Origin of the sequence: Sphingomonas rubra (assembly GCF_900115745.1) — a bacterium.
Taxonomy (GTDB): domain Bacteria; phylum Pseudomonadota; class Alphaproteobacteria; order Sphingomonadales; family Sphingomonadaceae; genus Sphingomonas; species Sphingomonas rubra.
The window spans coordinates 55,118-112,118 of the sequence record NZ_FOXP01000010.1; the positions used below are offsets into that span (position 1 = coordinate 55,118).

The 57,001-nt window shown below is 68.1% G+C and carries 51 protein-coding genes and 1 pseudogene (1 of these 52 only partly in view); 24 read left to right on the forward strand and 28 right to left on the reverse strand.

Annotated features, from left to right (window positions below):
• Positions 1–1,360, forward strand: partial view of an amino acid permease gene (locus BM145_RS12710; RefSeq protein ID WP_093334034.1) — the 3' portion only. Its footprint begins 209 nt before the window's first position; only the last 1,360 of its 1,569 coding nucleotides appear in the window; the start codon falls outside the window, past its left edge; the stop codon is at positions 1,358–1,360.
• Between the two features lie 206 nt (positions 1,361–1,566).
• Here BM145_RS12710 and BM145_RS12715 read toward each other — a convergent pair whose 3' ends face one another.
• Complete coding sequence (locus BM145_RS12715; RefSeq protein ID WP_093334137.1) at positions 1,567–2,565, reverse strand: adenosine kinase; 999 nt, start codon at positions 2,563–2,565, stop codon at positions 1,567–1,569.
• 110 nt (positions 2,566–2,675) lie between these two features.
• Here BM145_RS12715 and BM145_RS12720 point away from each other — a divergent pair, with 110 nt between their 5' ends.
• Together BM145_RS12720 and BM145_RS12725 are read left to right on the forward strand one after the other, a co-directional pair.
• On the forward strand, positions 2,676–3,350 hold the full coding sequence (locus BM145_RS12720; protein WP_093334035.1) for an EI24 domain-containing protein: 675 nt from the start codon (positions 2,676–2,678) through the stop codon (positions 3,348–3,350).
• Positions 3,347–3,709: a hypothetical protein gene (locus BM145_RS12725; protein ID WP_093334036.1), complete on the forward strand. Its 363-nt coding sequence runs from the start codon at positions 3,347–3,349 to the stop codon at positions 3,707–3,709. The genes BM145_RS12720 and BM145_RS12725 overlap by 4 nt, the downstream gene beginning before the upstream one ends.
• Here the strand turns inward: BM145_RS12725 and queG are convergent.
• Entirely contained in the window at positions 3,706–4,773 is a 1,068-nt protein-coding gene (queG, locus tag BM145_RS12730) for a tRNA epoxyqueuosine(34) reductase QueG (RefSeq protein ID WP_093334037.1), read from the reverse strand. The genes BM145_RS12725 and queG overlap by 4 nt on opposite strands.
• A gap of 72 nt (positions 4,774–4,845) precedes the next feature.
• Between queG and BM145_RS12735 the strand changes: the two genes are divergently transcribed.
• The 3 genes from BM145_RS12735 to msrB all read left to right on the forward strand — a co-directional run bounded on the left by BM145_RS12735 (position 4,846) and on the right by msrB (position 7,646).
• Positions 4,846–5,736 (forward strand): ABC transporter ATP-binding protein, encoded by an 891-nt coding sequence (locus BM145_RS12735; RefSeq protein ID WP_093334138.1) that lies wholly within the window; start codon positions 4,846–4,848, stop codon positions 5,734–5,736.
• Entirely contained in the window at positions 5,733–6,971 is a 1,239-nt protein-coding gene (locus BM145_RS12740; protein WP_093334038.1) for an ABC transporter permease, read from the forward strand. Before BM145_RS12735 ends, BM145_RS12740 begins: the two co-directional genes overlap by 4 nt.
• 180 nt (positions 6,972–7,151) lie before the next feature.
• Positions 7,152–7,646, forward strand: a complete 495-nt coding sequence (gene msrB, locus BM145_RS12745) for a peptide-methionine (R)-S-oxide reductase MsrB (RefSeq protein WP_093334039.1) — start codon at positions 7,152–7,154, stop codon at positions 7,644–7,646.
• A 19-nt stretch (positions 7,647–7,665) separates the two neighbouring features.
• Here the strand turns inward: msrB and BM145_RS12750 are convergent, their stop codons facing one another.
• Complete coding sequence (locus BM145_RS12750; protein ID WP_093334139.1) at positions 7,666–8,220, reverse strand: CHAP domain-containing protein; 555 nt, start codon at positions 8,218–8,220, stop codon at positions 7,666–7,668.
• Positions 8,221–8,426: 206 nt separating this feature from the next.
• Between BM145_RS12750 and BM145_RS12755 the strand changes: the two genes are divergently transcribed.
• The 3 genes from BM145_RS12755 to BM145_RS12765 all read left to right on the forward strand — a co-directional run bounded on the left by BM145_RS12755 (position 8,427) and on the right by BM145_RS12765 (position 12,026).
• Positions 8,427–9,215 (forward strand): SDR family oxidoreductase, encoded by a 789-nt coding sequence (locus tag BM145_RS12755; protein ID WP_093334040.1) that lies wholly within the window; start codon positions 8,427–8,429, stop codon positions 9,213–9,215.
• A gap of 452 nt (positions 9,216–9,667) precedes the next feature.
• A complete protein-coding gene (locus tag BM145_RS12760; RefSeq protein WP_143090188.1) occupies positions 9,668–10,666 on the forward strand; it encodes a transferrin-binding protein-like solute binding protein in 999 nt (332 codons plus the stop codon).
• A 22-nt stretch (positions 10,667–10,688) separates the two neighbouring features.
• Positions 10,689–12,026 carry a porin family protein gene (locus BM145_RS12765; RefSeq protein WP_093334042.1) on the forward strand — a complete coding sequence of 446 codons (1,338 nt, stop codon included), beginning with the start codon at positions 10,689–10,691 and terminating at the stop codon, positions 12,024–12,026.
• A gap of 25 nt (positions 12,027–12,051) precedes the next feature.
• On the opposite strand, the gene BM145_RS12770 is transcribed toward BM145_RS12765, so the two are convergent.
• Together BM145_RS12770 and BM145_RS12775 are read right to left on the reverse strand one after the other, a co-directional pair.
• Positions 12,052–12,708 carry a peptidylprolyl isomerase gene (locus BM145_RS12770; protein ID WP_093334043.1) on the reverse strand — a complete coding sequence of 219 codons (657 nt, stop codon included), beginning with the start codon at positions 12,706–12,708 and terminating at the stop codon, positions 12,052–12,054.
• A 106-nt stretch (positions 12,709–12,814) separates the two neighbouring features.
• Entirely contained in the window at positions 12,815–15,073 is a 2,259-nt protein-coding gene (locus BM145_RS12775) for an NADP-dependent malic enzyme (RefSeq protein ID WP_093334044.1), read from the reverse strand.
• Between the two features lie 106 nt (positions 15,074–15,179).
• Here BM145_RS12775 and BM145_RS12780 point away from each other — a divergent pair, with 106 nt between their 5' ends.
• The 4 genes from BM145_RS12780 to mutS are packed head-to-tail and all read left to right on the forward strand — an operon-like array spanning position 15,180 to position 18,528.
• A complete protein-coding gene (locus BM145_RS12780; RefSeq protein WP_093334045.1) occupies positions 15,180–15,437 on the forward strand; it encodes a hypothetical protein in 258 nt (85 codons plus the stop codon).
• A gap of 33 nt (positions 15,438–15,470) precedes the next feature.
• The gene (locus BM145_RS12785; protein WP_093334046.1) at positions 15,471–15,659 is read left to right on the forward strand and encodes a hypothetical protein; all 189 of its coding nucleotides are present in this window, start codon (positions 15,471–15,473) and stop codon (positions 15,657–15,659) included.
• Positions 15,652–15,924 (forward strand): type II toxin-antitoxin system RelE/ParE family toxin, encoded by a 273-nt coding sequence (locus BM145_RS12790; protein ID WP_093334047.1) that lies wholly within the window; start codon positions 15,652–15,654, stop codon positions 15,922–15,924. Before BM145_RS12785 ends, BM145_RS12790 begins: the two co-directional genes overlap by 8 nt.
• 24 nt (positions 15,925–15,948) lie before the next feature.
• Positions 15,949–18,528, forward strand: coding sequence for a DNA mismatch repair protein MutS (gene mutS, locus BM145_RS12795; protein ID WP_093334140.1), 2,580 nt, complete (start codon positions 15,949–15,951; stop codon positions 18,526–18,528).
• Here mutS and BM145_RS12800 read toward each other — a convergent pair.
• Positions 18,525–18,938, reverse strand: a complete 414-nt coding sequence (locus tag BM145_RS12800) for a DMT family protein (RefSeq protein WP_281244363.1) — start codon at positions 18,936–18,938, stop codon at positions 18,525–18,527. The two genes, mutS and BM145_RS12800, sit on opposite strands and share 4 nt — an antisense overlap.
• Here BM145_RS12800 and BM145_RS12805 point away from each other — a divergent pair.
• Positions 18,937–21,663: a [protein-PII] uridylyltransferase gene (locus BM145_RS12805; protein ID WP_177200206.1), complete on the forward strand. Its 2,727-nt coding sequence runs from the start codon at positions 18,937–18,939 to the stop codon at positions 21,661–21,663. The genes BM145_RS12800 and BM145_RS12805 overlap by 2 nt on opposite strands.
• Positions 21,664–21,723: 60 nt before the next feature.
• On the opposite strand, the gene BM145_RS12810 is transcribed toward BM145_RS12805, so the two are convergent.
• The 5 genes and pseudogenes from BM145_RS12810 to BM145_RS12825 form a co-directional block, all read right to left on the reverse strand.
• The gene (locus tag BM145_RS12810; RefSeq protein WP_093334050.1) at positions 21,724–24,615 is read right to left on the reverse strand and encodes a TonB-dependent receptor; all 2,892 of its coding nucleotides are present in this window, start codon (positions 24,613–24,615) and stop codon (positions 21,724–21,726) included.
• A 242-nt stretch (positions 24,616–24,857) separates the two neighbouring features.
• On the reverse strand, positions 24,858–25,391 hold the full coding sequence (gene infC, locus BM145_RS16250; protein WP_218149663.1) for a translation initiation factor IF-3: 534 nt from the start codon (positions 25,389–25,391) through the stop codon (positions 24,858–24,860).
• Between the two features lie 144 nt (positions 25,392–25,535).
• Positions 25,536–25,895 (reverse strand): annotated as a pseudogene (locus BM145_RS16580) (GNAT family N-acetyltransferase); the annotation flags it as partial.
• Complete coding sequence (gene thrS / locus BM145_RS12820; RefSeq protein ID WP_093334052.1) at positions 25,892–27,898, reverse strand: threonine--tRNA ligase; 2,007 nt, start codon at positions 27,896–27,898, stop codon at positions 25,892–25,894. The gene thrS and the pseudogene BM145_RS16580, both read right to left, overlap by 4 nt.
• Before the next feature lie 72 nt (positions 27,899–27,970).
• Complete coding sequence (locus tag BM145_RS12825; protein ID WP_093334053.1) at positions 27,971–28,786, reverse strand: LD-carboxypeptidase; 816 nt, start codon at positions 28,784–28,786, stop codon at positions 27,971–27,973.
• 48 nt (positions 28,787–28,834) lie between these two features.
• Here BM145_RS12825 and BM145_RS12830 point away from each other — a divergent pair, with 48 nt between their 5' ends.
• From BM145_RS12830 to BM145_RS12860, 7 genes are all read left to right on the forward strand, one after another.
• A complete protein-coding gene (locus BM145_RS12830) occupies positions 28,835–30,223 on the forward strand; it encodes a Mur ligase family protein (protein WP_093334054.1) in 1,389 nt (462 codons plus the stop codon).
• Positions 30,220–30,468, forward strand: coding sequence for a DUF6356 family protein (locus BM145_RS12835; protein ID WP_093334055.1), 249 nt, complete (start codon positions 30,220–30,222; stop codon positions 30,466–30,468). Before BM145_RS12830 ends, BM145_RS12835 begins: the two co-directional genes overlap by 4 nt.
• A gap of 282 nt (positions 30,469–30,750) precedes the next feature.
• The gene (locus BM145_RS12840) at positions 30,751–31,485 is read left to right on the forward strand and encodes an alpha/beta fold hydrolase (protein WP_093334056.1); all 735 of its coding nucleotides are present in this window, start codon (positions 30,751–30,753) and stop codon (positions 31,483–31,485) included.
• A 6-nt stretch (positions 31,486–31,491) separates the two neighbouring features.
• On the forward strand, positions 31,492–31,941 hold the full coding sequence (locus BM145_RS12845; RefSeq protein ID WP_093334057.1) for a VOC family protein: 450 nt from the start codon (positions 31,492–31,494) through the stop codon (positions 31,939–31,941).
• Between the two features lies 1 nt (position 31,942).
• Positions 31,943–32,680, forward strand: coding sequence for a hydroxyacylglutathione hydrolase (gene gloB / locus BM145_RS12850; protein ID WP_093334058.1), 738 nt, complete (start codon positions 31,943–31,945; stop codon positions 32,678–32,680).
• A 28-nt stretch (positions 32,681–32,708) separates the two neighbouring features.
• On the forward strand, positions 32,709–33,131 hold the full coding sequence (locus tag BM145_RS12855) for a hypothetical protein (RefSeq protein WP_093334059.1): 423 nt from the start codon (positions 32,709–32,711) through the stop codon (positions 33,129–33,131).
• Positions 33,128–33,511, forward strand: a complete 384-nt coding sequence (locus tag BM145_RS12860) for a hypothetical protein (protein ID WP_093334060.1) — start codon at positions 33,128–33,130, stop codon at positions 33,509–33,511. The genes BM145_RS12855 and BM145_RS12860 overlap by 4 nt, the downstream gene beginning before the upstream one ends.
• Here the strand turns inward: BM145_RS12860 and hslU are convergent.
• The 3 genes from hslU to phaR all read right to left on the reverse strand — a co-directional run bounded on the left by hslU (position 33,492) and on the right by phaR (position 36,108).
• A complete protein-coding gene (hslU, locus tag BM145_RS12865) occupies positions 33,492–34,787 on the reverse strand; it encodes an ATP-dependent protease ATPase subunit HslU (RefSeq protein ID WP_093334061.1) in 1,296 nt (431 codons plus the stop codon). The genes BM145_RS12860 and hslU overlap by 20 nt on opposite strands.
• Before the next feature lie 143 nt (positions 34,788–34,930).
• Entirely contained in the window at positions 34,931–35,476 is a 546-nt protein-coding gene (hslV, locus tag BM145_RS12870; RefSeq protein ID WP_093334141.1) for an ATP-dependent protease subunit HslV, read from the reverse strand.
• A gap of 80 nt (positions 35,477–35,556) precedes the next feature.
• Complete coding sequence (phaR, locus tag BM145_RS12875; RefSeq protein WP_093334062.1) at positions 35,557–36,108, reverse strand: polyhydroxyalkanoate synthesis repressor PhaR; 552 nt, start codon at positions 36,106–36,108, stop codon at positions 35,557–35,559.
• A gap of 214 nt (positions 36,109–36,322) precedes the next feature.
• Here phaR and BM145_RS12880 point away from each other — a divergent pair, with 214 nt between their 5' ends.
• Entirely contained in the window at positions 36,323–39,508 is a 3,186-nt protein-coding gene (locus BM145_RS12880; protein ID WP_093334063.1) for a TonB-dependent receptor domain-containing protein, read from the forward strand.
• A gap of 102 nt (positions 39,509–39,610) precedes the next feature.
• Here BM145_RS12880 and BM145_RS12885 read toward each other — a convergent pair whose 3' ends face one another.
• From BM145_RS12885 to BM145_RS12940, 12 genes are all read right to left on the reverse strand, one after another.
• Positions 39,611–40,657, reverse strand: a complete 1,047-nt coding sequence (locus tag BM145_RS12885) for an alanine racemase (RefSeq protein WP_281244364.1) — start codon at positions 40,655–40,657, stop codon at positions 39,611–39,613.
• Between the two features lie 17 nt (positions 40,658–40,674).
• Positions 40,675–42,054, reverse strand: a complete 1,380-nt coding sequence (locus BM145_RS12890; RefSeq protein ID WP_093334064.1) for a GntP family permease — start codon at positions 42,052–42,054, stop codon at positions 40,675–40,677.
• Positions 42,055–42,129: 75 nt separating this feature from the next.
• Positions 42,130–42,999, reverse strand: a complete 870-nt coding sequence (gene mmsB, locus BM145_RS12895; protein ID WP_093334065.1) for a 3-hydroxyisobutyrate dehydrogenase — start codon at positions 42,997–42,999, stop codon at positions 42,130–42,132.
• Between the two features lie 225 nt (positions 43,000–43,224).
• Entirely contained in the window at positions 43,225–43,998 is a 774-nt protein-coding gene (locus BM145_RS12900) for an enoyl-CoA hydratase (RefSeq protein ID WP_093334066.1), read from the reverse strand.
• Between the two features lie 127 nt (positions 43,999–44,125).
• A complete protein-coding gene (locus BM145_RS12905) occupies positions 44,126–45,193 on the reverse strand; it encodes an enoyl-CoA hydratase/isomerase family protein (protein ID WP_245739329.1) in 1,068 nt (355 codons plus the stop codon).
• An 89-nt stretch (positions 45,194–45,282) separates the two neighbouring features.
• Complete coding sequence (locus BM145_RS12910) at positions 45,283–46,908, reverse strand: PHA/PHB synthase family protein (RefSeq protein ID WP_093334068.1); 1,626 nt, start codon at positions 46,906–46,908, stop codon at positions 45,283–45,285.
• Positions 46,909–46,920: 12 nt separating this feature from the next.
• Positions 46,921–48,066 carry an acyl-CoA dehydrogenase family protein gene (locus BM145_RS12915; RefSeq protein WP_093334069.1) on the reverse strand — a complete coding sequence of 382 codons (1,146 nt, stop codon included), beginning with the start codon at positions 48,064–48,066 and terminating at the stop codon, positions 46,921–46,923.
• Between the two features lie 11 nt (positions 48,067–48,077).
• Positions 48,078–48,587 (reverse strand): hypothetical protein, encoded by a 510-nt coding sequence (locus tag BM145_RS12920; RefSeq protein ID WP_093334070.1) that lies wholly within the window; start codon positions 48,585–48,587, stop codon positions 48,078–48,080.
• Positions 48,588–48,700: 113 nt separating this feature from the next.
• Positions 48,701–50,248, reverse strand: a complete 1,548-nt coding sequence (locus tag BM145_RS12925; RefSeq protein WP_093334071.1) for a CoA-acylating methylmalonate-semialdehyde dehydrogenase — start codon at positions 50,246–50,248, stop codon at positions 48,701–48,703.
• 68 nt (positions 50,249–50,316) lie between these two features.
• Entirely contained in the window at positions 50,317–50,814 is a 498-nt protein-coding gene (coaD, locus tag BM145_RS12930) for a pantetheine-phosphate adenylyltransferase (protein ID WP_093334072.1), read from the reverse strand.
• A gap of 177 nt (positions 50,815–50,991) precedes the next feature.
• Positions 50,992–51,891 carry a polyprenyl synthetase family protein gene (locus BM145_RS12935; protein ID WP_425441098.1) on the reverse strand — a complete coding sequence of 300 codons (900 nt, stop codon included), beginning with the start codon at positions 51,889–51,891 and terminating at the stop codon, positions 50,992–50,994.
• Positions 51,892–51,899: 8 nt separating this feature from the next.
• Positions 51,900–52,157: an exodeoxyribonuclease VII small subunit gene (locus BM145_RS12940; RefSeq protein ID WP_093334073.1), complete on the reverse strand. Its 258-nt coding sequence runs from the start codon at positions 52,155–52,157 to the stop codon at positions 51,900–51,902.
• Positions 52,158–52,232: 75 nt separating this feature from the next.
• Between BM145_RS12940 and BM145_RS12945 the strand changes: the two genes are divergently transcribed.
• Positions 52,233–52,529: a hypothetical protein gene (locus tag BM145_RS12945; protein ID WP_093334144.1), complete on the forward strand. Its 297-nt coding sequence runs from the start codon at positions 52,233–52,235 to the stop codon at positions 52,527–52,529.
• Between the two features lie 2 nt (positions 52,530–52,531).
• Positions 52,532–52,831, forward strand: coding sequence for a type II toxin-antitoxin system RelE/ParE family toxin (locus BM145_RS12950; protein ID WP_177200207.1), 300 nt, complete (start codon positions 52,532–52,534; stop codon positions 52,829–52,831).
• Here BM145_RS12950 and BM145_RS12955 read toward each other — a convergent pair.
• Positions 52,820–54,517, reverse strand: a complete 1,698-nt coding sequence (locus BM145_RS12955) for a long-chain-fatty-acid--CoA ligase (protein WP_245739330.1) — start codon at positions 54,515–54,517, stop codon at positions 52,820–52,822. The genes BM145_RS12950 and BM145_RS12955 overlap by 12 nt on opposite strands.
• 91 nt (positions 54,518–54,608) lie before the next feature.
• Positions 54,609–56,930 carry an ATP-dependent Clp protease ATP-binding subunit ClpA gene (clpA, locus tag BM145_RS12960; protein WP_093334074.1) on the reverse strand — a complete coding sequence of 774 codons (2,322 nt, stop codon included), beginning with the start codon at positions 56,928–56,930 and terminating at the stop codon, positions 54,609–54,611.
• Positions 56,931–57,001: the final 71 nt, after the last annotated feature.

Genomic DNA, 57,001 nt, shown 5'->3' on the forward strand with positions numbered 1-57,001 from the left:
CGTCGCGGCGCTCTGCTACGCCGAGATCGCCGCGATGATCCCGGTCGCCGGTTCCGCCTACACTTACACCTACGCGACGATGGGCGAGCTGCTCGCCTGGACGGTCGGCTGGGCGCTGATCCTCGAATATGCGGTCGCCGCTTCGGCGGTCGCCGTCGGCTGGTCGGGCTTCTTCTCCGGCACAATCCTGACCGAGTTCCTGGGGGTGCAATTACCCTCCTGGCTCGCCGGCGCGCCGCTCGCACTCGGCGGGATCGAGGGCGGGTTCATCAACCTGCCCGCAGTCGTCATCTCGCTTCTCATCACCTGGCTGCTGATGATCGGCACCACCGAAAGCGCGCGCGTCAACGCGGTGCTGGTGCTCATCAAGGTGACCGCGCTGGTCGCGTTCATCGCGATCACGCTGACCTCGGCCTATTTCGACCCCGATCGCTTCAATCCCTTCCTGCCCGCGGGGCTGTTCGGCGGCTTCGGCACCGGCGTCGGCGCGGTCGGCGCGGCGGCGACGATCTTCTTCGCCTATGTCGGCTTCGACGCGGTCTCGACCGCCGCGGAGGAGACCAAGAACCCGCAGCGCAACGTGCCGATCGGCCTGATCGGGTCGCTGCTGTTCTGCACCGTTTTCTACATCGCCGTGGCGGCGGGCGCGATCGGCACCGTCGGCGGTCAGCCGATCATGGGTCCGAACGGCGTCCCCTTCCCTGCTGGATCGGAGGAGCTGGCGCGCCAGTGCGCGACCTACGCCGCCGATCAGCTGCCGCTGGTCTGCTCAAACGAGGCGCTGGCGCACGTGCTACGCCAGATCGGCTGGTCGGGCGTCGGCAACGCGGTCGGCATCGCGGCGATGCTCGCGCTGCCGTCGGTCATGCTGATCCTGATGTTCGGCCAGACGCGCATCTTCTTCGTGATGAGCCGCGACGGCCTCCTCCCCGAGGTGCTCAGCCGCGTCCATCCCAAGTGGAAGACGCCCTATATCGTCACCGCCGCCACCGGCGTCGCGGTCGCGATCGCGGCGGCGTTCCTCCCTGTCGGGCGCCTCGCCGACATCGCCAACGCCGGCACGCTCTACGCCTTCATGATGGTTGCGATCGCGGTGATGATCCTGCGCCGGACCGCTGCCGACCGGCCGCGCAGCTTCCGCACCCCGGCGCTGGCGCTGCTCGGACCGCTGACTATCGCCGGCTGCGTGTTCCTGTTCTTCAACCTGCCGCTCGACGCGATGCTGGTGCTGCCGATCTGGGGCTTTGTCGGGCTGGTCATCTATGTCGCCTACAGCCGCGGTGCATCGCACCTCGGCCGCGGGATCGTCGATGTCCACGAGGGCGACGAGCTCGAGCCGCCGGTGCCGGGCACGCACTGAGGCGCGCCTTTAAGGCAAACGAAAAGGGCCGCGGGAGCATCCTCCCGCGGCCCTTTTCTCATCCACAACCCTGAGGTCACTCGTCACTGGCGGGGACCAGGGTCTCGCTCCGCAAGCGGGCGCTCGACTACCGGGATGCTCCGGCCTCTTGCAATGCCTGCTTGCAGCAGTCGCGCTGAACAGGCTCGCCAGGTGACGGTGAAAGGTTACGCCAGCTTCTCGGCCGCCAGTGCCTTCAGGTCGGCGATGGGGCGCGGGCCGATATGGCCGATGCACTCCGCCGCGCAGATCGCGCCCAGGCGCAGCGACCGTTCCAGGCTCTCGCCGGTCACCTGTCCATGGAGGAAGCCGGCGGCGAACAGGTCACCCGCGCCGGTGGTGTCGACCACCGCGGCGATCGGCTCCGCCGCCACCGTCGTCCGCTCGCCGCCCGCGATCGCCATCGCGCCGTCCGGGCCGAGCGTCACCACCAGCAGCGGCACCTTGCCCTGCAGCGCCGCGATCGCCGCCTCCAGGTCGTCGGTCTCGACCAGCGACTTCAGCTCGGCATCGTTGGCGAACAGCACGTCGATCAGGCCGCCGTCGATCAGTTCGTGGAACGCCACGCGGTGGCGGTCGATGACGAACTCGGCCGACAGCGTGAAGGCGACCTTGCGCCCGGCGTCCCGCGCCACGTCGATCGCCGCCCGCATCGCCGCGCGCGGCTCTTCCGGGTCCCACAGATAACCTTCGAGATAGAGAAAGCGGCTGCCCGCGATCAGGTCGCGGTCCAGCGCCTCGGCGGGCAGATAATGCGACGCGCCCAGAAACGTGTTCATCGTCCGCTGCCCGTCCGGCGACACGAAGATCAGGCAGCGCCCCGTCGTCGGCTGGCCGGGGCGTGCCGGCGTGTCGAAGCGGATGTCGCCCGCGCGGATGTCGTGCGCGAACACCGCGCCCAGCTGATCGTCGGCGACCTGCCCGATGAACCCGCAGGCGGAACCGAGCGCCGCCATCCCCGCGATCGTGTTCGCCGCCGATCCGCCCGATACCTCGGTCCCCGGCCCCATCTTGGCGTAGAGCGCGTCGGCCTCTTCCGGCGAGAAGACGAGCTGCATCGCCCCCTTGGTCATGCCGTTCGCCGCGATGAAATCGTCGGCGGCGGGCGCGATGATGTCGACGATCGCGTTGCCGATCGCGACGACGTCGAAAGTGGGCTCGGTCAAGGCAGGCTCCTGTGTGCGGGAAAGCTGTGCGGGAAAGCCGCCGCCGTAGAGAGGCGCCCCCGCCTTCGCAACGTTGACGGCGCGGGCAGGCCGCGCCATCCCCGCCGGCGATGATCGCCGCATTCTTCCTGTCGGTCGGCCAGCTCGGCGATCCACCGGTGCTGCGCGTGTTCGCCAAGTCGATGGCCGTCACGCTCGCCTTGTTCGCGCTGCTCGGCGCGGGCGTGTGGTGGGGCACGCAGGCGCTGATCGCCGGCTGGGTCGGCGGTTACGAGGACGGGCTCGCCGCCATGGTCGCGCTGTTCGGCACCGTGCTGGCGCTGTGGCTGCTGTTCCGCGCGGTCGCCGTCGCCGTGATCGGCCTGTTCGCCGACGAGGTCGTCGCCGCGGTCGAGGCGCGTCACTATCCCGCCGCGCTGGCCACCGCCCGGCCGGTCTCGTTCGCGCGCGGTGCCGCGACCGGCCTGCGCTCCGCCGCCCGTGTCGTGCTGGTCAACGCGCTGATGCTGCCGCTCTACGTCGTGCTGCTCGCGACCGGCATCGGCACGGCCGTGGCCTTCTTCGCGGTCAACGCCTGGTTGCTCGGGCGCGACCTCGGCGACATGGTCGCGAGCCGCCATCTCGATCGCGCCGGCGTCCGCCAGTGGCGACGGCGCACAGGGCCGCGGCGCTTCCTGCTCGGCCTCGGCGGCACGGGGCTGTTCGTGCTACCCGTCGTCAATCTCGTCGCCCCCGTGCTCGGCGCGGCGATGGCGACGCATCTCTTCCACCGGGGACGATCATGAAGCTAGCCGTCATCCTCGCCGCGACGCTGGCGCTCGCCGCCTGCGCGGCGCCGGTCGCACGCCCGACGGGGACGGCGCCGGTCGTCCCCACCTACACCAGCGTCGGTCTGGAACGCGTCGTCGGCCAGAACGCCGACGGACTGGTGCAACTGTTCGGCCAGCCCGATGCGGACGTGCGCGAGGGCACCGCGCGCAAGCTCCAGTTCAGCAGCGCCATCTGCGTCCTCGATGCCTATCTCTATCCCAAGGACGGGGCACCACCGCGCGTCACCTATCTCGACGCGCGCGAGCCCGACGGCAGCGCCATCGACCGCGCCAGCTGCGTCGCCGCCCTGACCAGGCGGCGCGAAGCCCGCTAACCCTGACCCTTCCCGTCAGCGGCAGCAGAACCGAGCCTGTCCAGCGCCCACGCCGCCGCCTCCGCCACCACCGGCGACGGATCGTCGAGCAGCGGCCGTAACGCCGCCACCAGCGCTGCCTCCCCGCTGTTGCCCGCCGCGATCGCCGCGTTGCGCACCATCCTGTCGCGACCGATGCGCTTGATCGGCGACCCCGCGAACACCTGCCGGAACCCCGCATCGTCCAGCGCCAGCAGGTCCGCGAGCCGCGGCGCCACCATCTCCGCGCGCGGCGCGAACGCTAGATTGGCGGCGGCGGAGGCGGCGAACTTGTTCCACGGGCACACCGCCAGGCAGTCGTCGCAGCCGTAGATGCGGTTGCCGATCGCGGCCCGGAACTCCGCCGGGATCGGCCCGGCATGCTCGATCGTCAGGTACGAGATGCAACGCCTGGCATCGAGCTGGTAGGGCGCTGGGAACGCGTCGGTCGGGCACGCCCGCTGGCACGCGTCGCACGAGCCGCACGCATCGCGCGACGCCATGTCGGCGTCCAGTTCCAGCGTGGTGTAGATCGCGCCCAGGAACAGCCAGCTGCCATCGGCCCGGCTGACCAGGTTGGTGTGCTTGCCCTGCCAGCCCACGCCCGCGGCCTCCGCCAGCGGCTTCTCCATCACCGGCGCCGTGTCGACGAACACCTTCAGATCGCATCCGGCCTCCTGCGCCAGCCAGCGGCCGAGCGCCTTCAGCGCGCGCTTCATCACGTCGTGATAGTCGGCGCCTTGCGCGTAGACGGAGATGCGCCCGATCCCGCCCTCGTCCGCCAGCGCCAGCGGATCGCACTTGGGCGCGTAGCTCATCCCCAGCGAGATCACGCTCCTGACCGCCGGCCACAGCGCCGCCGGGCCGACGCGGTGGTGCGCGCGCTCCTCCATCCAGATCATCGATCCGTGGCGCCCGTCGGCGAGCCACCGGCGCAGCCGCTCGCCCGCCTGGGGCGCCGCGTCGGCGTCGGCAAACCCGCACGCCGCGAACCCCAGTTCGGCGGCCTTGGCGCGGATGCGGTCTTGGAGCTTGCCGTGCTGCACGCCCGCCCGCTACCACATCGGTGCGGAGGGGAGAACGACGTGGGCGATCAGGCGGTTACCGCCACGGGGCTGATGAAGCGATTCGGCGATCGGCGCGTCGTCGACGGCGTCGACCTGGCCGTGCCGCGCGGCGCCATCTATGGCGTGCTCGGCCCCAACGGCGCCGGCAAGACGACGACGCTGCGCATGGTGCTCGGCATCATCGAACCGGATGGCGGCGCCCGTACGCTGCTCGGCTGCGCACACCCGCGCGACGCCAGCGACCGGGTCGGCTACCTGCCCGAGGAGCGTGGCCTCTACCCGGGCATGAAGGCCAAGGAGGCGATCGCCTTCATGGGCTCGCTGCGCGGCCTGCCCTGGTCGGCCGGGCGCGCGCGCGCGGTCGAGATGCTGGCGGCCGCCGGCCTGGGCGATGCGGCGGACCGGAAGATCAGGAAATTGTCCAAGGGCATGGCGCAGCTCGTCCAGCTGCTCGGCAGCGTCGTCCACCGACCCGACCTGCTGGTCCTCGACGAACCCTTCTCCGGCCTCGACCCCGTCAACCAGGAGAAGCTCGAGGCGCTGATCCTGGCCGAGCGCGATCGCGGCGCCACCATCCTCTTCTCCACCCACGTCATGGCGCATGCCGAGCGGCTGTGCGACCGGCTGGCGATCATCGCCGGCGGGCGCCGCCGGTTCGAGGGCACGGTGGACGACGCGCGCGCGACGCTCCCCGCGCGCGTCCATTACCAGCCGCGCCAACGCTCGCCGGGGATCACCGCGCTGCTGCCGCCCGACGCCGTGCCCGCCGGCGAGGGCTGGCGCTTCGCCCTGCCGGCCGACGGGATCGAGCCGCTGCTCGCCACGCTGATCGCCGCCGACCACGGCATCGCCGGCCTGTCGATCGAGCGCCCCAGCCTGCACGAGGCGTTCGTCCGTATCGTCGGCGCCGCCGCCGACGACGACGATGGGGCGCCGCGATGACCCGCGTGCGCCGCTTCCTCCGCCAAATGCTGACGGTCGCCCGCCGCGATTTCGTCGCCACCGTGGCGACGCCGGTGTTCCTCCTGTTCCTCTTCGCTCCCGCGCTGATGGCGGGCCTGAGCGCCGTCGGCGGCATCGGCGCGGCCCAGATGAACGACGGCGACACCGACCGCGCCCGCATCGTCGCGATCCTGCCGCCGTCGCAGGGGCGCATCATGGCGGCGGAGGATGCGCGCCTGCGGCGGATCATCCCTCGCGGCGGCCGGCCCGCGCCCCTGGCGATCGTCGCGCCGACCGCCGACCCCGCCGCCCAAGCGCGGACGCTGGTCGCCGCCAGCGACCGCGACGTGGACGGCGTCCTCTACGGCGACCTCGCCCGGCCGACGATTCTGCTCGCCCCCCTCGCCCGCTTCAGCGGCGATTACCTGGAGGGGCTGGCGCACGCGACGCTCGCGACCGAGCGGCTGGGCGATCCCGTCCGCGTCCGCGCCCGCCGGATCGAGACGCGCGAGACCGGCCGTTCGATCGGCGGCCAGCACCAGGCCGGCTTCCTGGCGGTGTTCGGCGTCTTCTTCCTGACGCTGTTCCTCGCCGGCCAGGTCGTCGGCTCGATGGCGGAGGAGCGCAACAACAAGGTGATCGAGATCCTCGCCGCCGCGGTGCCGCTGGAGGCGGTGTTCGGCGGCAAGCTGCTCGGCCTGTTCGGCGTCGCGGTGTTGTTCGTCGGCTTCTGGGGCACGGTGATCGGCGAGCTGCTCAACCTGCTGCCCGCCGGCGTGTCGGCGGCGTTCGGCGAACTGGCGCCCGCGATCGGCGCACCCGGCTTCGCCTTCCTGTTCGCGGCTTATTTCTCGATGGCCTACCTGCTGCTCGGCTCAGCCTTCCTGGCGATCGGCGCGCAGGCGCAGTCGCAGCGTGAGATCCAGATGCTGTCGCTGCCGATCACGCTGATCCAGGTGGCGATGTTCGCGCTCGCCTCGGCCGCGGCCCGCGCGCCGGGAAGCACGCTGGCGCTGGTGGCGGAGATCTTTCCCCTTTCCTCGCCGTTCGCGATGGTGGGGCGCGCGACGAGCTCGCCCTCCTGGTGGCCGCACGTCGCCGCGCTCGCCTGGCAGGCGCTGTGGGTGGCGCTGTTCATCGGTGCGGGCGCGCGCCTGTTCCGACGCGGCGTCCTCCAGTCGGGCAGCGGGCGGTGGATCCGCTGGCGGCGGCACGGCGCAGCGCCGCCAGCGTGACGGCGCATCGGCTGGATCAAATCCACGTTCACGATCGAGGTCGTCCCTTTACCTGCCCGTGCTCCCCGGCGAAGGCCGGGGTGGAAAAACGCTGAATGTCGATGCGCTCTCGCCAGATTCCCACGATCTCAGGCGCTTGGCGCCCCTTTCGAACCTTCCGGCGCCACTTATCTCGATCGCATGACTGACCCTGCCGACCGCCGCTCCTTCCTCTCCTTCGCCGGCCTCGGCGCCGGCGCGCTGGCGCTGATCGGCTGCCGCGCCGGCACTGCCCAGGCGGCGGAGCGCTTCCCCGTCACCAAGCCCGATGCCGAGTGGCGCCGGCAGCTCGGCACCGCGGCCTACGACGTCCTCCGTCACGAGGGCACCGAACGCCCCGGATCGAGCCCGCTCAACGACGAGCACCGCGCCGGCACCTTCGCGTGCAAGGGTTGCGCGCAGCCGCTGTTCTCGTCACGCACCAAGTTCGACAGCGGCACCGGCTGGCCCAGTTTCTACGCCCCGCTGGCGAATGCGGTCGGCACGCGCACCGATCGCTCGATGTTCATGGCCCGCACGGAGGTTCACTGCGACCGCTGCGGCGGTCATCTCGGCCACGTGTTCGACGATGGCCCGCGCCCGACCGGCAAGCGCTATTGCATGAACGGCGTGGCGATGACGTTCCGGAAAGCGTGATCGCGGCGCTCGCCCGGCCTCAGTCCTTGCCGGTAAAGGCGACCACCCCGATCGGGCCGCGGCCGATCGACGGGCCGGTGCCAGCATATTGCAAAGCCGGCGCGGCCACCGGCGTCTGGCCCGAGTAGATGAAGCCGCTGGTCGGATAGTTCGACGTGCCCAGTCCACCCTGCGGGCCGTACCATACCTTCACCAGGCTCCAGTCGCCCGCCGCCGACACGTCCACCGCGCGCACGTCGCGCTCGATGCCGCCGCGGCGCGACCAGTTGGCGTGGGTCAGCAACACCTCGCGATCGCCGACTACCTTGGACACCATCGCGACATGGCCGACGCGCATCCGCGACGTCGCCTGGAAGGCGAGCACCGATCCGGCGACCGGCGTGTGACCCCGCTCGTACCGGCCGGCCGCCTGGCTCCACCAGGTATCGGCGTTGCCGCGAATCTCGATGCCGGAGATTTGCCGGGCGTAGGGCGCGCACTGCCAGAACTGGGCCGCTGCCGGGGCCGCCCCCAAGACCGAAGCGGTCAGGCCGCACGAAACCACCAGCGCGAAACGCACTGCCAACGCCTTCATCATGTTCGGGAACCCCCGGCTCAATCGGTGTGAGGGTCGGCTACGGGGCCTCGAAATTTTTTGGAAGAGCGCCGGGAACCTTATCCGACGAACCGTGTTTCGCCGCCGACGAGCACCGGAAAGCGTCAACCTGCCTGCCCGTTCTGGGCGCTTGCCGCGTGCCTGCCGCCCCCTTACGCCAAGGAGAAACACGGCAGGAGAGCATCATGGATACGGGCACCCTCTTTCGACTCGACGGCCGCGTGGCGCTGGTCACCGGCGGCAGCCGCGGCATCGGCAAGATGATCGCCGTCGGCTTCATCCAGCAGGGTGCGACCGTCTACATCTCGTCGCGCAAAGCCCCGGCGTGCGAGGAAACCGCTGCCGAACTGGGGCCGAACTGCATCGCGCTGCCGGCCGACGTGTCCACCGTCGACGGCTGCCGCGCGCTCGCGGCGGCGCTGGCGGAACGGGAACAGAAGCTCGACATCCTCGTCAACAATGCGGGCGCCGCCTGGGGCGTGCCATTCGAGGAGTTTCCGGAGAGCGGTTGGGACAAGGTAATGGACCTCAACGTCAAATCGCCCTTCTTCCTGACCCAGGCGCTGCACGGCCTGCTGAAGGCGGCGGGATCGCCGACCAGACCGGCCAAGGTCATCAACATCACCTCGATCGACGGGCAGCGGCTGAACCCGTGGGAGACGTACAGCTATCAAGCCTCCAAGGCGGGGCTGATCTACCTGACCAAGCGGATGGCGGCGCGGCTGGTGCGCGATCACGTCAACGTCACCTCAATCGCACCGGGTGCCTTCGCCAGCGAGATGAACAAGGCGGCGCGCGACCACGGCGAGGCGATCGCCCAGTCGATCCCGGCGAAGCGGATCGGCGTGGACGAGGACATGGCGGGCGCGGCGATCTACCTCGCCAGCCGGGCGGGCGATTACGTGATCGGGGAGACGATCACGGTCGACGGCGGCTTGGTGCACGCGGCATTGGGGACGAGCATCGACGCGTGATCGAAATGGGGTGGCGAACAAATGCGCGCTGCCCTCCGGCAGGAGAAGACAGCTTGGCCCTACCTGCTTCAACGCGTGCAAGTTCAGGCTAACCTCAGCTAGAAAATCACGCGGTGCCGGTTTGCTTCATCCGATTGACCTTTGGAGCGAAACGCGCGGGCGCGATCGTTTCCCGATCTCGCAGCAATGAGAAGGAGCGGAATCGATCCTGTTGCAGCCTTAAAGCCGATCCGATGCTTGCAGGACATCGCCGCCGCACAACGGGTATCCATCGCAGACGAACGCCAAGATACTGTCGACCAAGCATATTTTCAGTAACTTGCATATTTTCAGTAACTTACAAGGATGCGATCGGAGAACGTCCTGATCCTGCACTTGCCGGACGGGTCGAATGCACCTTGCAGCGTCACGTTGCCTCGATAAGGACTTCGACATCATGGGGGAGAATGTCGATGGCGTGGCGAGACGTGGTGAGCGTCGTGGGTGCGATATGCCTGACGGGATGCGGCGGTTCCGGCGTGGAGAGCACACCTCCGCCGGTACAAACACCGACACCGACACCGACACCGACACCGACGTCGCCCATATTGACCCCGGTCTCGCAGCAGGCTGCGCCTGCACCCCTGCCATCGGTGACCACCGGAACGCTGATCGACGCGGTAAAGACCAACGCGGACTTTCGGACCGGATCTATCGAAGTCAGCGACAATACCCGGACGGGCGAACTGACCAGCGCCAACCGGCGATATGACTCGCCGAACAGCATCAGAGTCTATTTCGATGCCAAGGAAGGCAAGTACATCGTCTCCAACATCATCGGCACCGCACACCGGTTTCCCGATGGCTACAGCTTTTACGGCGGCGAAGGGCTAACGACCTACGGGCAGAATGCCGCAGATGGCGTCCGCCGATTGAACCTCCTTACCCCTGTCGCCAACAATCCCCGGATCGCGCTGACCTACACCTCCTACGGCGTATGGCAGTTCGATTCGTCGGATCGCAGCAATATCGATCCCCAAATCAACAATTATCACTTCTTCTACTTCGGCATTCCGACGCCGGCCGATGCGGTGCCGCGCACCGGGTCGGCCGGCTATGCGGGGCTGGCACAAGGCGTGTTGTTCGACAGCCAGGGAACCTACGCGCTGGACGGCACCATGACCCTGAACGCCGACTTCGCCGCGGCGACGCTCACAACCGCCCTGAACCTGCGCGGGACCAACACGTCCAACGGCCTATTGATCGTCATCCCAGCAGTGAGTGGCACGGCCACGATCGGCGCGGGAGCGAACAGCTTCCGAGGCGAGGTTTCCACAGCGGACAACAGCTTCGTCGGCTCAGTCCTCGGCTCGTTTTTCGGCCCGACGGCGCAGGAGGTCGGCTACAGCTTCGGCATCAACAGCCCCGATCTTACCCGCATCGGCGGCGGCGTGGCTGTCGGCAAACGCTGAACCGGAAGCGATTTGCTATCCCATGATCGTGACGGTCCCCGCGTCGCCGCCTCCTGCGGCGGCCTCGTCCATCGCTGTCCAGCACACGGGTGAGCGGACGCCCTCAGACCGAACGCCATTGGTTGTGGCGCTGTCGTCGGCGGAAGCATTTGCCGCCGTCGACCAGTTGGTTGCGGCAGGGCATGTCTCCGATGCCGAAGCGCTGCTGCATGCGTTGACCAAGGATCCCGCTCAACACTTGCGCTCCGAGGCACGTTTCCGGTTGGGCAAAATGCGGGCGGCAGCCGGCGACTACAATGGGGCGGTCACGTGGTTTCGGGCCCTGCTCGACGAGGAGCCGGGCGCAATGGCGGTGCGACTGGAGTTGGCGCGCACCTACGCGCGACTGGGCAAGGCGACAGCAGCCTCGCGCGAACTGCGACGCGCTCAGACCGGCAGGCTACCGTTGAACGTGGCCCGGCAGGTCGACCGGATCAGCGCTGCGCTCCGCAGCAGTTCCCCGCGAGGGGCGGACGTATCGATCGGCATCGCTCCCGACTCCAACATCAATCGCGCCACGGGGTCGCGGACGATCGATGCGCAGGGGATCACCCTGGTCATCAATCGCGACGGCCGCGCCACCTCGGGCATAGGCTTGCAGCTGAATGGCCGCGGCTATTCGCGATCGCCGCTGACGCGGACGGGTTCCTGGCTGGTCGAAGCGTCGGGCGCGGCGACCTTATATCCATCGGGCCGATACGATGACATCGCGGGCACCGTTGCGATCGGCCCCGAGTTTCGCAGCGCAACCGCTCAGTTCCGCCCGGCTATCTTGGTCGGCCGCCGCTATTTTGACGGAGATCGCTTGTCCGATCAGGCGGGCATCTCGGTCGAGGCTCGGCGTGCCATCGGCCGCACGGCGCAATTGGCGGGCACCGCAACCGGATTCTACGCTGCCTATCCCGGACGCGCCTTTCTCTCCGGCAAGGGATATGGGATGTCGATCGACCTGGAGAAGGCCGTTACGCTGCGGCTGTTCGGGCTGGCGGGATTGTCGATCTCGCGATCCGACGCACGCGACCCGGCCTATGCCACAACCAGCATCGGCGGCCGCCTATTCACCAGCCGCGACGCAGGTCGCTTCACGATATTCGGCGGAGCCAGTTATCAACATTTGCGTGCCGACGGCTCGTTCACGCTGTTCCGGAAGCGCCGGTTCGATGATTACACCGAATTGCAGTTCGGCGTCAGCGCACGCCTCCTCGCAATCCTCGGACTGATTCCGTCGGCGCGATTTTCCCTATCACGCAACGACAGCACCATCCCTTTCTACGATTTCGGCCGCGCCCGCCTGGAACTGACGTTCGGACGACAATTCTAGAGCGGGATACCACCAACCTTTCTTCTCAACCCCGCCCCTGCATCATCAGCCACACCTTGGGCAGCCCGGTCGGCTTCGGCGTCCCATCCAACCGCACCGCGCGGCGGATGACGATGGGGCGGAGGATCATCTGGCCCTTCATCGCGTCGAAGCCGCCGCCGGAGGGGAGCGCGAGGATGCGCTTGACCAGGTCCATGCCGCCGACGACGCGGCCGAAGGCGGCATAGCCCTTGTAGTCGCCACGCGCGTCCATCTGCGGGGTGGGGCCGACCGTCAGCACCCAATTGCCGCCGGCCGAGGCGGGATCGTCGCCGCGGGCCATGGAGATCGTGGCGTCGAGGTGGCGGATGCCGGTCTTGCTGGTGGATTCGAAGGGGAAAGACGGGAGGATGCGCTTGGCGTCCTGCCGGATGCCTGCCTGGATGAAACCGCGTTTCGGGTCCGCCTTGCTGCGCGCGGCGCGGTAGAAGGTGATGTTATCGAAGCGGCCGTCGTCGACGTACTTCAGGAAGTTGGCGGTGGTCGCGGGGGCGCGGCGGGCGTCCAGGGCGAGAAGGATCGGGCCGCCCTCGGTATCGAGGCGGACGCGGACGATGCCGGGGCGTGGGCCGGTCTGGGTCGGGGCGGCGGTCGGCAACGCGAGCGCGACCAGGGCGAGGGCCACGCCCGATTTCTTGGTCATGCCGAGCTCGTCCCGGCATCCAGAGCCAAGCGGCGCGGCGTTCGGAGCCCTAGATGCCGGGACGAACCCGGCATAACGGTGGAATGGAACATCCGGTTGATCGAAATCAGCGCGCGATGCCGCCGGCGGCGAGGACCGCGAGGGTCACCAGTTCGCTCGCCGTCGACGTCATCGGCGCGATCTGCACCGGCTTTTCCATACCGATCAGCATCGGGCCGATCATGTCGTCGCCGCCCAGTTCGCGCAGCAGCTTGGCGGAAATGTTGGCCGATTGCAGGCCCGGCATGATGAGCACGTTCGCCGGCCCCGACAGGCGCGCGAAGGGGAAGTTGGCCATCTGCTTCGGGTTGAGCGCCACGTCGGGCGCCATCTCGCCCTCATATTCGAAACCGACCTGGCGGCCGTCGAGCGCCTTCACGCCGTCGCGCAGATTGTCGAGCCAATGGCCGTCGGGGTTGCCGAAGGTCGAGTAGCTGAGGAACGCGACGCGCGGTTCGTGGCCCATGCGGCGGGCGACCTGCGCGGTCTGCTCGGCGATGTCGGCGAGCTCCTCGCCCGAGGGCCGCTCGTTGATGGTGGTATCGGCCATGAACACGGTGTGGCTCTGCCCGACCAGCACGTGAATGCCGAAGGGGACGCGGCCGGCGGCGGGATCGATCACGCGGCGCACGTCGCGGAAGGTCTGCGCGTAGGTGCGGGTGATGCCGGTAATCATCGCGTCCGCCTCGCCCAGCTGTAGCATGACGGCGCCGAAGGTGTTGCGGTCCTGGTTTATCATCCGCTCCGCGTCTCGGCGCAGGAAGCCGCGGCGCTGGAGCCGCTGGTAGAGGAAGTCGACCATGCGCGGCACCATGTCTGATGTGCGGCTGTTGTGGACCTCGTACTCCTCCGGCCTGGTGACGCCGAGCGCGCGCAGGCGATCGTGGACGTCGTCGCGGCCGACCAGCACGGGGGTGCCGTAACCGCCTTCCTTGAAGGCGATGGCGGCGCGCAGCACTACCTCCTCCTCGCCTTCCGCGAACAGCACGCGCTTGGGATGGGCACGCGCACCCTCATAGGCCATCGACAGGACGGAGGTGGTGGGATTGAGGCGGGCGCGCAACGTCTGGCGATACGCCTCCATGTCGAGGATCGGCTTGGTCGCGACGCCCGAATCCATCGCCGCCCTGGCAACCGCCGAGGGAACGAGCTCCATCAGCCGCGGATCGAAGGGGGCCGGGATGATGTATTCGGGGCCGAAGCTGTGCTGCACACCGTAGGCCATCGCCACCTCCTCCGGCACGCGCGCGCGCGCGAGTTCGGCGATGGCGTTGGCGGCGGCGATCTTCATCTCGTCGTTGACGGCGGTCGCGCGCACGTCGAGCGCGCCGCGGAAGATGAAGGGGAAGCCGATGACGTTATTGACCTGGTTCGGGTAATCCGAGCGGCCGGTGGCGACGATCGCGTCGGGGCGCGCGGCCTTGGCCAGTTCCGGCCTGATCTCCGGCTCCGGGTTGGCCATGGCGAAGATGATCGGCGCGGGGGCCATGTCCTTCACCATTTCCGGCTGGAGCGCGCCGGCGGCGGACAGGCCGAGAAACACGTCGGCGCCGTGCAGCGCCTCCGTCAGCGTGCGGCGATCGGTGGCGGCGGCGTGCGCGGACTGCCACTGGTTCACGTCGTCACGGCCCTGGTAGATGACGCCGGTGCGGTCGCACATGATGACGTTGTCGTGGCGCACGCCCATCGCCTTGACGAGTTCGGTACAGGCGATGGCGGCGGCACCAGCACCGTTGACGACGATCTTCACCTCCGACAGCGCACGGCCGGTCAGCAGGCAGGCGTTGATGAGGCCGGCGGCGACGATGATCGCGGTGCCGTGCTGGTCGTCGTGGAAGACGGGAATGTTCATCCGCTCGCGCAGGGTCTGCTCGATGATGAAGCATTCGGGGGCCTTGATGTCCTCCAGGTTGATGCCGCCGAAGCTCGGCTCCATCAGCTCGACCGCGTCGATGAAGCGATCGACGTCCTCAGTCTTCAGCTCAATGTCGATCGAATCGACGTCGGCGAAGCGCTTGAAGAGGACGGCCTTGCCCTCCATCACCGGCTTGGACGCGAGCGCGCCGAGATTGCCCAGTCCCAGGATCGCGGTGCCGTTCGAGATCACGGCGACGAGATTGCCCTTGGCGGTGTAATCGTAGGCGGTCGCCGGATCGTCGGCGATGGCGCGCACGGGCACCGCGACGCCGGGCGAGTAGGCGAGCGCGAGGTCACGCTGCGTCGCCATCGGCTTGGACGCCACGATCTCGATCTTGCCGGGCCGCCCTTCCGAATGGAACAGCAGCGCCTCGCGCTCGGAGAACTGGACGTTGGTGGGCTCGGACATGACAACTCCCGGATAACGCTACGGCTGTAGAGGCTTACGCCCCTGGCTTTCAACCCGCCGCGCCCTGCCGTTGAACCCGTTCTCGTGCTGCCGCGTTGAACCGGGCATGAGCCACGAGCCCCCCATTCCCGCCGGCAATCAGTCGCCCTTTCCCCTGCAAGAGCCCAAGCACGAGGCGGGCGGGCCACCGCCGGGCGCCGCCATCGCGCGGACGCCGGCGCCGAAGCCCGGCCTTCACCCCGCAATCATAGGCGGGCTGGTCGCCGCGGGCACGGTGGCGCTCGCGGCATTCGGGGCGTGGGCCTATGCCAGCGAGCCGAAGAACAAGCGCAAGGGCGGCAAACGGCGGCGCAAGGCGCGCTAGGCAATCCGTGTCCAGCCGCGTAAACTGCTGGGCATGAAGCACGATCCCGACATCGCGCCTCGGGCCTCGCGGAGACCGACGATCGACGATTTCACGCGCGCCAAGGCCAGCTACGCGGCCGGCGATGGCGTGAATCATGTCGTGGTTGGTCAGTGGCTGCTGACCTGGGGTGATCCCGATCAGCAGCCGTTTGCGGAGTGGTTGCGGGAACAGCATGGCTGACGTCAACTGGCGACAGGATGCACTCGATCTTGCAAACATCATAGATTACATCAAACGATTCAATCTCGACGCCGCGCGCGAGATTGGTGCGAAACTGTTTGATCTCAGCGAGAGCCTGACGCGATTCCCCCGTCGAGGTCGTCCCGCTGCGAACGATACACGAGAGTTGGTCACCACTCCGCCCTATGTCCTGACCTACGAAGTTGATGGGGACACCGTCCACATCCTCTCCATCCGCCATGGCGCGCGGCGCCCGCTGGACTGACCTGCCATGATCACGCCCACGCCGATGATGGCGCAGTACCACGCCCTGAAGGCGGAGGCGCAGGACTGCCTGCTCTTCTACCGCATGGGCGATTTTTTTGAACTGTTCTTCGAGGATGCGCGGATCGCGGCGGGGGTGCTCGATATCGCGCTGACCGCGCGCGGCGAGCATGGGGGAGAGAAGGTGCCGATGTGCGGCGTACCCGTGCACGCCGCCACCGCCTATCTCCAGCGGCTCATCAAGGCGGGGCACCGCGTCGCCATCGCCGAGCAGACCGAGAGCCCGGAGGCGGCGCGCAAAGCGCGCGGGTCCAAGGCGCTGGTCAATCGCGCGATCGTCCGCGTCGTCACCGCCGGTACGCTGACCGAGGAGGCGCTGCTCGACGCGCGGGCCGACAATTGGTGCGTTGCGATCGGCGAGGCCGGCGGGCAGGTCGCGCTCGCCGCGGCCGACGTATCGACCGGGCGGTTCCAGGTGATCGCGCTCGATTCCGCCACGGTCCCCGCCGAACTCGCCCGGCTGGCCGCGGCCGAGGTGGTCGCGTGCGAGACGGGCGACTTCGCGGGGGCCGCCACCACGCTGCGCTCCAAGGCGGAGTTCGATAGCGGCGCCGGCGAGGCCCGGTTGAAGCGGCTGTTCGCTGTCGCCACGCTCGACGGATTCGGCACGCTCGGGCGCGCGGAGCTGGCCGCGGCGGGCGGCCTGGTCGCGTATCTCGACCATACCGCCAAGGGCGCCCTGCCCTTCCTGCGGCCGCCGGTGGTGCACCGCGCGGCGACGACGATGGCGATCGACGCGGCGACGCGCGACAGCCTGGAGCTGACCTGCACCACCGGCGGGCAGCGCAAGGGAAGCCTGCTCGACGCGATCGACCGCACCGTCACGGGCGCGGGCGCGCGGGCGCTCGCCGCCGACCTCGGCGCGCCGCTGATGGACAAGGCGGCGATCGACGCGCGGCTCGACCTGGTCGCCTGGTTTCACGACGATGGCGCCGTGCGCGAGCGGTTGCGGGCGGCACTGCGCGCGCTCCCCGACATCGCCCGCGCGATCGGCCGGCTCGCCGCGGGGCGGGGCAGCCCGCGCGATCTGGGCCAGCTTCGCGACGGACTCGACGGCGCATGGGCGCTGGGCGAGCGGATCGGCAGCGAGGGCCCGGCCCTGCTCGCGGAGATCGCGCCGCGCCTACGCGGCCACGGCGCGCTGATCGACCTGCTGCGCCGCGCGCTCGTCCCCGCGCCGCCGATCGAGGCGTCGGACGGCGGCTATATCGCGGCCGGCTACGACGTCGCGCTGGACGACCTGCGCGACGCGGGCGCCGGCGGTCGCCGCGCCATCGCCGCGCTGGAGGCGGAGATGCGGGGCGCCACGGGTGTTTCCACGTTGAAGATCCGCCACAACAACGTGCTCGGCTATCACGTGGAGGTGCCCGCGCGCGCGGCGGACGCGCTGATGCGGCCCGACAGCGGCTTCACCCATCGTCAGACCCTGGCCGGCGTGGTCCGCTTCAACACGCCGGCGCTGCACGAGGTGGCGCAGAAGGTATCGCAAGCCGGCGCCCACGCGCTCGCCGCCGAGGCCGCGCATCTGGAGGATTTGACCGCACAGGCGCTCGGCGTCCGCGAGGCGATCGCCGCCACCGCTGACGCGCTCGCCCGGCTCGACGTCGCCGCCTCGCTCGCCGAGCGGGCGGCGGAAGGCGGCTGGGCGCGGCCGAAGCTGGTCGAGCACACCTGTTTCGACGTCGAGGGCGGCCGCCACCCCGTCGTCGAGGCGGCGGTGGCGCGGTCGGGCGACCGGTTCGTCGCCAACGACTGCCGCCTGTCGGAGGGATCGCGGCTATGGCTCGTCACCGGTCCCAACATGGGCGGCAAGTCGACCTTCCTGCGCCAGAATGCATTGATTGCCGTGCTCGCGCAGGCCGGCAGCTACGTGCCCGCCGCCGCCGCGACGCTGGGGCTGGTTGACCGGCTGTTCAGCCGCGTCGGCGCGTCGGACAATCTGGCGCGCGGGCGATCGACGTTCATGGTCGAGATGGTGGAAACCGCCGCGATCCTGGCGCAGGCGACGCCGAGGAGCTTCGTGATCCTCGACGAGGTCGGCCGCGGCACCTCCACCTATGACGGGCTCGCCATCGCCTGGGCGGTGGTGGAGGCGATCCACGAGGACAATCGCTGCCGCTGCCTGTTCGCGACGCATTACCACGAGCTGACGCGGCTGGCGGAGCGCTGCGACGCGCTGTCGCTCCACCATGTCCGCGCCCGCGAGTGGAAGGGCGAGCTGGTGCTGCTCCACGAACTCGCCGACGGCCCCGCCGACCGCAGCTACGGCCTGGCCGTCGCGCGCCTCGCCGGCATGGCGCCGCAGACGGTGGCACGCGCCAAGGCGGTGCTCGCCAAGCTGGAGGCGGGGCGCGCCAAGACGGGGGGCCTCGCCGCGGGGCTGGACGATCTCCCCCTCTTCGCCGCCGCCGCCGTTACCGAGGAGCAGGCCTGCGACGCGATCCGGGCGGAGGTCGAGTCGCTCGACGTCGACGCGCTCACCCCGCGCGAGGCGCTCGACACCCTGTACCGGCTGAAGGCACTGGCGCGCGACGGCGCGTCCTAACGTCCGACGAACAGGAACGCCGCCGCTGCGACGAGGCACGCGAACGCCGCGCCGTGGCGCCAGGTCAGCGGTTCGCCCAGCACGGCGACCATGAACATGCCGAACACGGTGAGCGCGATCACCTCCTGCGTGACCTTCAACTGACCCGCGCTCCACCCGCTGGAATAGCCGAGCCGATTGGCGGGCACCGCCAGGCAATATTCGAACAGGGCGATCCCCCAGCTGATCGCCACCACCGCGGCCAACGGCTTGTTCATGCCGCCCTTCAGGTGCCAGTACCACGCCACCGTCATGAAGATGTTGGACGCGGTGAGCAGCAGGATCGTCGGCGTCGCCGCTACCTGCACCCCGCGGAGCAGACGGGTCCACCGCTGGCGTCCCGCGTGCGCAGGCGCCATGGTAGCGGCCATGACCGGCCGTTTCGACCATCTCTCCCACCGCCGCGCGATCGTCGACCGTCGTACCCTCGCCGAGCGGATCGCCGCGCTCCCCGACCCGATCCCTGCGCGCCTCGTGCCGCTGCTGCGCGAGGCGCTGGCGCAGGGGCGCGCCGAGATCGCCCGCCGCCTGCTCGACCATCCCGCCCGCGGGCTGGAGGCGGCGGGCGGGCAGGCCTATCTGATCGATCAGCTGCTCCGCCTGCTGCTCGACAGTGCGACCCGCCTCTACCCGCAGGCCGAGCCGATCGCGCTGATCGCCGTCGGCGGGTACGGCCGCGCCGAGATGGCCGCCCACTCCGACGTGGACATCGGCTTCCTCACCGCCGCCGATCCCTCGCCGCACGCGCAGCAGGTGGTCGAGGCGGTGCTCTACGCCTTGTGGGACCTGGGGCTGAAGGTCGGCCACTCCGCCCGCTCGCTGGGGGAGATGGTGCGCCAGGCCAAGGCCGACGTGACCGTGTGCACCGCGCTGCTCGAGGCGCGGCTGGTCGCCGGCAGCGAGCCGGTATGGGCGGAAGCGTCGCGGCGCTTCAAGACGGAGGTGCAGGCCGGCACGGAGCGGCGCTTCGTCGCCGACAAGCTGGTCGAGCGCGACGCGCGCCACCGCCGGATGGGCGACACCCGCTACGTGGTCGAGCCCAACGTCAAGGAGGGCAAGGGCGGGCTGCGCGATCTCCACACGCTGTTCTGGATCGGCAAGTACGTGTACGACGTCGACCGCGCCCGCCAGCTGATGGAGCGCGACCTGTTCACGCCCGCCGAGTACCGGCTGTTCCACCGCGCGGACGAGTTCCTGTGGGCGGTCCGCTGCCACCTCCACGTCATCACCGGCCGTGCCGAGGACCGGCTGACCTTCGACGTCCAGCGCGAGGTCGCGGCGCGGATGCGGTTCCGCGACCGCGCGGGCAAGTCGGCGGTGGAGCGGTTCATGCAGTTCTACTTCCTCCAGGCGCGCGCGGTGGGCACGCTGTCGGGCGTGTTCCTGGCGCATCTCGACGAGCGGTTCGCCGCGCGCGGCCGCCGCTTCGGCCTGCCTCATCTGCTGCCGACCATTCGGCGCAAGCCGGGCAAGCTCCACGGCTTCGTGCTCGACCGCGGTCGCCTGGCACTGCCGCGCGACGATTTCTTTCGCGAGGAGCCGGTGCGACTGGTGGAGATCTTCCAGCTCGCCGACCTGCACCGGCTGGAAATCCATCCGCTGGCGATGCGCGCCGCCGCGCGCGATGCCAAGCTGCTCGACGAGCATCGCCGCTCTCCAAAGGCCAACGCGCTGTTCCTGGACGTGCTGACGTCCCCGCGCGACCCTGAACTGGTGCTGCGCTGGATGAACGAGGCGGGCGTGATGGGGCGCCTCCTCCCCGATTTCGGCCGCATCGTCGCCCAGTCGCAATTCGACATGTACCATCATTACACCGTCGACGAGCACACCATCCGCGCGATCGGCCTACTCGCGCGGATCGAGGGCGGGCTGGAGAAGGAGGCGCATCCGATCGCGTCGGCCGCCGTCGGCCAGACGGTGTCGCGCCGGGCGCTGCGCGTCGCGGTGCTGTTCCACGACATCGCCAAGGGCCGCGGCGGCGACCATTCGGTGCTGGGCGCAGAGGTCGCCGAGCGGCTGGGCCCGCGCCTGGGCCTGACCCCGGCCGAGACGGAGACGGTCGCCTGGCTGGTCCGCCATCACCTGCTGATGTCCGCCACGGCGTTCAAGCGCGACCTGTCCGATTTCAAGACCATTCTCGATTTCGCCGGCCAGGTCGCCAGTCCGGAACGGCTGCGCCTGCTGCTCGTCCTGACCGTGGTCGACATTCGCGCGGTCGGCCCCGGCACCTGGAACGGCTGGAAGCGCCAGCTGCTCGCCGATCTGTACGAGGCGGCCGAGGAGGTGCTGCGCCTGGGCCACAAGCAGCGCGGCCGGACCGAGCGGATCGCCGCCAAGCAGGCGCGCCTCGCCGAGATGCTCGACTGGGAAGAGGACCGCCTGGCCGCGGTCGTCGCGCGGCTGCCCGACGCCTATTGGATCGCCGAGCCCGACGACGTGCTGGCCCACAATGTCCGCCTGATCGACGCCGCGCAGGACAGCCTCGTCATCGACGCGCAGGTCTATCCCGATCGCGGCGCGACGCTGGTGACGATCTACGCCGCCGACCATCCCGGCCTGTTCTACCGGATCGCCGGCGCGATCCACGTGGCGGGCGGCAACATCATCGACGCGCGCATCCACACCACGCGCGACGGCATGGCGATCGACAATTTCCTGGTACAGGACCCGTATGGCCGGCCGTTCGACGATGCGAGCCAGCTCGCCCGGCTGCGCGTCGCGATCGAGGACGCGCTCGCCAACCGCACCAAGCTCACCGACCGGCTGGTCGCCAAGCCCGCCGCACGGCCGCGGGCGGACGCGTTCGCGATCGCGCCCAACGTGCTGATCGACAACGCCGCGTCCAACCGCTTCACCGTGGTCGAGGTCAACGCCCGCGACCGGCCGGCGCTGCTGCACCAGCTCGCCCAGGCGCTGTTCCAGTCCAAGGTGACGATCCACTCCGCCCATGTCGCCACGTACGGCGAGCGGGCGGTGGACGTGTTCTACCTGACCGACCTGACCGGCGATCGCATCGTCGCCTCGGCGCGGCTGCGCACGCTGGAGAAGCGGCTGCTCGCCGCGGCGGCCGGCGGCGAGGTCGAGCTGGCCGCCTGAAAACGAGAAGGGCCGGCCCGCTCTGTCGGCGGACCGGCCCTTCCCTCTCCTACCCTTGGATCAGAAGCGCGAGCGCAGCGTCACGCCGTAGGTACGCGGCTCGGCGAGGAAGGCCGAGTAGAGCGCGTTGGCGGTGCCGCCGAAACGCTGCACGTTGGCGATCGAGCCGGCACCCTGGAACGGCGAGTTGAACGCGACCTGGATGTAATCCTTGTTGAACACGTTCTGCGCCCACAGCTCCACCGCCCAGAGCTGATCGCGCCCGCGGATACCGACGCGGGCGTTCACGACCGAGAAACCGTCCTGGATCTTCTCCGGCGCCAGATCGGAACCGGTGTTGTAGTCGGAGGTGGTGCGGCTGTCGACGTAGACCAGGCCGCGCAAGCCCCCCGATCCGATCGCCGGCGTCCAGGTGAACGACGTGGTGACGACGTTCTTGGGCGCGTTCGACATCTGGTTGCCGGGCAGCAGGAACAGCGCCGGATCGAGCGCCGCGCCCTGCGAGTTGCCGACCAGGTTGCGACGGAAGAACGTGTCGGCATAGGTGTAGCCAGCCGAGACCGTGAAGTCGCGGATCGGCGACAGCGTCGCCTCGACCTCGACGCCCTGCGAGATCACGCCGCGGCGATCGGCGTCACCGACGCAGGTCCCGTTGAACTGGACGCTGTCCGTGTCCGCGCCGGCCAGGTTGTTGCTGCACCCCTGGATGTTCTGCACCACGAACACCGAACCGTTGAAGGTGTTCAGCTGGAAGTCCTTGAACTCCTGCCGGAACGCCGCGACGTTGAGGTTGAACTGGCCCGAGATGTTGTACTTGGCGCCGATCTCGTACGCGTCGACCTTCTCCGCGTCGAAGCGCAGGCCGGGGGCGTCCGCGTTGGTGGGCGAGGAGAAGACGTTGCCGCGCGTCGCGGTGCCCAGGTTCGAGCGGTCGAGATTGTAGCCGCCCGCCTTGTAGCCCTTGGCGTAGGAGGCGTAGGTCATCAGCCGCTCGGTCGGCTTGTACGACAGGACCGCGGTCCCGGTGAACTCGCCGTCCTTGAACCCGTCGCGCAGGTTTAGGCCGTTGAGCGCCGCGGTGCTGTTGCCTGTGCAGGTCAGCGTGATGATCGCGCCGATGAACGGCTTGGCGCTTCCGGGAACAGCTGTGCTAGCCAGCAGCGGCGACAGCAGGTTCTGCTGGGCAGGGCAAACCGTATTGTTGTTGTTGAGCGCGGCCCGGAACCGCTTCTCCTCACGCGTGTAGCGCAGACCGAGCGTTAGCGAGAGTTGGTCGGTAATGTTGACGATGTTGTGCGTGAAGAAGGCGAAATTCTCGCTGGTCTGGCGATAGTTGGAGCGCGTGTCGCCGACGTTGTTGACGCCACCCGTCCGCACGCCGCCGGCGACCCTACCCGAGAGATTGTCGAGACCGGTCGTGATGGCAGTGCCAAGCGCTGTTCCGAAGGTGTTGAGGAACGTGGCGCGACCAGCCGTGCTGAGGCAGCCTGAGGCGTCCTGGTTCTGCAATGCGATGGCCGGATTGAACGTTGCGACCAGACGACAGGCGGCGAAGGTACCGTACTGCGTGCCGAAGCGCGTGCTGTCGACCAGGCGCAGCTTCTCGTGGCTGTAGAAGCCGCCGACCAGCCAGTCGACCTTGCCGTCGAACAGCGAACCCTGGAGCCGCAGTTCCTGCGTGAAGGTCTTGAACTGGCGGAAGGAGTCCGTGTCACGGTAGCTGAAGTCGACGTTGCCATAATCGGTATCGGCCGCGTTGCCCGACTTGAACTCGCGGTAAGCGGTGATCGACGTCAGGTTGGCACCGCCGAAATCCCAGTCGAGCTGGCCCGACCCGCCATAATCCTTGGTGATGTTGCGATACGTCCGACCCGGCGAGATCGCAACGCGGCGGTCGAACGGATCGGCGAACTGGTTGGTGGTCGGCCGCACCGCGCCCAGGCGGTTGAGCACGCCCAGGATGCGGTTCGAATCGGCGTAGGCGAAGGCTCCGTCGGTGTTGACGGTCGCGCCGTTCGCTCCGGTCGTGTTCGTCGCGGGCGTCGGATCGAACGTCTCGAACTTGCTGTAATAGGTCGCGCCGCAGCAGCTCTCGTCGCGACGGCTGAAGTCGCCGATCAGCCGGAACGAAATGTCGTTGGTCTTGAACAGCAGCTGACCGCGGACGAGGTAGCGGTCACGATCGTTGACCTGCCGCTCGCTGCCGCCTGCTTGCGTGATATTCTTCAGGAAGCCGTCGCGCTTGTTGTAGACGCCGTCAACGCGGAACGCGACCACGTCGCCGATCAGCGGGCCGGTCAGGCCGCCCTGAAAGCGGTAATTGTCGTAATTGCCGTAGGTCGCCTCGCCGAAGCCGCCGAAGGTGAACTCCGGCCCACGCGTGACGATGTTGATGAGGCCCGCCGACGCGTTGCGGCCGAACAGCGTACCCTGCGGACCGCGCAGCACCTCGACGCGCTCGATCTCGCCGAGCTCGTTCAGGCCGACGCCGGTGCGGCTGCGGTACACGCCGTCGATGAAGGTCGCGACCGAGCTTTCCAGGCCGGGATTGTCGCCGACCGTGCCGATGCCGCGGATACGGGCCGACGCGTTCGACTCGTTGCCGGTCGACGAGACGAGCAGCGACGGGGCGAGCTGGTTGAGCTGGCGGATGTCGTTGGCGCCGGAATTCTGTAACTGCGCCTGCGTCACCGCGCTGACCGCGATCGGCACGTCCGACAGCGGGCTGGCACGGCGGGTGGCGGTGACGATGATGTCGCCGGCGTTGGTCGACGCCGCCTCGGACTGGGCGGTGCCGCCGTTGGGGGAGTTGGACTGGACCGCCGCGTTGGCGGTGCCCTGCGTCGGCACCTGCTGCTCGGCGGCGGTGGGGGGCACCTCCTGCTGCGCGGCGGCAGGCACGGCGATCGCGGCGGTCGCCACGGCGGACAGCAGGTACGCGGTCAGGCGCATAATGGCATCTCTCCCCTTATTTTTTGAATATCAGGTTTGTCCCTTGGGTAGAGAGCTACAGGGGGCAGCGTCCACCGCTTTCGAAGATCGGCAATGCATTTCAGGCAAAGTGTCGCCGCCGCGCAACATGATGCAGTGCAACAAGATTCCGCCCGCCGCGCGGCTCCGGCTCCGGCTCCAACGAGAAAGGGCGGCCCCGCGGGACCGCCCTCCTGTTCGCCTGCGCGTGTCGCGCCGCGCCGTTACTTGGGCGCGAGCACCATCAGCATCTGCCGGCCTTCCATGCGCGGATAAGCCTCCACCTTGGCGGTTTCCGCCACCTGCTCGGCGACACGCTGGAGCACCGCCATGCCGAGCTGGCCGTGGGAGAGTTCGCGACCACGGAAGCGCATGGTGACCTTCACCTTGTCGCCCTCGCCGATGAACTCCTCCACCTTCTTCATCTTGGTGTCGTAGTCATGGTCGTCGATGTTCGGACGCATCTTGATCTCCTTGATCTCCTGCGTCTTCTGCGATTTGCGGGCGAGGTTCGCCTTTTTCTGCGCCTCGTACTTGAACTTGCCGACGTCGAGGAACTTGGCGACGGGCGGATCGGCGTTGGGCGACACCTCGACCAGATCGAGGCCGAGACCCTGCGCCTGCTCCATCGCCTCGCGCGTGAACATCACGCCGAGATTCTCACCCTCATGGTCGATCACGCGGACCTTGGGGCTCTGGATCCACTCGTTGAAACGGGGACCGTTCATCGGCGGCGCCTGGTTGGGACGGCGCATCATGGGAGGACGTATGGGTATTGCTCCTGCAACTGCTAAAGATGGTTGATTCGCATATAGGCGAACCCGCGTCGATTTGGAAGTTGCCGCGCGTCGCAAATGCAACAGCGGGTACGGCCGATCACGGTCGTTCGCCGCGGAACGGCCGACCGTGCGAAAACCCAGTGCCCGGTAGAAGCCGATCGCCGCCCCGTTCGCCTCGTTGACGTCCACCGTGGTGCCCGCCGACGCCGCCATCAGCGTGCGGCCGACGCCGCGGCCGTGCGCCGCCGGGTCGACGAACAGCGTGTCGACATGGCCCGCGGTCTGGCCGAGAAACCCCATCACCACGCCATCGCGCTCCAGCACGAGGAGCGGCGTGGTCCGCACGTAGCGGGCGAGATGGCCGGCGATCGCCGACCGGTCGCCGGGGGCGAGGAAATGGTGCGTCGCGTCGACCGCGTCGCCCCAGATGGCGAACAGCCGCGGCGCGTCGCCGGGACGGGAGGCGCGGACCCCGGCGGTCACGCCCTCCCGGCAGACAGGTCGGGCGGGGTGGCTTCGGCGCGCAGCATCTCGATCGCGGCAGCGAGCGTCAGCACCTCCTGCCCCTGGCTGCCCAGGCGGCGGATCGCGACGGTGCCCTCGTCCGCCTCGCGCTTGCCGACGACCAGCAGGTTGGGGACCTTGGCCAGGCTGTGCTCGCGCACCTTGTAGTTGATCTTCTCGTTGCGCAGGTCCGTTTCGACCCGGATGCCGGCCTTGGCCAGTTCGGCCGCGACCTGCCCGGCATAATCGTCCGCGTCGGAGACGATCGTCGCCACCACCGCCTGCACCGGCGCGAGCCACAGGGGGAAGCGGCCGGCATGATGCTCGATCAGGATGCCGATGAACCGCTCGAACGTGCCCAGGATCGCGCGGTGGAGCATGATCGGGCGGTGCCGCTCGCCGTCCGCGCCGACATAGGCGGCGTCGAGCCGCTCGGGCAGCACGCGGTCGGACTGGATGGTGCCGACCTGCCACGTCCGCCCGATCGCGTCGGTCAGGTGGAATTCCAGCTTGGGGGCGTAGAAGGCCCCCTCGCCCGGCAGTTCCTCGAACTTCGCCTTGATCGCCTCGGGCAGATTGGACGAGTGGACCGCTCGGCGCAGCTCGTCCTCCGCCTGGTCCCACATCTCATCGGAGCCGAAGCGCTTCTCGGGCCGAAGCGCCAGCTTCACGGCATAATCTTCGAAGCCCAGATCCTTGTAGACGCTGTCGAGCAGCTCGCAGAAGGCCTGCACCTCGCCCACCAGCTGATCCTCGCGCACGAAGATATGCGCGTCGTCCTGCGTGAACTGGCGCACCCGCATGATGCCGTGGAGCGCACCGTGCGGCTCGTTCCTGTGGCAGCAGCCGAACTCCGCCATGCGGATCGGCAGGTCGCGATAGGAGGTGATGCCCTGTTTGAAGACGAGGACGTGCGCGGGGCAGTTCATCGGCTTCAGCGCCATCAGGTCGCCTTCGCCGGTGAAGATCGCGCCCTCGTCCTCGGTGTTCGGCACCTCGTCGGGCACCACGAACATGTTCTCGCGATACTTGCCCCAGTGGCCCGACTGTTCCCACTGGCGCGCGTCCATCAGCTGCGGGGTCTTGACTTCCCTGTAGCCGGCGGCGTCGAGGCGGCGGCGCATATACGCCTCCAGCTGGCGCCAGATCATGTACCCCTTGGGGTGCCAGAAGACCGATCCCTGCGCCTCCGACTGGAGGTGAAACAGGTCCATCTCCTGGCCGATCTTGCGATGGTCGCGTTTCGCCGCCTCCTCCAGGCGGAACAGGTGCTGGTCAAGCTGCTTCTTGTTGAGCCAGCCGGTGCCGTACACGCGGGAAAGCATCGCATTGTTCTGGTCGCCGCGCCAATAGGCGCCCGACACGCGCGTCAGCTTGAAGGCGTTCGGGTCCAGCTTGCCGGTCGACACCATGTGCGGGCCCCGGCACATGTCGAGCCACGCGCCCTGCCGGTAGATGGTCAGCTCCTCGCCATCGGGCAGCTCGGCCGCCCACTCGGCCTTGAAGGTCTCGCCTTGGCTTTTCCAGGTGTCGATCAGCTGCTCGCGACTCCACACCTCGCGCGTGAAGGGCTCGTTGCGCGCGATGATGGCGCGCATCTCCGCCTCGATCGCGGGCAGATCCTCGTCGGTGAACGGACGGTCTTTCGGCGCGAAATCATAGTAGAAGCCGTCCTCGGTCGCGGGACCGAAGGTGATCTGCGTACCGGGGAACAGGTGCTGCACCGCCTCCGCCATGACGTGCGCGAAGTCGTGGCGGGCGAGTTCCAGCGCGTCCTTCTCGTCCTTGGCGGTGACGAGTTCCAGCGCGGTGTCGCCGTCGAACGGCCGCGTCAGGTCGCGCACCTGCCCGTCGATGCGCGCGGCCAGCGCCGCCTTGGCGAGACCCGGCCCGATCGCCGCGGCCACGTCCGCCGGGGTGGTTCCGGGCGCGACCTCGCGGACGGAACCGTCGGGCAGCGTGATACGGAACATGACGGACATCGAAAAAACTCGTCTGCTGGAGAAAGGCACGACCTATGCGGCCCTGCCCCACCTATAGGCAAGTGTGCGCCGCTACGCGATCCCGAACGGCACGACGTGATTGTCCTGCGCGTGGCCGACGCGCGCGCGGCCGAGATAGGGCACGCCCATGTCCCCGGCCCAGCGCCGCATCATCGACTCCAGCGACTCGGCCCAGGGCGGGTCGTTCTCGACCACGTCGTTGACCACGCCCAGCCGGAGCCCCGCGATCCCCTTCAGCTGCGTGGCGTTGGCGAGGGTGAACAGCATCCGATCGACGCGGTAGAGCGGTTCCGACACCTCCTCGACGATCAGGACGTGATCGGCGAGGTCGGGCAGCCACGGCGTCCCCACCAGCGCGTCGAGAATGGCGAGGTTGAACGCCGCCGCCGGGCGCCCGCCCAGCTCCGGCTCCAGCCCCTGCCGGTCGCCGCGCACCAGCCAGCCGAGCGTGCGCGCGATCGTCTCGTCGCCCTTGGCGCGGTTGATGTCGCTCGCCATCGGCGCGTGGACCGGCCGACCAACACGCGCGGCGTAGAGCGCGCCGAGCAGGAAGCCCATGTCGGAGAAGCCGGCATAGGCCTTGCGCCGCGCCGGTTCCTCCAGTCGCGGCATCACCTCGCGCAGGATGCGGTTCGATCCGTAGCCGCCGCGCGCGAACCAGATCGCATCGTATGCGGGGTCGTTGGCGACCTGCAGGAACGCCGCCGCGCGGACCGCGTCGGAGCCGGCGAAATGGCCCTCGCTCTCGAAACATTGCGGGTGAAACACCAGGTCCACCTCCGGATAGGCGATCGCCGCGAAGGCGCCCGCGCGCGCCGCCACGATCCGGTCGACCGGCCTCGCAGGGGCGACCACCCCGATCCGCATGCACCCCTCCGCCTTGCCCCGTACCGTGCGCGGCGATAGCGCGGGGGCATGAACAACGCCAAATTCTTCTTCGTCGGCATCGGCGGCTCGGGGATGCTGCCGCTCGCCACCCTGCTGCGCGCCGGCGGGGCGGAGGTGGCGGGGTCCGACCGCGGACTCGACCAAGGGCGCGGCTCGGCCAAGTTCGATGCTCTGCGCGCCGCCGGCATCGCGCTCTACCCGCAGGACGGCAGCGGCGTCACCGCCGACGCCACCGTGGTCGCCTCCGCCGCGGTGGAGGAAACCGTGCCGGACATCGTCACCGCCAACCGATTGGGCGCGGCACGGACGACGCGCGCGACGCTGCTGGCGGGCATGTTCAACGCCGCCGCCCTGCCGATCGGCATCGCCGGCACCAGCGGCAAGTCCACCGTCACCGGCATGATCGGTCGCATTCTCCACGCCGCCGGCCGCGACCCGACCGTCACCAACGGCGCGATGATGAAGGATTTCGGCGGCGCCGGCGCGCTGGTCGGCGGGGGTGAGGCGTTCGTCAGCGAGGTGGACGAGAGCGACTCCGCCTTTCCGCTCTACGCGCCGCGCGTCGCGGTGCTCAACAACGTCACGCTCGATCACAAGGGCCTGGACGAGCTGCGCGCGCTGTTCGCCGGCTTCGTGGCGGGCGCCGAGCACGTCGTCGCCAATGTCGGCGACGCAGAGACCGCCGCCCTGCTCGCCACCCTGCCGCGCGAGCGGCTGACCACCTTCGTGGTCGAGGGCGACGCCGATCTGCGCGCCGAGAACCTGTCGCCGGAGCCGTTCGCGATCGCCTTCGACCTGGTGGCGGGCGAGGAGCGGCACCGCGTGCGCCTGTCGGTGCCCGGCCGCCACAACGTCTCCAACGCGCTCGCCGCGATCGGCGCCGCGCGCGCGGCGGGCGTGCCGCTGGCCGAGGCGGCACGGCTGGTGCAGGGCTTCACCGGCCTGCGCCGCCGCTACGACCTGGTCGGGGAGGCGAACGGCATCGCCGTGATCGACGATTTCGGCCACAACCCGGACAAGGTCGCCGCCACGCTGGACACGCTGCACGCGCATCCGGGCCGCCTGCTCGTGCTGTTCCAGCCGCACGGCTACGGACCCCTGAAGCAGATGGGCGCCGAGCTGGCCGACACGTTCGCCCGCCGCCTGGCGCCCGGCGACGTACTGACCGTTCCCGATCCCGCCTATTTCGGCGGCACCGTCGACCGCTCGGCCGGCAGCGCCGCCTTTGTCGCGCGCATCGCCGCCGCCGGCGCGGAGGCGTACCACGACGCCGACCGGCTGCTCGGCGCACGGCGACTGCTCGCCCAGGCGCGGACGGGCGATCGCGTCGTGGTGATGGGCGCGCGCGACGATACGTTGAGCCTTCTCGCCGCCGATATGCTACGGGAACTCACCCAATCCGGAGGAGCACGATGAAGCCGTTCACCGAACATCCCGCCTCGGTCGGGGAGACCTATGTCGAGCATTTCGGCGTCGCCACCCGCTTCGGCGTCCGCATGATCGCGGGCGGGATCGGCGCGGTGGTGCACGGCGTGTTCCCGTTCCTGTGCACCACCTCGGGCAGCCGCACGGTGCAGGCGCTCCACACCGAGATGGTCGCCAAGCGCGGCGCCGTGCGCGACGCGGAGACCGAGCGGCGGACCGTGGAATATGTGATCTGACGGGGCCGATGGCGGATCGCTCCATCATAATTGACGGGTACGAAGCGGATTCCGCCGTCACCCCGGACTTGATCCGGGGTCCATGGGTCCGCGAGAGCAACGGGCAGCGGCTCCTGCTGTGAGATGGACCCCGGATCAAGTCCGGGGTGACGAAGGGGTGAACGTCGCGAAAGAAACAACGGCAGGGTTACACAGTGACCGCCGCTGTTCCAAAAACCCACGTTCCGCTATCGGAACCGTCATGCACCCCCAACCGATCGCCCCCGCTCGCGGCCGCGCCGCATGAACCATCGCCTCGCCTACCACCACACGCCCGGCACCGGGCCGACGCTGGTGTTCCTGCCTGGCTACGCCTCCGACATGACCGGCACCAAGGCGCTCGCGCTGGAGGCGTGGGCGAAGAGCGCCGGCCGCGCCTTTCTGCGCTTCGACTATGCCGGCTGCGGCCGGTCGGAGGGTGCGTTCGCCGATCAGACGCTGGCCGGCTGGCGCGACGACGTGCTGGCGATGCTCGATCAGGTCGCGACCGGGCCGGCGGTGCTGGTCGGCTCGTCGATGGGCGGCTGGCTGATGCTGCTCGCCGCCAAAGCTCGGCCCATGCAGGTGGTCGGCCTGGTCGGCATCGCCGCCGCGCCCGATTTCACCGATTGGGGCTTCACGCAGGACGAGAAGATGTACCTGCTCCGGCACGGCCGGCTGGAAAGGACCAATCCCTACGGCCCCGCCCCCACCCTCTATACCCGCGCCTTCTGGTCGTCGGGCGAGGCGAACCGGCTGCTGTTCGGGCCCGTGGCCTTCGATGGTCCCGTCCGCCTCCTCCACGGCGACGCCGATTCCGACGTGCCCTGGCGCCACTCGCTCCAGCTCGCCGGACTGCTCACCTCGTCCGACGTGACGACGATGCTGGTCAAGGGCGGCGACCACCGGCTGTCGCGCCGCGGCGACCTCGCCCTCCTGGTCCGTGCCGTGGAGGATGTGCTGGCCGCGGTGGAAACAGCCGCGGTGCCGGACGTTTAAGGCGGCATGAAATATCTCCACACCATGATCCGCGTCGCCGATCCGGACGCTACCATCGCCTTTCTCGAACTGCTCGGGCTGAAGGAGGTCCGCCGGATGGAGAACGAGGCGGGCCGCTTCACGCTGATCTTCCTCGCCACGCCCGAGGACATGAACGCTCCCGGCGAGCGCGCCAACGCCGAGGTGGAGCTGACCTACAACTGGCCGGAAGAAGGCAAGCAGCCGGAGGAATATGCCGGCGGCCGCAATTTCGGCCACCTCGCCTACCGCGTCGATAACATCTACGACACCTGCCAGCGTATCGTGGACGCCGGGCACATCGTCCACCGCCCGCCGCGCGACGGCCATATGGCGTTCGTGAAGACGCCCGACGGCATCTCGATCGAACTGTTGCAGGACGGCACGCTCGAGCCTGCCGAGCCTTGGGCGTCGATGCCCAACACCGGCAGCTGGTAAAATGGCCGAGACGCCGCCGCCGCTCCAGATCGTCGCCGTGCCCCTGCTGAGCGACAATTACGCCTGGCTGATCTACGATCCCAAGACCGAGGACGCGGCGGTAGTCGATCCCGGCGAGGCCGCGCCCGTGCTCGCCGCCGCGCAGCAGCGCGGCTGGCACATCTCGCAGGTGTGGACCACGCACTGGCACCCCGACCACACCGGCGGCAACGCCGAGATGAAGGCGGCCGGCGCGACGATTACCGGCCCGGCGGCGGAAAAGGACCGCATCCCCACGCTCGACACCTTCGTTGGCGCGGGCGACATCGTCCGCCTGGGCAGCCACACGGGCCACGTGCTGTCGGTCCCCGGCCACACCCAAGGCCACATCGCCCTCCACTTCCCCAACGACGCCCTGGTCTTCACCGGCGACACGCTGTTCGCGATGGGCTGCGGTCGCCTGTTCGAGGGGACACCCGCCGACATGTGGGGCAACATGCAGGCCTATGCCGCCATGCCGCCGGAGACCAAGGTGTATTGCGGGCACGAGTACACCGCCGGCAATGCCGCCTTCGCCGCGCACGTCGATCCCGACAACGCCGCGGTCGCCGCGCGGCGAGTCGCGGTCGATCGCCAGCGGGCGATGGGCGAGCCCACCGTCCCGTTCACCATCGGCGAGGAACGCGACACCAACCCCTTCATGCGCGCAGGGTCGGCCGAGCGGCTCGGCGAACTGCGCACGCAGAAGGACACGTTCTGACCCGTCCGTTCAGGCAAGGAGCCCGACCATGCGTATCCTGTTGCTGCTCGCGCCCCTCGCCGCCGGCATCCTCGCCGCCTGTGCGCCGACCGTCGCGGAAACGCGCTCCGCCGAGGAGCGGCAGGCGCGCGATCGAGCCAAGGTATCGCGCGCGCTCGCCGGACTGACGCCCGGGCAGGCCCAGAACTGCCTCTCCGGTATCGACCGGCGTACCGCGCGTGTCCAAACGATCGGCGGCACGCTGCTGTTTCGCGTCAACCGCAACCGCGTGTTCCGCAACGACATGAACGGCAGTTGCGCGACCAGCGCGATCGATCCGATCTTCGTGACGCAGACGCCGACGACGGCATTGTGCCGCGGCGACATCGCCCAGTTAATCGATCGCGCGTCGCGCTTTCCGATCGGCGCGTGCAGCTACGGCGATTTCGTGCCGTACACGCGGGCGAAGTGAAAGGTACGGCGGTCGCGGTCGCGATCGCGCTGCTGGCCGTTCCGACGCTCGCCGCCGCCCCCGATCCGCTCGCCGGCCGGGTGGCGGGTGCGCCCGCCGAATGCATCGCGCTCGACCGCGTCCAGGGGCCCGACATCCGCGACGACGGCACCATCATCTACCGCCAGAACCGCTCGCGTCTCTGGCTGACGCGACCGGTCGCCCCCTGCCTCAGCCTGCGCCCGCCCGCGACGTTGATCGTCGCCGTCTACGGCTCGCACCTGTGTCGCAACGACCGCTTTCGCGTGCAGCGGACGGGCAGCGGCATCCCCGGCCCGATCTGCCGCTTCGGCCGGTTCGTCCCCTACGATCTGCCCAGGCCTACAGCACGAAGCGGCTGAGGTCGGTGTTGCGCGCGATGCTCGCCAGCTGCGCGTCGACATAGGCAGCGTCGATCACCAGCGACTGGCCGGCGCGATCCTCGGCGTCGAAGCTCACCTCCTCCAGCAGCTTCTCCATCACCGTCTGCAACCGCCGCGCGCCGATATTCTCCACCTGCCCGTTCACCTCCGCCGCGATCCGCGCGACCGCGGCGATGCCGTCCTCGGCGAACGACACGTCGACCTGCTCGGTCGCCAGCAGCGCGCGGTACTGCGCGGGCAGCGACGCCTTCGTGTCGGACAGAATGGCGACGAAATCCGCCTCGGTCAGGCCCTTCAGCTCGACGCGGATCGGCAGGCGCCCCTGCAATTCGGGCAGCAGATCGGACGGCTTGGCGACGTGGAACGCGCCGCTGGCGATGAACAGGATATGGTCGGTCTTCATCGGCCCGTATTTGGTCGCGACCGTCGTGCCCTCGATCAGCGGCAGCAGGTCGCGCTGCACGCCCTCGCGGCTGACCGACCCGCCGCGCACGTCGCTGACCGCGATCTTATCGATCTCGTCCAGGAACACGATGCCGTTCGCCTCCGCATCGGCGAGCGCGACGCGGCTGACCTCGTCCTGGTCGAGCCGCTTGTCCGCCTCTTCCTCGACCAGCTTGTCCCACGCCGCCGATACCGTCAGCTTGCGGCGCTTCAACTGCTGGCCACCGCCGAGCGACTTCATCATCTCCGACAGGTTTATCATCTGCGGCGCACCGCCGGGCATCTCGAACGGCATGGCGGGCGCCTGCTCCACCTCGATCTCGATCTCGGTCTGGGCGAGGTGCCCGTCGCGGAAACGCTGGCGGAAGCTCTCGCGTGTCGCCTGGCTCGCATCCTTGCCGACCAGGGCGTCGAGCAGCCGGGCGAGCGCCGCCTCCTCCGCCTTGTCCTTCACCGCGGCGCGGCGGCGCTCCTTCTCCAGCCGGATCGCCTCCTCGACCAAGTCGCGGGCGATCTGCTCCACGTCGCGGCCGACATAGCCGACCTCGGTGAACTTGGTCGCCTCGACCTTCACGAACGGCGCGTCGGCGAGCTTGGCCAGCCGCCGGCTGATCTCCGTCTTCCCGCAACCGGTCGGCCCGATCATCAGGATGTTCTTGGGCGTGACCTCGTCGCGCAGATCCGCGCCCAGCCGCTGGCGACGCCAGCGATTGCGCAGCGCCACGGCAACGGCGCGCTTGGCGTCGGCCTGGCCGATGATGTGCGCGTCGAGCGCGGCGACGATCGCCTTGGGCGTGAGCTGGTCGTTCATGATGTTCCTATTTCCCCTTCGGAAAGGCAGGGGTCGGGGTTGCGTCGCGATGCATGGGCGTGGCGTTGTCGGCTGGCGATGGGCTCGCGGCCGTGCCGCTCGCCACCACCTCCAATTCCTTCCTTGCGGGAAGAGGAGCGACGTCAGGTCGCGCTGTCCATCGCCTCCACGGTCAGCCGATCGTTGGTGTACACGCACACCTCCGCCGCGATCGCCATCGCCTTGCGGCAGATCGTTTCCGCATCGGCCTCGTAGTCGACCAGCGCCCGCGCCGCGGCCAGCGCGTAATTGCCGCCCGATCCGATCGCCGCCACCCCTGCCTCCGGCTCCAGCACGTCGCCGTTACCGGTCAGGATCAGCGTCACTTGCGCGTCGGCGACGATCATCATCGCTTCCAGATTCCGCAGATACTTGTCGGTGCGCCAATCCTTGGCCAGCTCCACCGCCGCGCGCAGCAGCTGCCCCTGGTGCTGCTCCAGCTTGCGCTCCAGCCGCTCGAACAGAGTGAAGGCGTCCGCGGTCGCGCCGGCGAAACCGCCGATCACCGCCCCGTCGGCGCCTAGTCGCCGCACCTTGCGCGCGTTGGGCTTCATCACCGTCTGCCCCATGGACACCTGGCCGTCGCCGATGACGACGACCTTGCCGCCGCGCCGGACGGAGAGGATCGTGGTGCCGTGCCAGACCGGCATGGCGTCTGTGTTCGCGCTCATGCGCGCGGATATGGGGACGGCCACGCCATCGTCAAACACGGTCCGGCCGATAAGATCGATCAGCCGCCCAGCTTCTCCACCTTTGCCTGAAGCCGCGCGAGCTCGGCCCGCAGCACCGCGATCTCCTCGTCCTTGTCCGTATCGGACGGATTGACGGCTGGCCGCGCAGCCGTGTTCGGCTTGAAGGCGCTGGCCGCGGCGTCCAGCATCGCCATGTTGCGCTTGGCGATCTCCGCGAAGGGGCCGCCGGCGAAGGCGCCTTCCACCGCGGACCGAAACTGCGCCTGGTTGCGCTGCAGCCCGTCGAGCGATGCCTCCAGATATTGCGGCACCATCGCCTGCACCGAATTGCCGTACATCCCGATCAGCTGACGCAGGAAGTCGGTCGGCAGCATCGCCTGACCGCGGCTCTCCTCCTCCATGATGATCTGGGTAAGGACGTTGTGCGTGATGTCCTCGTCGGTGCGCGCATCCACGACCTTGAAGTCACGCCCCTCCCGCGTCATCGCGGCGAGATGCTCCAACGTGATGTAGGAGCTGGTCTCCGTATTGTAGAGCCGCCGGTTGGCGTACTTCTTGATCGTGACGACGCCGCCGGTCTGCTTCTTCATCGGCTCATTCTCCCGCCAGACTCGAAGCCTAGAGGCGATGATGCCGCACCGCAACATGCGGCGAGTGTCGAAACGTTCCTGACATGTCGAAAATGTTGCACGCCAGCAACATGGGTGCACGAAACTTTTACAAGGCCGACATCCGGCTTGCTCCCTCAGCCGTTTTTCGATCCAACTACTGCCATGGCACAACGCCAGCCAAACGGGGGTTCCTTTGTCTCTAAATCGTTTTCTAGGCGCTACCGCGCTTGCCACCTCGCTGCTGTTCACCCCTACCGCATGGGCGCAGACCACGGGGAACACGACGGGAACTACCACTGCGACCACCGCTGACGATCAGCCGATTGGTCAGCAGATTGCGCCTAATGCCGATCTGTCGCAGCAAGAAGCGCAGGAGGCCGGTGAGGTCATCGTCACCGGCTCGCGCATCGCTCGCCCGAACCTGGATGCAACCGCACCGATCACATCGATCGGCGTCGGCGAACTCACTAACACTGGCAACGTCGCTATCGGCGATCGGTTGAACGAATTGCCGGCACTACGCACGACCTTCGGCCAAGCCAATTCGACGCGCTTCATCGGAACTGCGGGCCTCAACGTGCTCGATCTGCGCGGCATTGGTACGGCCCGCACGCTGGTCGTCGTTAATGGTCGACGCCACGTAACGACGTCGCCTGGGGACAGCTCAGTCGATATTAACACGATCCCCACCGACCTGATCGATCGCGTCGACATCGTGACGGGTGGCAACTCGGCGATCTACGGCTCGGACGCGGTCGCGGGCGCAGTGAACTTCGTTCTCAAGCGCGATTTCGACGGCTTTCGCCTGCGTACGCAGGGCGCGGTAACTGAAAAGGGTGATCGCCCCTCCTATTTTGTTAGCGCCACTGCCGGAAAGAACTTCGCCGACGGTCGCGGAAACATCGCCGTTGCTGCCGAATATGCAGAGATGAAGGCGCTCTATTTCACAGACCGCGAGGAGCAGTACGGCGCGGTTCGTGGTCGTGATCAGTTCAATCCCACCGAGAATACCATTGGTGAATCGTCGCTCGGCAACGGCATTCCCGACCAGACCTTCCTTCGCAATGTTACAAACGCCTTGATTTCCACTGGCGGTGCCTTTGCAGCCGCTTGCCCGACGGCGGCAGCCACGGGGGAAAGTGCTGCTGCGTTCGCGCTGCGACGCGCAGCCGCGTGCAGCGGCCTGCGCGGCCCCGCTGCCCCAGGCGTGACGGGCCCCGAACTTGGTCGAACGTTCGTGTTCGACTCGAACGGTAACGTCGTCGCCAACCCCGGCCGGGCCGACCTGCGCACCGTGGGATCGGGCAACAATATTGGCGGTCTAGGATCAACACTGCGCGAAGTCGGGCAGCTTAGTCCCGGTTACAAGCGGTACTCCGCCAATCTGCTCGGGCATTTTGATGTCTCGCCCGCTTTCAAGCCCTTTATTGAAGCCAAATACGTCCGCATCGACTCGGTGCAAGAAGGTCAGGCGACCTTTTTTAACAATACCTTCAGCATCAATAATCCGTTCCTAACGACACAGGCGCGCAACCAGCTCGTATCTATCCTGTCGCCTACTGCGACCACCTTTACGGCGCAGCGCTTCAACATCGATTTTGGGGGTCGCGGCGAAGATCACCGTCGAGAAACCTACCGGGTCGTGGCCGGCATCGGTGGCGAGTTTAACGAGGATTGGCGCTACGAAGCGTCATTCAATTACGGACGCCTCGAGACCCAATACTCGACCCGTGGTAACTTGTTGCTGGCTCAATACGCCAACTCGATCAACGCAGTTCGCAACACCGCCGGCCAGATCGTCTGCGGGATCAACGCCGATGCGTCGACAACCAACGATGATGCCACGTGCGTTCCCGTTAATCTGTTTGGACTCGGCGCACCGTCGCAGGCGGCATTGAACTACTTCGGTGCCACGTCATCCCGTGTCGAACGAGCCGATCAGTACGTTGGCAATGCCTATGTGTCGGGTGATCTGTCGCAACTGTTCTCGCTGCCGGGCGGTCCGATCAGCTTCTCGGTGGGCGGCGAGTATCGTCGCGAAACGGCGTACTCGGATTACGATGACGTGACGCAGGCGGGGCTTACCTTCCTGAACGCCATTCCGACGTTTGATCCGCCGGCGCAGGTGGTCAAGGAAGCTTTCGGCGAAGTTCGCATACCGCTGCTTGCCAACACCAAGTTCTTCCAGGAATTGTCGATCGAGGCTGCTGGCCGCGTGTCCGATTACAACATCGGCAGCACCGGTACGGTGTTCTCGTACAACGTGGGCGGCATCTGGTCGCCGGCACGCGGCCTTCGCATTCGAGGCAGCTATGCACGGTCGGTTCGCGCCCCGACGCAGGCCGATCTGTTCGCATCGCCTAGCCAGACCTTCCTCAACGGTCTAGCCGATCCCTGCGGCCAGCAGAACATCAACAACAATCCGAATCGCGTCCGCAACTGCGCCGCAGCTGGGGTGCCCACAACCCAGACGTTCAATGGCATCACCGAACCTTTCACCAACCGCCCAGCATCCGGCATTTTGGGGCTGAACGGTAGCAATCCGAACCTGTCGGAGGAGCGTGGCACCAGCTACACGATCGGTACGGTGTTCCAGCCGGAATTCGTGCCAGGTCTCGCGATCACGGTTGATTACTACAATATTACTATCAAGGATGCGATTACCTCGCTTGCTGCGCAAACAATTATCAACCAATGCTATGATGATCCCTCCGGCATCGACAATCCGTTCTGCGCGGCAATCACCCGCAACCCGAATGGTACTTTTGCCGGGCAGTCGAACGTGACGCTAGCGAACGGAACGGCGGTCGAGTTCGCCCGAACTGGATCGTCCTTCCTTTCGGGGCCTTTCAACTTCGCGAAGATCAAGACGTCGGGTATCGACGGTGACATCAGCTATCGGACGAAGCTGAACGGCGATATCTCGTTCGCTGTGCGCGGCTTAGTGAGCTACGTCATCGCCAAGGACAATTACACCGACATCCAGCGTCCCGACTTCATCAACCAGCAGCTGCTGGAACTTGGCGACCCACAGTGGGAAGGCAATCTCAGCGTCAACATCGACTTTGGCTTGCTCGATTTCGGATATCGTTTCCGGTACGTCGGCAAGCAGACGATCGGCACCTTTGAAGCGCAAAATTCGCTTCAGGGTCGGCCGCCGGAGAACCCGGACGCTTTCCCGCGCACGTTCTACCCCGTCATCACCTACTCGGACTTCCGCCTGGGCCTCGACGCCACGGATCGGTTCCAGTTGTACTTGGGCGTCGACAATGCTTTCGACCGGCTGCCGCCTTTCGGCCTGACCGGCACCGGTGCCGGCGACGGCATCTACGACAACATCGGGCGTCGCTTCTATGCGGGTGTCGATCTCCGCTTCTAGAAGCCGAGTACGTTGCCTAAAGGGGTCGCTGCGTTGCAGCGGCCCCTTCTTTCTAGCGGCAATAAAGTGTTCATCGTACGCCGACGATTGATCTACCAGCCTTTAGAACCAACGACGCTCATATCGGGTACCGAGCGCGGTAAGCAGCTCGTACGCAGAACGTTGCGAATGCTTAGCGGTATTTTGCAAGTCAAAGCAAAACTCCACATAGCTGCCCTCCTTGATCGTGCTGCCGATGGGACACGCTAGCGCGATCAGGTCCATCGATACACGCCCGATAATGGAGAGGATCTCTTCACCAAACCACCCGATGCCGCGACTAGACAAACTCCTTGGATAGCCATCCGCGTAACCCACATTGACGATTACTACTATAGTGTCAGTTTTCGCGGCCCATGTGGCATTGTAGCCGACGGTCGCCCCTGCTTTTACCATGCGGCGTTGCAGAACCTCTGCTCGTGGGAACACAACAGACTGGATGACCTCGGCAAGTTCCACCCGTGGCACACCACCGTAGAGCGCGAGACCGGGTCTAGTAAGATCGAACCCGTAAGCGGAGCCGAGTGCAATACCGGCGGAATTTGCCAGACTCAACCGCTCAGCATAAGCATGCCTGCCAGCTGCGATCAAAGCATCTCGCTGCCGCTCGTTCATCGGCGAGTCCTCATCGGCGCAGGCGAGATGGCTCATCAGCGTATCGATCTTCAAGCCGTCGAGCAGGTGAAGATCGTCCGTGCCAAGGCCCAGACGGTTCATGCCCGTGTCGACCATCACGTCGCACGCACCGCCGCCCGCCGCCTTCCAGCGCGCGACCTGCGCCGCCGTGTTGAGGACGGGGCGGGCGATGCCGGACAAAGCCGCGCACATGTCCTCCTCGCGGACCCCATGCAGGACCGATATCGGCAGCTTCAAATGGGCAAGGGCTATCGCCTCTTGCCAGTTGGACACGAAGAAGTCGCGGCATCCAGCGGCGGCGAGGCGCGTGGCGACGTCCTCCGCACCGAGGCCGTAGCCGTTGGCCTTGATCGCTGCGCCGCAGGCGGCGGACCCGCTCATCCGATCGAGCGCGCGCCAATTGGAGACGAGAGCATCGCCATTGAGGCGCAGGCGGAGGGGAGCGGGAATGTCGAGGGTGGGTCTGTCGGTCACGCCGGGTGTTTAGCCGCTCAGACGATCCCGGTCGAATAGTAGAGCGCGATGACGGCGAAGACGGCGGCGGTCTTGAGGAGGGTCAGGACGAAGATGTCGCGATAGGCCTGGGTATGGGTGAGGCCCGTGACGGCGAGCAGGGTGATGACGGCGCCGTTGTGCGGCAGCGTGTCCATGCCGCCGGACGCCATCGAGGCGACGCGGTGGAGCACCTCGCGCGGGATGCCGGCGGCGTCGCCGGCGGTGGCGAACTGGTCGGCCAGCGCGGCGAGCGCGATTGAGAGGCCACCCGAGGCGGAGCCGGTGATGCCGGACAAGGCGGTGACGGTCACCGCCTCGTTGACCAGGGGATCGGGGACGGCGGTGAGCGCGCGGCGGACGATGGCGAAGCCGGGCAGCGCGGCGATCACCGCGCCGAAGCCATATTCGACCGCCGTATTCATGCCCGCCAGCAACGCGCCCCCGACTGCGGCGCGGGAACCGTCGGCGAAGGCGCGGGCGACAGGGCGGAAGGCGGTGAGGAGGATCGTGGCGATGCCGAGAAGGAGCGCGCCCTCGACCGCCCAGATGGCGGCGAGCGGCTTGACCACCAGAACCTCCCGAACTTCGCCCATGGCGAGCGTGGTCGATTCTCCAACAATCGCAGGAATATGGAGGGTCAGAAGCAGGTTGGCGATGCCGACGACGAGCAGCGGCAGGACGGCGAGCGCGGGGTGCGCGAGCCGGTCGTCCGAGGGAGGAGCGGGTTCATTGACGAGGTCGGTGCCGTAGCCCTCCCCGGCTAGCGCACGGCGGCGGTGGTCGAGGTAGAAGAGGCCCGCAGTGAGGATCAGGAGCGAGCCGGCGAGGCCGAGCAGCGGCGCGGCCCAGGTGGTGGTGCCGAAGAAGCTGGTCGGGATGATGTTCTGGATCTGCGGCGTGCCGGGTGCCGCGTCCATGGTGAAGGTGAGCGCGCCGAGGCCGATGGTGGCGGGGATCAGCCGCTTGGGAATGTCGGCGCGACGGAACAGTTCGGCCGCGAACGGATAGACGGCGAAGACCGCGACGAACACCGACACGCCGCCGTAGGTGAGGAGCGCGGTGACCGCGACGATGGCGGGAATCGCGCGATTGGGCCCGAGGAAGCGGATGGCGGAGACGACGATCGCGCGCGAGAAGCCGGCGATTTCAACCAGCTTGCCGAACAGCGCGCCGAGCAGGAACACGGGGAAGTAGAATTTCAGGAACGCGGCGACGCGCTCCATGAACAGGCCTGAAAAGGCGGCGGGAACCTGCGCCGGGTCGGTCGCGAGGACGGCGAGCATGGCGAGAAGCGGCGCCATGACGATCACGCTGAGACCGCGATAGGCGGCGAGCATCAGGAGCGCGAGCGCGGTGGCGGCGATGAGGACGCTCATGATGCGATCGTCATCCTTTGAACTGTCCTCACCCTTCCGCGGCTTCGCTCCCTCCTTCTCCCACAGGGAGAGGGATTACAGCGTCTTAATGATGGCGGAGAAATCGAGGGCGCCATGGCCGTCGGCGGCAAAAGCTTCGTAGAGTTCGCGGGCGCGAGTGCCCATGGGGGTGTTGGCGCCTGCCTGTTCGGCGGCCTCGGCGGCGAGGCGGAGATCCTTGAGCATGAGCGCGGTGGCGAAACCGCCCTGATAGTCGCGGTCGGCCGGCGTCTCGGGGCCGACGCCGGGGACGGGGCAGTAACTGGTCATCGACCAGCTCTGGCCGGAGGAGACGCTGGCGATGTCGTAGAAAGCCTGTGCGTCTAGGCCGAGCTTGCCGGCGAGCGCGAACGCCTCGCAGGTGGCGACCATGGTCGCGCCGAGAATCATGTTGTTGCACATCTTGGCGGCCTGCCCCGCCCCAGCGGCACCGGCACGGATCACGGCCTTGCCCATTTGCGCGAGAATCGGCTCGGCCCGGGAGAAGCCGTCGTCGCCTCCGCCGACCATGAAGGTGAGGCTGCCCGCCGCCGCCGCCGCGATGCCGCCGGAGACCGGCGCATCGACGGCGACCATGCCCTTGGCCGCCGCCTGCTCGGCAACGCGGCGGGCGGTGGCGACGTCGATGGTGGAACAGTCGATCAGCAGCGCGGCGGGGGGCAGGACGGGGAGGATCTCGGCGTAGACCGCCTCGACATGGGCGCCGGCCGGGAGCATCGTCACCACCACCTCGGCGCCATCGGCGGCCTCGACCGCGGTGGCGGCGGGAAGGCAGCCGGCCTCCTCGGCACGAGCGAGCGCGTCGGCGGAGAGGTCGAAGGCACGGACGTCGTGGCCGGCCTTGGCGAGGTTCGCGGCCATGCCGCCGCCCATGTTGCCAAGGCCGATAAAGGCGATGCGGGTCATTATTCTCTCTCCTGCGGCTCTGTTCGCCTGATCGTCATGTTGGCGGAGGACAGCATCTCCCGAGACAGGCGGTGTGCGCTCCACGAAGAGATCCCAGCATCCGCTGGAGTGACGATAGTGGGAGCACCTTACTTCGTCATGCCGGGCTTGTCCCGGTATCCAGGGCCACGCGCGGTGCGTTGCCTGGCTCCGAATGGCGGAACGAGCCCGACATGACGGAAGGGGCTACTTCCCCGTCCAGTTGCCGGGGCGTTTCTCGACGAAGGCGGCCATGCCTTCCTTCTGGTCGGCGGTACCGAACAGGCCGTGGAACAGGCGGCGCTCGTACTGGACGCCCTGGCCCAGGCTCATCTCGAAGGCGGCGTTCACCATCTCCTTGTTGGCGAGAACGGCAAGCGGAGCCATAGAAGCGATTGTCTCGGCGGTCTTCAGCGCGTCGTCGAGTAGCTGGTCGGCGGGGATCACGCGGGCGACGAGGCCGGACCGCTCGGCCTCCTCGGCGTCCATCATCCGGCCGGTCAGGCACATCTCCATCGCCTTGGCCTTGCCGACCGCGTGGGTCAGCCGCTGCGACCCGCCCATGCCGGGGGTGACGCCGAGCTTGATCTCGGGCTGGCCGAACTTGGCGGTGTCGGCGGCGAGGATGAAGTCGCACATCATCGCCAGTTCGCAACCGCCGCCGAGCGCGTAGCCGGCGACCGCGGCGATCACCGGCTTGCGGGTGCGCGCGAACTGCTCCCAGCCGGCGAAGAAGTTGGAGCCGTACATGTCGGCGAAGCCTTGCGCCGACATCTCCTTGATGTCGGCGCCCGCGGCGAACGCCTTGGCCGAGCCGGTGACGACCGCGCAGCCCTGGCCGGGATCGGCGTCGAACGCCACCATGGCGGCGTTGAGATCTGCGAGCACCTGCCCGTTGAGCGCGTTCAGCGCCTGCGGGCGGTTGAGCGTGACCAGCGTGACGCGGCCGCGCTGTTCGACCAGGATCGTTTGGTATTCCATGGTGCGTCCTTGTAAGTTTGCCCCCGCTATCCGTTCGTGCTGAGCGACGTCGAAGCACTGTTCGGCGAGCGCAGCCTTCGATTTCGCTCAGGCCGAACGGAGGTGGGGTGGTCGGCTGGAGTACGTCTTAACGATAGGCGGGCAGCGGCGTCCATGCTTCGGCGGGAGGGAGCGGTTCGAAATAGGCGTCGACCATCGCCGGCGTCACCTCGGCGGCGGTTGGCGGCGACCAGCGCGGATCGCCGGTCTTGTCGATCAGGAGTGCGCGGACGCCCTCCGCGAAGTCGGGTGCACGGTGCATTCGGGCCATGATGGCGTATTCCATCCGCATCTCGTCGACGAAGTGGAGCTGGCGCGGGCTTTCGACCAGCATGCGTAGCGATACCTTGCAGGCGGTGGGCGAGCGTTTGTGGAGCGCGGCGAGCGTGTCGGTCGCCCACTCGCCGCCATCCGCCTCCAACGCGGCCAGCACGACGTCGAAGTCGTCGGACGCGAATAGGTGGTCGATCGTCGGCAATCGCTCGACGATGCGGGCGGGCGGCGGCGGCACGGCGGCACCGGCCAGGATCGACTCGGCCTTTTCCGGGCTGGCGGCGATCTCCGCCTTGACCGCGTCGAGCGCATCGGAGGGAAGATAGAAATTGGCGAGGCCCAGCGCGATGCAGTCGGCGCCGTCGAGCCGCGCGCTGGTCAGCGCGAGATACTGGGCGCTACGGCCGCGCAGGCGTGACAAATAGCGGCCGCCGCCGACGTCGGGGAACAGGCCGATCGTCGTCTCCGGCATGGCGAACACCGTGCGCTCGGTGACCACGCGGTAACGGCACGGGCAGGCGATGCCGACGCCGCCGCCCATGACGATGCCGTCCATGAACACCACGCCGGGCTTCGGATAGGTGTACATGAGGTGGTTAAGGCGGTATTCCTCGAAGAAGAAATCGCGGCCGAGCGTGCCACCCTTGGGCGTGTCCTTGGCGATCGAGACGACGTCGCCGCCCGCGCAGAAGCCCCTGCCGCCGGCATGATCGATCATCACGATCCGCACGTCGTCGTCCGACCGCCAGTCGAGCAGCGCCTGCGTCATTTGGCGGACCATGCCGAGGTCCAGGCTGTGCAGCGCCTTGGGCCGGTCGAGCCGGATGCGGCCGGCGCACTGGTCGGCGAAGGTGAGGACATGGGGGTCGGCGAGGAAGGTCAAGGTCGCAGCGTTTCCGTTCATTGTCCCGGCAGTGAAGGGACTATCGTGTAGGTGTCGGCATCTTCCCGTTCGTCATGCCGGGGCAGGCATCAATGGGCGATCGCGACGTAGGAGCCGGGGGCGGGTTCGAGGCCGTTCTTCGGCGCGCGGGCGGGAACGCGCGCGGCGTCGTGGGCGTCGAGCCAGCGGGTCCACCACGGCCACCAAGATCCGTCGTTCTTCGTCGCGCCGACCAGCCAATCGGCCGCGTCCGTCGGGCGGTCGCCGTCGCGCGTCCAGAAGCCGTGCTTGTTGGCAGCGGGCGGGTTGATGACGCCGGCGTTGTGACCGGAGCCGCCGAGGACGAACGTCACCTCGCCGCCGAACAGCGCCGCCCCCGAATAGACCGCTTCCCACGCCGACACGTGATCGTCCTTGAGCGCGAGCAGTAGGATCGGAGTGGTCACCGTGGCAAGGTCGATGGCGACGCCGCCGACCGCGAAACCGTTGGGATTTTTCAGGGCGTTCGCGAAGAGCAGGTCGCGATTGTAGGAGCGGAGGAACTCCTGCGGAATACGCGCGCCGTCCTCGAACCAGTATAGGAGGTCGGAGGCGGGCGCGGGCTTGTCGAGCAGGTAATGGGCAATCACCGACGACCAGATCAGGTCGTTGGCACGAACGGCCGCGAACAGCTGCTGCAACTCGGTCGATTCGATGTAACCGCGCTTGGCGAGATGCGTGTCGAGCGCGTCGAGATGCGCCTCGTTCACGAAGGCGGACCAGTCGCGCATGTCGGCGAAGTCGACCATCGAGCCGATCAGCGTCGCGCTGGCGACCTCCCCTGCCCGCCCCTTCGCCTGCAACCAGGCGAGCGCGACCGAGACGAGCGTGCCGCCGAGGCAGAAGGCGAACAGGTCGACCTTGTCGGCGTCCGCTGCCGCGCGCGCCGCGCCGATCGCCTCGACGATGCCGTCCAGCACGTACTGCTCCACCCCGCAGCCGCGATGACGCTCGTCGGGGTTGATCCAGGAGATCACGAAGACGGTGCGGCCCTGATCGACCAGCCATTTGACCAGGCTCGACTTCGGCTGGAGGTCGATCATGTAATATTTATTGACCAGCGGCGGCACGTAGAGGAGCGGCGTCGCCGCCACGTCCGCGGTCGTCGGCGTGTACTGGATCAGCTGAAACAGGAGGTTCTGGAAGACGACCTCGCCCGGCGTCGCGGCGATCGTCTCGCCCTTGACGAAATGCTTGTCGGGACGGCGGCGAACGATGCCTTTCCCCTCGACCACGTCCTGCATCAGGTTGCCGAAACCCTGGACGAGGTTCTGGCCACCTGTCTCCATCGTCCGCGCGACGACGTCGGGATTGGTGGCGGCGAAGTTGGCGGGCGAGAGGGCGTTGAGGAACTGGTCGAGGACGAAGCCGACCATGGCCTTGCCGGAGGCATCCTTGCCGGACCCGAGCGCGGCGGCGGCCTTGGCCTGTTTCGACGCGAGCAGGTATGCGTCGCGCAGCGTGCGGTAATAGGGGTCCTCGCTCCACTCCTTGGCGGCGAAGCGGCGATCGCGCGGGGCCTGGGCGGCGGGTTTCAGCCCCCAGGCGGAGAGCCAGAAGTCACCCCATTCGCGCGCGGCATCGGCCTGGACCTTCATCAGCGCGTCGGGGGTGACGCCGGCGGCGTGGTCCGCCATGGCGCGCCAGATCGACAGCGGATCGTAGGGTTGCTGCATCTTACCGCCCCTTCACTGCCGCGTCAGCTCGCGACCGACGATCATCCGCATGACCTGATTGGTGCCCTCCAGGATCGAGTGGACGCGGAGATCACGCCAGAAGCGCTCGATTGGATAGTCGCGCAAATAGCCGTAGCCGCCATGGAGCTGGAGCGCGCGATCGACGATCGAGCTGCCGTTATCGGTGGCGAGCCGCTTCGCCATCGCCGAGAAGCGCGACTTGTCGGGGGCGTTCGCGGTCACCTTGGCGGCGGCGAGGTAGAGGAGCGCGCGAGCGGCCTCCAGGTCGGTTGCCATGTCGGCGAGCGTGAACTGGGTGTTCTGGAAGTCGGCGACCGCCTGGCCGAACTGCTGGCGTTCCTTGGTGTAGCGGATCGCCTCGTCGAGGCAGCGCTGCGCGCCGCCGAGCGAGCAAGCACCGATGTTGAGCCGGCCGCCGTCCAAGCCCGCCATCGCGATCTTGAATCCCTCGCCCTCGCCGCCGACGAGGTTGGCGACGGGCACGCGGCAATCCTCAAAGATCACCTGCGCCGTCGGTGACGCGTTCCAGCCGAGCTTCCTCTCGGGCGCGCCGAAGGACAGGCCGGGCGTGTCCTTCTCGACCGCGATGGCGGTAATGCCGCGGCTCTTCTCTTCCGAGGTGCGGACGAGAACGACGTAGAGGTCGTTGTAGCCGGCGCCGGAGATGAACTGCTTGGTGCCGTTCAACACGTAATGGTCGCCGTCGCGGCGCGCGCTGGTCTTCAGCGCGGCGGCGTCGGAGCCGGAGCCGGGCTCGGTCAGGCAGTAGCTGGCGATCTTGTCCATCGACACCAGGCCGGGGAGAAAGCGCGCCTTGACGTCGGCCGAGCCGAATCGGTCGATCATCCACGCGGCCATGTTGTGGATCGAGATGAACGCGCTGGTGGCGGGGCAGCCATAGGCCATCGCCTCCATGATGAGCGCCGCTTCCAGCCGGCCGAGCGCGATGCCGCCCGATTCCTCGCTGACGTAGATCGAGCCGAAGCCGAGCTCGCCCGCGGCCTTCCACACGTCGACGGGATAATGCGAGCGCTCGTCCCACTCACCCGCGAAGGGGGTGATGCGGTCGGCGGTGAAGCGGCGCGCGAGTTCCTGGATCTCGCGCTGGTCATCGGTAAGGTCGAACTGGTTGGTCATCGGTCTGGCTCTCAGGCGGGACAGCGGGAGTAGCGGAGGCTGCGCATCGGCGGCTCCGGATCGGCGGGGGTCTCGGCGATCAGCGTGCGACCGTCGTCGAGCAGCGTCAACGTGGTCCGGCGCGTCCACTCCTGCCCCTCGCCGGTGAAGGCGAGATCGAGGCGGACGGCGGCGGGACCGAGCAGCTCGGCCTGCGTGACCCTGCCGCGCGATTCGTAGAAGCCGAGCGTGTCGGCGGAGACGGTCATCAGCCCCTTAGCGTCGTCGCGATCGGGCACGCAGTCGTTCGGCACCATGCCCCAGCGCCCGCGAAAGGCCGCGGGCAGCGATGCGATCGGGCTGGGCGAGGCGGTCGGCTCGGCGGCGGGCGACGTCAGCGGGACGACCGAGTTGTTAGGATCGTCCTGAAGGTTGGCGGGCGTCTGCTCGACCACCTGACCCTCGCCCGAGCTGCTGTTGTTGCCCGCCTCCTCGCTGCTGCCGCACGCGGCGAGGAGGAGGGCGAGCGTCGCGATACACATTCGCGTCACCCCTACCCTGTGCCGGGCTCCAGGGCCAAGCAGCGCAGCGTTCGCGGCCCTGTAGGGCGGGACGCGCCCGGCATGTCGGGTGGAGATCGGATCGGTCATCGCGGTTACCCCATGGTCGGGATGACGAACGCGTCCTGGATGCGGCTCGGCCCGCCATCCTCGGACCCGCGCGGCAGGTCGCCCCCGCTTCCCGCGCCGGCGCCGTCGGGCCAGCGCTGCGTCACGGTCTTGACCTTGGTCCAGAACTTGACGCCCTCCATCCCGTGCTGGTTGGTGTCGCCGAACGCCGAACGCTTCCAGCCGCCGAAGGTGTGATAGGCAACGGGCACCGGGATTGGCACGTTGATGCCGACCATGCCGACGTTGACGCGCGCGGCGAACTCGCGCGCGGCGTGGCCGTTGCGCGTGAAGATCGCAACGCCGTTGCCGTACTGATGCTCGCTCGGCAGGCGGACGGCGGTCTCGAAATCGGGCGCGCGGACGATCTGGAGGACGGGGCCGAAGATCTCCTCCTTGTAGGCCGACATCGCGGGCGTGACGCGGTCGAACAGCGACGGCCCGATGAAGAATCCTTCCTCATGCCCCTGCAGCTTGAAGCCGCGGCCGTCGACGACGAGCTCGGCGCCCTCGTCGACGCCGGTCTGGATCCACTGCTCGATGCGCTGACGGTGCTGCGCGGTGACGACGGGGCCATAATGCGCCTCGGCATCGGTAGACACGCCCACCCGGAGCGCGTCGATCGCGGGGATCAGCTTCTCGCGGAGAGCCTCGGCGGTCTTGTCGCCGACGGGGACGACGACCGGCAGCGCCATGCACCGCTCGCCCGCCGAGCCGAAGGCGGCGCCCGACAGGTCGGCGACGACCTGGTCGAGATCGGCGTCGGGCATGACGATGCCGTGGTTCTTGGCGCCGCCCATCGCCTGCACGCGCTTGCCCGCCGCGACACCGCGGCGGTAGACGTAGTGCGCGATGTCGGACGAGCCGACGAAGCTGACCGCGGCGATCGCGGCATGGTCGAGGATCGCGTCGACCATCTCCTTGTCGCCGTGGACCACCTGGAGGATGCCCTGCGGCAGGCCCGCCTCCAAGAACAGCTCGGCGAGGCGCACCGGCACCGACGGATCACGCTCGGAGGGCTTGAGCAGGAAGGCGTTGCCGGTGGCGATGGCGACGCCCGACATCCACAGCGGGATCATCGCGGGGAAGTTGAACGGCGTAATGCCGGCACCGATCCCGAGCGGCTGGCGCATCGAGTAGACGTCGATGCCGGGGCCGGCTCCCTGCGTATACTCGCCCTTCAGCACGTGCGGGATGCCGCAGCAAAATTCGATCACCTCCAGCCCGCGCTGAATGTCGCCCTTCGCGTCGGCGATGACCTTGCCGTGCTCGGACGAGAGCAGGTGCGCCAGCTCGTCCATGTTCGCCTCGACCAGCTCCTTGAAGCGGAACATGACGCGGGCGCGGCGCTGCGGGTTGGTCGCCGCCCAGCCGGGCTGCGCTCCTCTCGCGGCCGCCACGGCGCGGTCGAGATCGGCGGCGGTGCCGAGCGTGACGCTCGCCTGCACGCGGCCGGTGTTAGGATCGAACACGTCGGCCGTGCGACCCGCACCGCCGCCACCCTGGCCCACGATCAAGTGATCGATCGTCCGCATACGCTCTCCTATGTGCTCGTTGCGGCAGGCTTTGTCGGGTTGCGCGGGCGCGCGCAACCCCGTGAGCGTCAGCCCCGCAGCGCGGCGACGCGGGCGACCACCTGGTCGCGAACGCCCGGCGTCACGAACTTGCCGATATCGCCGCCGTAGCGCGCGATTTCTTTCACCAGACGCGAGGCGATCGGCTGCAACGCGACGTCGGCCATCAGGAATACGGTCTCGACCTCCCGGTTCAATTGCTGGTTCATGCCGGCCATCTGATACTCGTACTCGAAGTCGGCGACCGCGCGCAGGCCGCGCACGATGACGCGGGCGCCCTCGCGCACCGCGAAGTCCATCAGCAGCGAATCAAACTGGACGACGGTGATGTCGCCGGAGAGACCGGCCACTTCGCGCCGGACAGTGTCCATGCGTTCCTCGACGGTGAACATCGGCGACTTGGACGGGTTGGTGGTGACGCCGATCACGAGCCGGTCGACCAACGTCGCGCCGCGGCGGATGATGTCCATGTGACCGAGCGTCAGGGGATCGAAGGTGCCGGGATAGACGCCGATGCGGGGGGTCATAGGCGTGTCCTTCCCTGCTTACCGACTGATGCCTTCGTCATGCCGCGCTCGTCCCGGCATACAGGGCCGCGCACGACGGCCCTGCTTGACCCTGGACCCCGGGACAAGCCCCGGGTGACGAGGAGATCGGAGGACGGCTCCAGCGCGCAGCGAGATGACCGCCGTCGTTGCGGGTCGTCACCGGTCGCGCTCCACCACGTAGGAGGCGACCGCGCGGAGCAGGTCCGCCTCGGCACCGAAGGCGTGGAGGTGCTGCTGCGCCTGATCGACCAGCATGCGGCATTGCGCGCGCGCGCGATCCGCGCCCATCAGCGACAGGAAGGTCTCCTTGCCCGCCTCCGCGTCCTTGCCCACCGCCTTGCCGACCACCGCCGCGTCGCCTTCCGCATCGAGCAAATCGTCGGCGATCTGGAAGGCTAGCCCCAAGTCATGGGCGTAGCCGCGCAGGCCCGTGCGCGCCGCCGGCGGTACGCGGCCGAGGATCGCACCCGCCTCCACCGCGGCGCAGATCAGCGCGCCCGTCTTCATCTGCTGAAGCCTCGTCACGGTAGCGAGATCGAAGCGCGTCTTCTCCGCCTCCAGGTCCATCATCTGGCCACCCGCCATGCCCGACGGGCCGGAGGCGCGCGCCAGGTCGAGCACCAGTTCGGCGCGGACGAAGGGATCGGGATGGGTGTCGGGGTCCGCCAGCACCTCGAAGGCGAGCGCGTGGAGGCAGTCGCCGGCGAGAATCGCGGTGGCCTCGTCGAACGCCTTGTGCGCGGTGGGCTTGCCGCGGCGCAGGTCGTCATCGTCCATCGCCGGCAGGTCGTCGTGGATCAGGCTGTAGACATGGATGCACTCGATCGCGGTGCCGACGGTGGCCGAACAATCGCGGGCGACGCCGAACAGGTCGGCGACGGCGATGGTGAGCAGCGGGCGCAGCCGCTTGCCGCCGTTCATGGCGGCGTGGCGCATGCACTCGTACAGCCGCGCACGAGGGTCGGCAGGGACGGCGAGCAGCGCGTCGAAGCAGCGGTCGACCTCCGCGGCGACCTCCGCGATCGCCTCCGGCAGCGTGGACGGCAGGGTCGCCACGGGGTCGCTCAGGCGGCCGCGAAGGGGCGCGTGCCGGCGGGGCGACCTTCCGCGTCGAGCCGGATCGCCTCGATCCGCGCCTGCGCCGCGTCGAGCCGCTCGGCGCAGCGCGCACGTAGGGCGTCGCCGCGCTCGTATAGACGGATCGATTCGTCTAGCGTCGCGTGCCCGCTCTCCAGCCGGCCGACGATCCGCTCCAGCTCCTTGAGCGCGTCCTCGAAGCTCAGGCCGTCGACGGGGATTTCGGCTGCGGTGTCGGTATCCATCGCCGTCCGATACGGCAGCCTGTCGAGGGTTGGCAAGGATGGCGGCGGCGTGGAGGCGTGTGCTACACGGAGTTCATGGCAAGCACGGCAATCCGCATCGATCTCGGCGACATGGCCGACCATGCCCTTCAGCATTTGGCCACGGGCGAGTACGAATCCATGGACGAGGTGATGCAGGACGCAGTCCGCGCGCTCGACCGCGAGCGCGCGGAGTCCGAGGAAATGTTCGAAAACCTGGCTTTTCAGGAGATGCTGCGGCAGAAGGTGGAGGAGGCATTTGCCAATCCTGCGCCGTCACTGCCGATCGACCAAGCGTTCGTGGAAATCCGACGACGCGCCGCAGATCGCCGGGCCCGCGCCGCTCAGGGATAATCGTGCGACAGGTTATCTTCCTCGACGCGGCCAAAGCCGACGTCGCAGCGCTCGATGACTGGATTGCCGCGAAAGCCAACGAGGACATCGCCGCGGCTTACCTCGATCGCCTCGAACGGTTCGCCCATACGCTCGGGTTCTTCCCGCATCGCGGTTCACCGCGAACCGTGGGCCGCCGGAAAATGCGTTCGATCACCTTCGAGCGCCGATATGTCCTGCTGTATTGCGTAACGGATCACGCAGTCCAGATCGTGCGCGTACTCGACGCACGGCGCGACTGGTCGGGCCTGCTACCCGGCTGACGCCTGCGCCGTCACCTCGGCGATCAGGTCCTTGCGGCTGAGCTTGCCGATCATGGTCTTGGGCAGCGCGGCGCGGACGATAACGGCGTCGACGCGCTCGTGACGGCCGAGTTGCGGGTTGAGCCAGGCGGCGAGCGCGGGGCCGTCAGCCTCGGCGCCCTCCTCCAGGGTGACGTAGGCGCGCGGCACCTCGCCGCGATAGGCATCGGGCAGGCCGATCACCAAAGCCTCCTTCACCGCGGGATGATGGTGGAGCACCGCCTCGATCTGGCTGGGAAAGACCTTGAAGCCGCTGACCGCGATCATGTCCTTCAGCCGGTCGACGATGCGGACGAAGCCGTCGGGGTCGACCAGGCCGACGTCGCCGGTGCGCATCCAGCGGGTGCCGTCAGGCGTGTCGACGAACACCTCGGCGTCGGCGTCGGGGCGGTTCCAATAGCCCATCATGATTTGCGGGCCGGCGAGCACCATCTCGCCGGGTTCGCCCGCGGGCGGCGGCCGGGTCGGGTCCTCCTTGTCGACCAGCGCGACGCGCGTACCGGGCAGCGGCTGGCCGATCGAGCCGGCGCGCGGCTCCCCCTCGTACGGGTTGCAGGAGACGACGCCCGAGCTCTCCGACAGGCCGTAGCCCTCCACCAACGTCGCACCGGTGGCGTCGCGGAACTTCTGCTTGAGCTCGGCGGCGAGCGGGGCGCCGCCCGAGATGCAGATACGCAAGGAGGAGAAGTCGGTGGTGGCGGTATCCGGATGATCGAGGAGCGCCTGGAACATAGTCGGCACGCCGGGCAGCGAGGTTGCGCCGGTACGCGCGAGGGCCGCGAGCGTGGCCGCGGCGTCGAACCGGGGCAGCATCACGATCTCACCGCCGGTCAGCACGGTGCGGTTGAGCACGCAGGTGTTGGCGAAGACGTGGAACAGCGGCAGCACGCCCAGGATGCGGTCCACCCCCCTGCCTCGCTCCGGATCGAGCGAGGCGACCTGCTGCGCGTTGGCGGACAGGTTGGCGTGGCTGAGCATCGCGCCCTTGGGGCTGCCGGTGGTGCCGCCGGTATACTGGATCAGCGCCACGTCGCGGGCGGGATCGAGCGTGGGCATCGCGCAGCCGCCGCTGTTGGCGATCAGCGCGGAGAAGCGGGTGACGCGCGGGTCGCGCGGGATCGCAGCCACCTCGCGCCGCTTGGCGAGACGATAGGCGACCGATTTGAGCGGGGGCAGCGCGCCCGCGACCTGACCGACGACGAGCCGCTCCAGCCCGCTCGCCTCCAGCACCCGGAGTGCGGTGGGCAGCAGCGCGGTGGCGGACAAGGTGAAGAGCAGGCGGGTGCCCGAGTCGTCGACCTGGTGGGCGAGCTCGGCGACGGTGTAGAGCGGCGAGAAATTTACAACGGTCGCGCCGAGCTTGAGCACGCCATAGTAAGCGGCGAGGTAGTGCGGTACGTTGGGCAGGAACAGCCCGATGCGATCGCCCTTGCCGTAGCCCATCGCCGCCAGCCCGCAGGCGACCCGGTCGGCGGCGTGCCGGACCTGGGCGTAGGTGTAGCGACGGCCCATGAAGTCGATCAGCGGCGCGCTGCCCTGCCGCGCCGCCATCTCCTCGAACAATTCCACCATCGACCGGGGATCGAACGTGGCGTCCCACGGCACGGGGTGGCGATAGGCGGCGGGCGAGGGCTGACCGGTGCTCATTGACACGGGTGTAAGCAAGGCGTGGCGGTCGCGCAACTCGGCGCGGCGGAGGCGTGGGTGGGGGCGGCGGCAACCGCCGCCCCCTGCCGGATTACTTCGCTTCGACGGGCTCGGCCTTGTTGCCGCCCTTCTTGCGCGGCTTCTTGGGTGCCGCGGCCTCGATCGCGAAGCTGAGTGCGCCGTCCTTCATCCGCACGGTCACCTCGCCGCCGTGGACGAGCTTGCCGAACAGCAACTCCTCGGCGAGCGGCTGCTTGATCTTCTCCTGGATCAGCCGGCCCATCGGGCGGGCGCCGTACAGCTTGTCGTAGCCCTTCTCGGTCAGCCAGCTCTTGGCTGCGTCGTCCAGGTTGATGTGGACCTGTCGGTCGGCGAGCTGGAGTTCAAGCTCGAGGATGAACTTGTCCACCACCCGCGCCACGACCTCGGGCGGGAGATAGCCGAAGGGCACCACCGCATCGAGCCGGTTGCGGAACTCCGGCGTGAACATGCGCTGCACCGCCTGCTCGTCCTCGCCCTCGCGGGTGAGATTGCCGAAGCCGACGGTCTCGCGCGCCATGTCGGCGGCGCCCGCGTTGGTCGTCATGATGAGGATGACGTTGCGGAAGTCGACCGTCTTGCCGTGCTGGTCGGTCAGGCGGCCGTTGTCCATCACCTGCAACAGGATGTTGAACAGGTCCGGGTGCGCCTTCTCGATCTCGTCGAGGAGGAGGACGCAGTGCGGGTTCTGGTCGACGGCGTCGGTCAGGAGGCCCCCCTGATCGAAACCGACATATCCGGGAGGAGCACCGATCAGCCGCGAGACCGAGTGACGCTCCATATATTCGGACATGTCGAACCGCTGCAGCGGGATGCCGAGGATCGAGGCGAGCTGCTTGGCCACCTCCGTCTTGCCGACGCCGGTGGGGCCGGTGAAGAGGTAGTTGCCGATCGGCTTCTCGGGTTCGCGCAGCCCAGCGCGGGCGAGCTTGATGGCGCTCGACAGCTTCTCGATCGCGGCATTCTGGCCGAACACGACACGCTTAAGGTCCGTCTCCAACGTGGAGAGCGCCTGCTTGTCGTCGCTCGACACGCTCTTCGGCGGGATGCGCGCCATGGTGGCGATGACCGCCTCGATCTCCTTCGAGGTGATCGTCTTCTTGCGCTTGTTCGGCGCGACCAGCATCTGCATCGCACCGACCTCGTCGATCACGTCGATCGCCTTGTCGGGCAGCTTGCGGTCGTTGATGTAGCGGGCCGACAGCTCGACCGCCGACTTGATCGCGTCGGGCGTGTACTTGACCGAATGATGCTCCTCGAACGCCGAGCGCAGGCCGGCGAGGATCTTGATCGTGTCCTCCACCGTCGGCTCGTTGACGTCGATCTTCTGGAACCGGCGCAGCAGCGCGCGATCCTTCTCGAAGTGGTTGCGGAATTCCTTGTAGGTGGTCGAGCCGATGCAGCGGATCGTGCCACCCGACAGCGCGGGCTTGAGCAGGTTGGACGCGTCCATCGCCCCGCCGCTGGTCGCGCCGGCGCCGATCACGGTGTGGATCTCGTCGATGAAGAGCACCGCGTGCGGCAGCTTCTCCAGCTCGTTGACGACCGCCTTCAGCCGCTCCTCGAAGTCGCCGCGGTAGCGCGTACCGGCGAGCAGCGAGCCCATGTCGAGCGAGTAGATGACGGCTTCCTTGAGCACGTCCGGCACCTCGCCCTCGACAATCTTGCGCGCCAGCCCCTCGGCGATCGCGGTCTTGCCGACGCCGGGATCGCCCACGTAGAGCGGGTTGTTCTTGGAGCGGCGGCACAGGATCTGGATGGTACGATCTACCTCCGGCCCGCGGCCGATCAGCGGATCGACCTTGCCGATCTTCGCCTTCTCGTTGAGGTCGACGGTGAACTGCTTGAGCGCGCTTTCCGTCTTGCCCTTTTCCTGCCCCTTGGCCGGCTTCTCCTCGTCGGCCGCACCCTTGGGCGTGCTCGCCTCGGCGGTGCCGCCCTTGCCGACGCCGTGCGAGATGAAGCTGACCGCGTCGAGCCGGCTCATGTCCTGCTGCTGGAGGAAGTAGACGGCGTAGCTCTCGCGCTCGCTGAACAGCGCGACGAGGACGTTGGCGCCGGTCACCTCGTCGCGGCCCGACGACTGGACGTGGAGGATCGCGCGCTGGACGACGCGCTGGAACCCGCTGGTCGGCGACGGATCGGTGGCGGCCTCGACCTTGAGGGCATCGAGCTCGGTATCGAGATAGGTGGAAACCGTCGCCTTCAGCTCGCCGAGGTCGACGTGGCAGGAGGTCATGACCTTGGACGCGTGCTCGTCGTCGATCAGCGCGAGCAGCAGGTGTTCCAGCGTGGCGTATTCGTGGCGGCGGCTGGAGGCAGCTTCGAGTGCCTTGTGAAGCGTGGTCTCGAGCGCGGGGGCGAAAGAGGGCATTCAGGATACTCCGTTCGGGCGGGGCCCGTTGATCCCTATGTCGGCATCCACCGGCGCCGCATCAAGCCGGG

What these genes read in the sequence shown, in the direction of transcription:
- BM145_RS12805 (WP_177200206.1), top strand. Translation starts at nt 18,937, where the DNA reads ATGACCGGCCGTTTCGACCATCTCTCCCACCGCCGCGCGATCGTCGAC.
- BM145_RS12940 (WP_093334073.1), bottom strand. Translation starts at nt 52,157, where the DNA reads ATGGATACCGACACCGCAGCCGAAATCCCCGTCGACGGCCTGAGCTTC.
- BM145_RS12920 (WP_093334070.1), bottom strand. Translation starts at nt 48,587, where the DNA reads ATGTGTATCGCGACGCTCGCCCTCCTCCTCGCCGCGTGCGGCAGCAGC.
- BM145_RS12955 (WP_245739330.1), bottom strand. Translation starts at nt 54,517, where the DNA reads ATGAGCACCGGTCAGCCCTCGCCCGCCGCCTATCGCCACCCCGTGCCG.
- hslV (WP_093334141.1), bottom strand. Translation starts at nt 35,476, where the DNA reads ATGCCGGTCTGGCACGGCACCACGATCCTCTCCGTCCGGCGCGGCGGC.
- BM145_RS12800 (WP_281244363.1), bottom strand. Translation starts at nt 18,938, where the DNA reads ATGGCCGCTACCATGGCGCCTGCGCACGCGGGACGCCAGCGGTGGACC.
- BM145_RS12785 (WP_093334046.1), top strand. Translation starts at nt 15,471, where the DNA reads ATGAAGCACGATCCCGACATCGCGCCTCGGGCCTCGCGGAGACCGACG.
- BM145_RS12780 (WP_093334045.1), top strand. Translation starts at nt 15,180, where the DNA reads ATGAGCCACGAGCCCCCCATTCCCGCCGGCAATCAGTCGCCCTTTCCC.
- BM145_RS12720 (WP_093334035.1), top strand. Translation starts at nt 2,676, where the DNA reads ATGATCGCCGCATTCTTCCTGTCGGTCGGCCAGCTCGGCGATCCACCG.
- BM145_RS12775 (WP_093334044.1), bottom strand. Translation starts at nt 15,073, where the DNA reads ATGTCCGAGCCCACCAACGTCCAGTTCTCCGAGCGCGAGGCGCTGCTG.
- BM145_RS12755 (WP_093334040.1), top strand. Translation starts at nt 8,427, where the DNA reads ATGGATACGGGCACCCTCTTTCGACTCGACGGCCGCGTGGCGCTGGTC.
- mmsB (WP_093334065.1), bottom strand. Translation starts at nt 42,999, where the DNA reads ATGACCCGCATCGCCTTTATCGGCCTTGGCAACATGGGCGGCGGCATG.
- BM145_RS12945 (WP_093334144.1), top strand. Translation starts at nt 52,233, where the DNA reads ATGGCAAGCACGGCAATCCGCATCGATCTCGGCGACATGGCCGACCAT.
- BM145_RS12735 (WP_093334138.1), top strand. Translation starts at nt 4,846, where the DNA reads ATGAAGCGATTCGGCGATCGGCGCGTCGTCGACGGCGTCGACCTGGCC.
- BM145_RS12910 (WP_093334068.1), bottom strand. Translation starts at nt 46,908, where the DNA reads ATGCAGCAACCCTACGATCCGCTGTCGATCTGGCGCGCCATGGCGGAC.
- BM145_RS12740 (WP_093334038.1), top strand. Translation starts at nt 5,733, where the DNA reads ATGACCCGCGTGCGCCGCTTCCTCCGCCAAATGCTGACGGTCGCCCGC.
- BM145_RS12725 (WP_093334036.1), top strand. Translation starts at nt 3,347, where the DNA reads ATGAAGCTAGCCGTCATCCTCGCCGCGACGCTGGCGCTCGCCGCCTGC.
- BM145_RS12855 (WP_093334059.1), top strand. Translation starts at nt 32,709, where the DNA reads ATGCGTATCCTGTTGCTGCTCGCGCCCCTCGCCGCCGGCATCCTCGCC.
- gloB (WP_093334058.1), top strand. Translation starts at nt 31,943, where the DNA reads ATGGCCGAGACGCCGCCGCCGCTCCAGATCGTCGCCGTGCCCCTGCTG.
- clpA (WP_093334074.1), bottom strand. Translation starts at nt 56,930, where the DNA reads ATGCCCTCTTTCGCCCCCGCGCTCGAGACCACGCTTCACAAGGCACTC.
- BM145_RS12845 (WP_093334057.1), top strand. Translation starts at nt 31,492, where the DNA reads ATGAAATATCTCCACACCATGATCCGCGTCGCCGATCCGGACGCTACC.
- BM145_RS12790 (WP_093334047.1), top strand. Translation starts at nt 15,652, where the DNA reads ATGGCTGACGTCAACTGGCGACAGGATGCACTCGATCTTGCAAACATC.
- msrB (WP_093334039.1), top strand. Translation starts at nt 7,152, where the DNA reads ATGACTGACCCTGCCGACCGCCGCTCCTTCCTCTCCTTCGCCGGCCTC.
- phaR (WP_093334062.1), bottom strand. Translation starts at nt 36,108, where the DNA reads ATGAAGAAGCAGACCGGCGGCGTCGTCACGATCAAGAAGTACGCCAAC.
- thrS (WP_093334052.1), bottom strand. Translation starts at nt 27,898, where the DNA reads ATGTCCGTCATGTTCCGTATCACGCTGCCCGACGGTTCCGTCCGCGAG.
- BM145_RS12915 (WP_093334069.1), bottom strand. Translation starts at nt 48,066, where the DNA reads ATGACCAACCAGTTCGACCTTACCGATGACCAGCGCGAGATCCAGGAA.
- BM145_RS12825 (WP_093334053.1), bottom strand. Translation starts at nt 28,786, where the DNA reads ATGCGGATCGGGGTGGTCGCCCCTGCGAGGCCGGTCGACCGGATCGTG.
- BM145_RS12760 (WP_143090188.1), top strand. Translation starts at nt 9,668, where the DNA reads ATGGCGTGGCGAGACGTGGTGAGCGTCGTGGGTGCGATATGCCTGACG.
- hslU (WP_093334061.1), bottom strand. Translation starts at nt 34,787, where the DNA reads ATGAACGACCAGCTCACGCCCAAGGCGATCGTCGCCGCGCTCGACGCG.
- BM145_RS12890 (WP_093334064.1), bottom strand. Translation starts at nt 42,054, where the DNA reads ATGAGCGTCCTCATCGCCGCCACCGCGCTCGCGCTCCTGATGCTCGCC.
- BM145_RS12925 (WP_093334071.1), bottom strand. Translation starts at nt 50,248, where the DNA reads ATGCGGACGATCGATCACTTGATCGTGGGCCAGGGTGGCGGCGGTGCG.
- BM145_RS12765 (WP_093334042.1), top strand. Translation starts at nt 10,689, where the DNA reads ATGATCGTGACGGTCCCCGCGTCGCCGCCTCCTGCGGCGGCCTCGTCC.
- coaD (WP_093334072.1), bottom strand. Translation starts at nt 50,814, where the DNA reads ATGACCCCCCGCATCGGCGTCTATCCCGGCACCTTCGATCCCCTGACG.
- BM145_RS12840 (WP_093334056.1), top strand. Translation starts at nt 30,751, where the DNA reads ATGAACCATCGCCTCGCCTACCACCACACGCCCGGCACCGGGCCGACG.
- BM145_RS12900 (WP_093334066.1), bottom strand. Translation starts at nt 43,998, where the DNA reads ATGGAATACCAAACGATCCTGGTCGAACAGCGCGGCCGCGTCACGCTG.
- BM145_RS12750 (WP_093334139.1), bottom strand. Translation starts at nt 8,220, where the DNA reads ATGAAGGCGTTGGCAGTGCGTTTCGCGCTGGTGGTTTCGTGCGGCCTG.
- infC (WP_218149663.1), bottom strand. Translation starts at nt 25,391, where the DNA reads ATGATGCGCCGTCCCAACCAGGCGCCGCCGATGAACGGTCCCCGTTTC.
- mutS (WP_093334140.1), top strand. Translation starts at nt 15,949, where the DNA reads ATGATGGCGCAGTACCACGCCCTGAAGGCGGAGGCGCAGGACTGCCTG.
- BM145_RS12770 (WP_093334043.1), bottom strand. Translation starts at nt 12,708, where the DNA reads ATGACCAAGAAATCGGGCGTGGCCCTCGCCCTGGTCGCGCTCGCGTTG.
- BM145_RS12835 (WP_093334055.1), top strand. Translation starts at nt 30,220, where the DNA reads ATGAAGCCGTTCACCGAACATCCCGCCTCGGTCGGGGAGACCTATGTC.
- BM145_RS12830 (WP_093334054.1), top strand. Translation starts at nt 28,835, where the DNA reads ATGAACAACGCCAAATTCTTCTTCGTCGGCATCGGCGGCTCGGGGATG.
- BM145_RS12810 (WP_093334050.1), bottom strand. Translation starts at nt 24,615, where the DNA reads ATGCGCCTGACCGCGTACCTGCTGTCCGCCGTGGCGACCGCCGCGATC.